Origin of the sequence: Pacificoceanicola niger (genome assembly GCF_048553275.1) — a bacterium.
Classification (GTDB): Bacteria; Pseudomonadota; Alphaproteobacteria; order Rhodobacterales; family Rhodobacteraceae; genus Pacificoceanicola.
This window is the reverse complement of the sequence record NZ_JBLZMW010000013.1, coordinates 108,035-155,745: the sequence shown is the minus strand read 5'-3', so window position 1 is coordinate 155,745 and position 47,711 is coordinate 108,035. Positions and strand designations below refer to the sequence as shown.

Here is a 47,711-nt window from a genome sequence, read left to right as displayed (position 1 = left end):
CAAATCAACGAACCGGTCGATGGAGCGCAGCAGGTGGCTCCGGGGCACGTGATCCGCGCGCGAGAACTATTAAAACATCCGCGCGCGAGAACTCTTAAAACAACGCCGATTGCGCCTCCCGCCGCGGTCCCATCATCGCCGATCCTCCAACCCTATGCTGAAAGTGAATCAGCCGAGAGCACTTCGATCAAGGGGGAGTTGTTCAATGAAATAAGCCCTTTGGGAGGAAACGCCCGATTATAGATCGATTTCCTGGCTTCAATGCTCTTTGTTGGCGACGCCTTGTTCGAGGCTCAAACGTAGTCCTCGAGACCACGAAACCATGCTGTCGTCAGGCGACCAGTGATTTGCGGAACGGGAAGGATCGTTCGGCGGTGTGTGAAAGGCCAAGCACTTATTGAAGCCGGTCGAGCCCGCCGTCATCGCATGTGTGCCGCCCTGCGGTGCCATGGTGTCTCTCAGGCGGAGCTGCGGATTGGAGGACCAATGTCAGTACAGGCGGTAAGTATTGGCTTGGAAGTGAATTAATTTGTCCTAAACGCCAGGTGCCAAATGAAGTAAGGGCGCCTCGCGGCGCCCTCTAAATACAGACAGACCTGGGGACAAACTTGCCTCGGTTTGGGACAAACTCGACCGTCTTCTTCAGCTGTTTGGACTTAGGTCAGGCGCCCATGGCAATGCTTGAACTTGTCGCCCGATCCGCATGGGCAGAGGTCGTTGCGACCGGGATTGCCCCATGTCGCGGGATCGTTTTCGTCAAATCCGGCCGCGGCCTGACGGGCGCCTTCATCTTCACCGGTGGGCAGAACCGGCTCATGCTGGGCCTGCGCGTCGCGGGCGGCCTGTTGCATCGCGGATTGCTGCGCGGCGAGCTGCTGCATCATGGCCCGCTGCTCTTCCTGGGTCATCGGGCGAACCTGGCTCAGCTGCGCGGTGACTTGCTCACGAAGCCCTTCAAGCAGGCCTTCAAAAAGCTGGAAGGCTTCTGTCTTGTACTCGTTCAACGGGTCCCGCTGCGCATAGCCTCGGAAACCGACAACCGAGCGCAGATGCTCCAGTGTCAACAAATGCTCGCGCCATTTTCCGTCGATGGTCTGTAGAAGAACCTGCTTTTCGATCTGACGCATGGTCTCGGGGCCAAAGGCCTCTGCTTTCTCCGCCATGAACTTATCGGACGCCGCTTCCAGGCGCTCGCGAAGCGTGTCCTGATCGACTCCATCTTCATCGGCCCAAGCAATTACCGGCAGGTCGAGGCCCAGTTTCTCCATGCAGGCGGCATAGAGGCCCTGAACGTCCCATTGATCGGCATAGGCCTTCGGCGGCGCATAGACGTCGACCAGCTCATCGATGACCTCGTGCCGCATGTCTTGCACGATCTCTGACAGATCCTGCGCTTCCATGATTTCACGGCGCTGGCTGAAGATCACCTTGCGCTGATCGTTCATCACGTCATCGAACTTCAGCAGCTGCTTGCGGATGTCAAAGTTGCGGCCCTCAACCTTTGCCTGCGCGCGCTCCAGCGATTTGTTCACCCAAGGGTGTACGATCGCCTCGCCCTCTTTCATACCGAGAGACGAGAGCACCTTTTCAAGGCGCTCAGAGCCGAAAATACGCATCAGGTCGTCTTCGAGCGAGAGGTAGAAGGACGACCGGCCCGGGTCGCCCTGACGGCCCGAGCGGCCGCGCAACTGGTTATCGATGCGGCGGCTTTCGTGACGCTCGGTGGCCAGAACATAAAGCCCGCCCGCGTCCTTAACCGCCTGTTCGTCGGTCTCGTGCTGGGCTTCGATTTCCTTGCGGATTTCTTCGGGGTCACGCTCGGGGTTGTCGGCGATGGCTTCCATGATCTGGAAGTCAACGTTGCCCCCGAGTTTGATGTCGGTGCCGCGACCGGCCATGTTGGTTGCGATGGTCACCGCGCCAAGCTTGCCCGCGTCGGCGACAATCTGGGCTTCCTGCTCGTGCTGGCGTGCGTTGAGCACGTTGTGCGGTAGGTTTGCGGCCTTGAGCAGCTGGCTCAGCATCTCGGATTTTTCGATGGAGGTGGTGCCGACGAGGACCGGCTGACCCTTCTCATGCGATTCGCCAATCTGTTTCACGATGGCGTCGTATTTTTCGCGGGCGGTGCGATAGACAGCGTCATCGTCGTCGATCCGGGCGATGGGCCGGTTGGTGGGAACCTCGACCACGCCAAGGCCGTAGATCTCCATGAATTCCTCGGCTTCGGTCACAGCCGTGCCGGTCATGCCGCCCAGCTTGTCGTAAAGACGGAAATAATTCTGGAAGGTCACGGAGGCGAGGGTGACGTTTTCCGGCTGGATCTGGCAGCCTTCCTTGGCCTCGATGGCCTGATGAAGACCCTCGGACAGGCGGCGTCCCGCCATCATGCGGCCGGTGAATTCGTCGATCAGAACGACTTCGCCATCGCGGACGATGTAATCCTTGTCGCGCGTGAACAGCTTGTGGGCACGCAGGCCCTGATTCACGTGGTGCACAACCGTTGTGCTCTCCGGATCGTAGAGCGTCTGGCCTTCGGGCAGAATGCCGCGCGCGCGCAACTGCTCTTCGAGGAATTCGTTGCCTTCGTCGGTGAAGGTGACGTTCCGCGTCTTTTCGTCGATAGTGTAATGCTCTTCGGTCAGTTCCGGGATCAGCTTGTCGATTCCCTGATATAGGTCTGATCGGTCATCGGCGGGGCCGGAGATGATCAGGGGAGTCCGCGCTTCGTCGACAAGGATCGAGTCCACCTCGTCGACGACGGCGTAATAGTGGTCCTTTTGATTGATCTGGCTCAGTTCAGACTTCATATTGTCGCGCAGATAGTCAAAGCCGAGCTCGTTGTTCGTGGCGTAGGTCACGTCACAGGCATAGGCGGCCTTCTTCTCGTCGTCCGGCTGGCGCGGATAGACCACGCCGGTGGTCATGCCGAGCGCGGTATAGACTTTGCTCATCCATTCCGCGTCGCGCTTGGCGAGGTAGTCGTTCACCGTCACGATATGAACGCCGCGCCCGGTCAGCGCGTTGAGGTAGGAGGGAAAGGTTGCGACGAGCGTTTTACCTTCGCCGGTCTTCATCTCGGAAATATTGCCCTGATGCAGGAAAATCCCGCCCATGAGCTGCACATCAAACGCGCGCAGGCCAAGCGCCCGCTTGGCGGCTTCGCGGCAGTTGGCAAAGGCTTCGGGCAGAATGTGGTCAAGGCTTTCGCCCTCCGCCACACGCTTCTTGAATTCTTCGGTCTTGGCGATCAGGCCGGCATCATCGAGTTTTTCGAACTCGGGCTCAAGCGCATTGATCTTTTCCACCAGGGGGCGGGTGGCCTTGACCTTGCGGTCATTCGGAGTGCCGAACACCTTTCGCGCGATTTTTCCCAGCATGCCTGTTGTACCTGTTCCCATCCTCGTGTGCGGCATCTGCTTGCTCGCCTCGCACACAGCCCATATGAAACAGGGGAACGACCGGCCACGCAGAGCCTTTTGCGCATGTAAGGGGCGGGCCGGAAAGTGTCAACGCCGCCCTTGTCGCGGCCCTGTCTTGAAGGACAATACAGATGTCGAAAACCCTCACGATTCTTGGTGCTGCTGCCGTTGCGATCTCTGGCGCGCTGCCCGCATGGGCCCAAGACACCGCAGCCGAAACCGTCATTGCAACGGTGGGCGGCACGGACATCACGCTTGGCCATATGATCACCGTGCGCGCCGGATTGCCGGAGCAATACCAGCAGCTTCCCGCGGATGTTCTGTGGAAAGGAATTTTGGATCAATTGGTTCAGCAGGAAGCCCTGGCGCAGGATATTCTGGCCGAGGAAACACCGCGTGTCCGGTTGAGCATGGAAAACGAGCGGCGCTCGTTGCTGGCTTCCGAAGTGATTTCAAAAGTGGCCGAGCAGGCCGTGAGCGAAGAAGCCATCCAGCGGGCCTATCAGGCGCAGTACGTCGAAGGTGAGCTGGGGCAGGAGTTCAACGCGTCTCACATCCTCGTGGAAACCGAGGAGGAAGCGACTGCAATCCTTGCAGAAGTGAAGGGGGGAGCAGACTTCGCCGAGACGGCCAAGGCCAAATCCACGGGGCCGTCCGGTCCGAATGGCGGCGAACTTGGCTGGTTCAGCGCTGGCATGATGGTCGAGCCCTTCCAGGTCGCGGTCGAAAGCCTGAGCCCCGGTGAAATCACGGGTCCGATCCAGACGCAATTCGGGTGGCACGTGATCAGGCTGAACGACAGCCGGACGCAGGACGCGCCGGACCTGGAGGACGTCCGCGAGCAGATCATGGGGACGCTGCAGCAAGAAGCGGTTTCCAGCTATATTGACACTCAGGTCGCGGCGGCAGACGTTTCGATCAAGGACAACTCTTCGATTGATCCGTCGATCCTGAACCAAACTGACTTGCTGGAGAAGTAATTGGCTAAAATAACGTCCGTCTCGCCGCTGGCGCCAGAGGCTTTCCCGACACTTCCCGTCATTCCCGGCGTGCGGTTCGCCGCCGTGGAGGCGGGCGTTCGGTACCAGGGGCGCAAGGATGTCATGCTGGCGCTGCTCGATCCGGGCAGCGTCATGGTCGGCGTCTTTACCCGCTCGGCCACACGCTCTGCCAATGTGCTGGATTGCCAGGCCAAGATCGGCAAGGACAGCCAGGCCGGCGCTGCCATTGTGGTCAATTCGGGCAATTCCAACGCCTTTACCGGCAAGGCGGGCGAGGGATCGGTCGCCGCGATTTGTGACGCGGTTTCCGGCATCACGGGTCTCCCGACGGAGCGGGTCTTTACCAGCTCCACCGGGGTGATCGGCGAGCGTTTGCCGCACGACCGCATCATCGCCAAGCTCGAAGAGCTGAATGGCGCGCTCGACGAGGGTGCGCTCGACATGGCCGCCAAGGCGATCATGACGACCGACACCTTTGCCAAGGGGGCGACAACCTCCGTGGATATCGAAGGCCAGAGGGTACACATCGCCGGAATCGCAAAGGGGTCCGGTATGATCGCGCCCGATATGGCCACTATGTTGGTTTATATCTTTACCGATGCCAGGATCGGACGCGCGGACCTTCAGGCCATGGTCAGCCGGATCAACGAGCGGACCTTCAACTGCATCACGGTCGACAGCGACACATCCACCTCTGATACCTTGCTGATGGGTGCGACGGGAACCTCTGGCGTGGACGTAACCGGAGAGGCGGCCTTCGAGGCCGCGCTGCACGAGGTCATGCGGAATCTGGCGCATCAGGTGGTGCGCGACGGTGAGGGCGCGACAAAGTTTGTCACGGTCAATGTCACGGGTGCGGCGTCCGATGCCGATGCGCGCACTCATGCGCTCGCCATCGCCAACTCGCCGTTGGTCAAGACCGCAATTGCCGGGGAAGACCCGAACTGGGGTCGCATCGTGATGGCCATCGGTAAATCTGGCGCTGCGGCGGACCGGGATCGTCTGTCGATCCGATTTGGCGATGTGATGGTTGCCCAGAAAGGTTGGGTGGCGGAAAGCTACAAGGAGGCCGACGGCGCCGCCCTGATGAAGAGGCCGGACATCGACATCACCGTTGACATCGGCCTCGGCAGCGGCGCGGCCACGGTCTGGACCTGTGATCTGACCCATGGCTACATCTCGATCAACGCGGATTACCGTTCCTGATCCTACAGGGCCATCCTTCGGGATGGTCCGAATGCCAAATTCCCGAGGCCCCCTATGAAAACTGTACTTGTCTCCGCGGTCGCGTTGATCGACACCGACGGCCGTGTGCTGCTTGCACAGCGCCCCGAGGGTAAGTCCATGGCCGGGCTGTGGGAATTTCCCGGTGGAAAGATCGAGCCGGGGGAGACACCGGAGCACGCGCTGATCCGCGAGCTTCAGGAGGAACTTGGCATTGATACCTGGGCCAGCTGCCTCGCTCCGCTGACCTTTGCCTCGCACAGCTACGAGACCTTCCACCTGCTCATGCCGTTGTTCGCGTGTCGAAAGTGGGAGGGTATCCCGCAGGCGCGTGAGGGGCAGGTCTTGAAATGGGTCGCGCCGACCCGGCTGCGCGATTACCCGATGCCACCGGCCGATATTCCCTTGATACCGATTCTCCGGGATTGGCTGTGACATATCTTCCATCTTGGGGTGTGGAGGTAATATTGTTACCGAAATGAGCATAAGCACAAAATTTCCGCCAATTTTGTGGGCTTTTGTGACTGTTTTTTAAAGGTCATTTATAGATTCATTCACGGAATTGGATTATCTTGGTCTCACTCGTTGACATGGGGGAGAAAATGTCATGCTGCGCACTGTAATTTTGGGAAGTTGCGTGTCAGTTCAGGGTCTTCTTGAGAAGACGCTGCCGGATGGCCGCATCACTGTTCGTGTTGGTAACAATATTTTCACGGGCTTGCCTGTCGGTAAGCCTGCCTGATTGGAGCGGACCGGCTCCGCTTCATCAGAACTGTACGCACCAAAAGAAAAGGCGCCCGGATCCGGGCGCCTTTTCTTTTTCATAAGGGGCTCGACCAGGACGGTCAGTCGAGCGACCGTTCGATCTCTTCACGCTCGAAGATTTCGATGACATCGCCGGGGCGAATGTCGTCGTAGTTTTCGAACGCCATGCCGCATTCCTGGCCAGAGATGACTTCGGCCACCTCGTCCTTGAAGCGCTTGAGCGTCTTGAGTGTGCCTTCGTGGATCACCACGTTGTCACGCAAAAGGCGCACACCGGCGGAACGGCGGGCAACACCTTCGGTCACGAGACAGCCGGCAACCTTGCCAACGCCAGTGACCTTGAACACCTCTTTGATGTTCGCGTAACCGATGAAATTCTCGCGGATTTCGTTCGACAGCAGGCCAGAGGCTGCCGCTTTCACGTCATCGACGAGGTCGTAGATCACGCTGTAATAGCGGATCTCGACGCCCTTCTGGTTGGCCGTGTTGCGGGCCGACGCATTGGCACGCACGTTGAAGCCGATCACCGGGCAACCGGACGCTTCGGCAAGGCCAACATCGGTTTCCGTGATCGCACCGACACCGGAGTGCAGCACGCGCACGCGAACCTCGTCGTTGCCGACCTTTTCCAAAGCCTGCACGATGGCCTCGGCAGAACCCTGCACGTCAGCCTTGACCAGAACCGGCAGCTCGCTGACGTTCTCGTCTTCCTTGGCCTTCTGCATAAGCTGCTCAAGGGTCGTCGCGGCACCGGCGGCGGCGCGTTTCTCCTTGGCGACATTGGCGCGGTATTCGGCGATCTCGCGGGCCTGTGCCTCGGTGGAGGTTACGTTCAGCACGTCCCCTGCTTCCGGTGTACCATTCAGGCCAAGAACCTCGACAGGAACCGACGGACCTGCTTCGGAAACGCGCTCGCCCTTGTCGTTGATCAGCGCACGAACCTTGCCGTACTGCTCACCCACCACGAAGATGTCGCCCTGACGCAGCGTGCCGTTCTGCACGAGAACAGTCGCGACGGGACCGCGGCCCACATCCAGCTGGGCCTCGATCACGGCGCCCTGGGCGGCGCGATCAGGATTGGCTTTCAGTTCCAGGATCTCTGCTTGCAGCGCGATGGCTTCAAGCAGTTCGTCCAGACCCTGACCGGAGATCGCGGAGACTTCCACGTCCTGAACGTCACCCGACATCTCTTCGACGACCACTTCGTGCTGAAGCAGATCGGTCCGAACTTTCGTCGGGTTGGCGGAGGGTTTGTCGATCTTGTTGATCGCAACGATCATCGGAACCTTCGCCGCCTTGGCGTGGTTAATGGCTTCGACGGTTTGCGGCATGACCGCATCGTCCGCCGCAACAACCAGAACTACGATATCCGTCACCTGAGCGCCGCGCGAGCGCATGGAGGTAAAGGCAGCGTGGCCCGGGGTGTCGAGGAAGGACAGAACGGTGCCGCTATCGGTGGTGACCTGATAGGCGCCGATGTGCTGCGTGATACCGCCAGCCTCGCCTGCCGTCACCTTCGCATCGCGAATGGCGTCAAGCAGGGATGTCTTGCCGTGGTCGACGTGGCCCATGATGGTGATCACGGGCGGGCGCGGCTTCAGGTCTTCCTCGTTGTCTTCGACTTCCTTGATGACGTCCTCGACATCAGCGTCGGAAACACGGGTCGCCCTGTGGCCGAATTCCTCGATGATCAGTTCGGCGGTGTCCGCATCAATGCTCTGGTTCTGCGTCGCCATGATACCGCTGTTCATCAGCGATTTCACAACATCAGCGACGCGCTCCGCCATCCGATTCGCCAGTTCGGCAACCGTGATCGCTTCGGGCAGCTGAACGTCGCGGACGACTTTCTCACGCTGCTGGGCGCCACCCATGGCTTTCTGACGGGCGCGCTCCTGCTTGCGCTTCATCGCGGCCATGGACTTCTGACGTCCACCTTCGCCACCAAGCGCCTGATTCAGGGTCAGCTTGCCAGAGCGACGGCCACTGTCGCCAGCGCCTTTCTTGCCACGGCTGCGATCTTCGCGGTCCTGTGGCGGGGCGGTGCGACGCGGGGCTTCCTTTTCCTTCGGTGCACGAGGTGCACGCTGCGCTTCGTCGGGCGCCGGAGCGGCGGCGGCCGCTTTTGCGGCTTCGGCGGCTTTGCGGGCCTTGCGCTCTTCTTCGTCGGCCTTGGCCTTCGCGCGCTCTTCGGCTTCGCGCTGCTCGCGCTCTTTTTGTTCCTTCTCGGCGCGCAGGCGGTCACGCTCTTCTGCACGGGCCTTTTCTTCTGCCGCACGCTGTGCGGTTTCTTCGACTTCGCGGGCCTTTGCGGCCTGCAAGGCCCTCAGGCGGCGTTCCATCTCCGCATCGGAAATGCCCGCCGGTCGCTTTGCGCCGGTGCCACCGACGGAGCTACCGCCCGCACCTTTCGCGCCGCCCGCACCCGGCTTGGGCACGACGACTCGCTTGCGCTTGGTTTCCACCACGACGTTCTTGGTCCGTCCGTGGCTGAAGCTTTGCTTCACGTTCCCCGAGCGGGCGCCTCCGCGCAAACCCAATGTTTTCTTACCGTCGTTATCGCTCATGAAGCTTCTTTATCCTTTCCGCTGGCCCCTGCCAGCGCGATCCGCGTCGGACGTTCCGACACGTACACCCTTCAATCGTTGGGCATCCTCTACAACACGACGCGCCAGACCGCCAGCGCCAAGCGCCGCGTGTATCACAGTTTGTCGCCCGAAGGCCATCCCAAGCTCGTCTGCTGTCAACCAGCCGATATAGGTTCCGCCATATGGCGTACTCAGTTTCGACTTGCCGCGGCTCGAGCCATCTTCGGCCTGGATCAGGACAGTAGCCTCATCCTTATAGAGCCAGTCCTTCACCTTTTCGTATCCCGACACCGCGTCGCCCGACTTTCTTGCAAGGCTGATCAGGTCGATCACGCGCCTGGCCAGCATCTGTTCGATGGTCTGAACCAAGGCGTCCGGCACGGTCACCGGTTGTTTTGCCGCGCGGGAAAACAGGCTCTTTTTCACAGCCTTTTCCAGCGCAGCAATATCCGACGCAACATATAGGCCGCGTCCGGGCAGTTTTCCAGCCAGATCCGGCACGATTTGGCCTTCGGGGCCGACGACAAATCGGATCAGTCCGGATTTGGGCTGTGCCTCGCCGGTTGCGATGCATTTGCGTTCCGGACCGTCCTCGCGGTCTTTATCGTGGCCCCCTCGGCTCATGGTCGTGCTCAGGCCTCGCTCTCTTCGGTTTCACCGTCTTCCGGCTCTTCCTCTTCTTCCAGCTCGGTCGGATCGACCCAGCCCAGCAGAACGCGCGCGGTCATGACCATGGTCTGCGCCTCTTCGAGTGTCACGCCATAGGGCTCAAGCAGGCCGTCATCCTTCACGCGCTGCCCGTTGCTGGAGGTCCAGCCACCGGCCAGTTCCCAGTCCGCGCAGGTCGCAAAGTCTTCCAGCGTCTTGACGTCGTCCTTGGCCAGAGCCTCGACCATTTGCGGGGTCAGCCCCTCAAAGCTGATCAGGCTGTCTTCGGCACCGAGTTCACGGGCGGATTCGAGCGCTTTGCGGGCCTGTTCTTCGAGGAATTCGCGCGCACGGGTCTGCAGCTCGTTGGCGGTGTCTTCATCGACGCCGTCGATCACGAGCAGCTCATCCTGTTCCACATAGGCAACCTCTTCGAGGTTGGTAAAGCCCTCGGAGACAAGCAGCTGCGCAAAGAATTCGTCGAGGTCGAGCGTGTCCATGAACAGCTGCGTGCGCTCTTCGAATTCTTTCTGACGGCGCTTGGATTCCTCTTCCTCTGTCATGATGTCGATGTCGAGACCCGTCAGTTGCGACGCAAGGCGCACGTTCTGACCGCGACGACCAATCGCCAAAGACAGTTGTTCGTCCGGCACCACGACCTCGATGCGCTCGGCGTCTTCGTCCAGAACCACCTTCGACACTTCAGCAGGCTGCAGCGCGTTGACGAGGAACGTCGGCATGTCCTCGTTCCACGGGATGATGTCGATCTTCTCGCCCTGGAGCTCGTTTACAACGGCCTGAACGCGGCTGCCGCGCATGCCGACACAGGCGCCGACCGGATCGATGCCGCCATCGTAGGAGATAACGCCGATCTTGGCGCGCGAACCGGGGTCGCGGGCCACGGCCTTGATCTCGATGATGCCGTCATAGATTTCCGGCACTTCCATCTTGAACAGTTCGGCCATGAACTGCGGATCGGTGCGCGACAGGAAGATCTGCGGGCCACGGGTCTCGCGGCGAACATCCTTGATGTAGCAACGGATGCGGTCGCCGGGACGATAGCTCTCGCGGCCGATCTTCTCGTTGCGGCGCAGGATGCCTTCACCACGGCCCACATCGACGATCACGTTGCCATATTCTTCGCGCTTGACGACACCGTTGATGATGGTGCCCGCGCGGTCCTTGAACTCTTCGAACTGGCGGTCACGTTCGGCTTCGCGGACCTTCTGCAAGATGACCTGCTTGGCCGATTGCGCGGCGATCCGGCCAAGCTCGACCGGGGGCACCTCTTCGACAAACGTGTCACCAACGACAGGATCAGCCATGTATTGCTTGGCTTGCTCCACGGTGAACTCGGCTTGGTAGTTCTCCAGCTCGTCATCCTCGACAACGGTGCGGACGCGGGTGAAGGTCGCCTTGCCGGTGCGGCGGTCGATGGAGACGCGAATGTCCATCTCGGCGCCATAGCGCGACTTCGCGGCGCGGGCGAGGGACTCTTCCATCGCCTCGACGACCAGACCGGGGTCGATCATCTTTTCGCGGGCCACGGCCTCGGCGGTCTGCAGAAGCTCAAGCTGGTTGGCAGAGGTGATTGCCATCGGTGTTACTCCTCCTGAGGCCGGTCGGCCTCGATCTCGTCAAATTGGGATTCGTCAACGGGAGCGGCCTTTCGGGCGCGCAGCATTTCCTTGATCAGTTCGTCGGTCATGACGAGCTTGGCCTCGGCCAGCCAGTCGAATTGCAGGCCAACGGTGCCCTCGTCCATGTTGATCAGCACCTCGCCGTCCTCGACACCGGCAAGGATACCGCGAAAGCGTTTTCGCCCGTCGATCAGATCGGCGGTTTCCACTTTCGCTTCGTAACCCTCGTAGGTTTCGAAGTCCTTCAGGCGTGTCAGCGGTCGGTCGACACCCGGGCTGGACACTTCGAGATTATAGGCGTCGGTGATCGGGTCCTCGACGTCGAGCGTGGCGCTGACGGCGGTGCTGATGGCGGCGCATTCGTCCACCTCGATGCCGCCCTCGGGGCGCTCGGCCATGATCTGCAACGTCGGTGTGTTGCCGCCCATCAGGCGAATCCGGACAAGGTCAAAGCCCATGTCCTTGATCACCGGGGTCAAAATCTCTGCCAGACGCTTGTCGATTGAGGTCTTGGCAATCAAATCGTTCATTGTACGCGTCCCTTTCGGGCGTTTTGGATCGTGCGGTTGGTCAGAAACAAAAAAACGGGCCAGCGGCCCGTTACATGCTTCCGGTGGACGGCAGGTTTGAAACCCGGCGCCTCGCTGTTGAAAGCGGATATAGGCCCCCTTTTTCCCAAGTGCAAGAAGATTCATCCAGCCGCTTCACACATCGCTTTGGCCGACGGTGGTGCCAAAGGTTCGCTGCGATGGATTGGATGCGTACCCGTCGATCGGTGGTCCGGTTCTGACGTCATGGAGAAAGAGGCGCCTACGGGGCCGTTCAGCGCGCCGCATCGTGGTTTTCGGCGGCCTTGTTTTAACCATGATTCGGCGTGGGTGTCACAGAGTTTGGCGCGCATCTTGGGACAGTGTTAACCAAGGCGTGGCACTGTTCGGAATGTCGGATCAATTCCGCCGTGAAATCGCCAAATTTCGGTCAAAATCAAGTTTTCTCGCCACATTCCCGCCCTGAATGATATTGCTCGGAGCCGGGAATGGGGGCAAAAAGAAAGGGAGTGAAGCGATGCTGTTTCTTCTTGCCATGGTGGCTCTTGCAGTCGTGGACCGCGTGGTTCTTGCGAGGGTTTTTGACGAAGCCGATCTGCCCGGCTGACGGCGTTCATCTGGCTTGATCAGATTGACACATGTGACTTTGCTTTCGACTTACCAGGAGCTGCCCCGATGCGTACCGAATGTCACACGGTCCCGAACCAATCCCTCGCCATTCTGCCGCTGGCCGATGAGACCGTCATGAAGGTCGTGCCCCAAACCGGTCGCTTCGCCGGGAAGGCGCAAGTGAGCCGGGTCGGCAACGCGATCGTTTTCAGCTATCCCGATGGCACCACGGTGCGCCTCGCCGTTTAATCCAGCGGTGCGCGGCCCTCGGCTTCGATCCAGCGCGGATCGACATCTTCGCGGGTCGCGCCGATCCGGAACTCGTCATAGTAGGCCACCAGCGTGGGCTTGGGCCGTGTGCCATATGTTTCGGTCCAGCGGGTCGTGTAGCTGGAGAAGATGCCGCGACGATGTCCCGGCTGATTGCCCTCGAAAAGGCTGCGCGGTGACAGGATCGGACCGGCGTAGTCGCACTTCAGCGATCCGTTGACCCAGATCCTCAAATATCCATCGGTTGTCTGGGAGAAATTCGTCTGCATGACCAGATCGACCCAGCGGCCGCGATTGGCGGCCATGTCGAACAGGCGGCAGACATAGCCTTCGTTTTCCTGCTCGCCCCAATCGAAGGTGCGCCGCAGGTCTTCGAGCTGGACCACAACATCGCCTGCCTCGCGCTCCGGGCCGCTGCAGATCGCCGGGCGGCATGTCTTCCAATTGCCCTCGTCCGTGCCAAGCTGGATCAGGCGGATCGCCGGGCTGGCATCGCCGCCCATGGTCCACTGTCCAAACACGAGCCGAAGCGAGTCCCTTCGGGTGAAGCTGGGAATGCTCGAATTGTAAAAGCTCCAGCCAAACCACGTTTCCGTACCGACTTTGCCGATCTCACGCTCACTGGTCAGGCGGATTTCGGCGCGATATCGCGGGTTGCCGCAGTCGCTTCCGCCGCAGTCGCCGGTGCGAAGCTCGTAGCGCTCGGACCGTTCGCCGCGCCGGACAGGTGCTCCGAGCGCTTTGGATGCGTAGCGAAAATTGTGAGGGTAGGGGCTGAAAAATCTCTCGTAGCCCCTCGGCGCCTGCTCGGGATCTCGTCCAAAGGCGTCAAAATCCGAAAAGGACGGAACGCATGCGGGCAGGAAAAGCGCGAGAAGCAGGGCGCCAAGCCGGGTCGCTCCCATGATTTTCACTCCGAGTGGTGGGCCGTCAATATAATGTCGAAAAACTATACGACCCTACGAAATATGGTGCAATCCACCAAGTCTAGTTGTTCAAGAGTATGGCCGGAACCGATAGCTTTCTATTGTTAATGGTTTGTTAACAAATGGCTTTTCCAATTGCTCTACCTCATAAGGATAGCCGGGGAAATTTCGGGCGAAAACTGAGTAACTGTAACCACTTGACCACAATAAACGAAAAGTTAACGCCTTTTCGGCGGCATGCTTGCCCGGCAACAATTCTGCCTCATACTGAACACAATCAAAAAGCACTGCGTCAGACAGTGTTAACAAGATTGAGGCAAATATAATGGCAAGGATCAGTGTCTTCGGCATTGGTTACGTCGGAGTTGTGTCGGCTGCGTGTCTTGCGCAGGACGGCCACGATGTGATCGCAGTGGATGTCGACCAAGGAAAAATCGACGCCATCAACGCGGGAATGTCCCCGATCGTCGAAGAAGGTATCGACGATCTCGTTCGTGAAATGGTCGCCTGCGGCAAGCTGCGCGCAACCAGCGATTTCGCCAAGGCGATTTCCGAAACCGATCTTTCCTTTGTGTGCGTCGGCACCCCTTCCGCACCGGATGGCTCGGTTGGCCTGTCCTATGTAACGTCGGTTTGCGAAACCATCGGAAAGGCGCTTAAAGAAAAAGACGCGTACCACTCCGTCGTCATCCGCTCGACCATCGTGCCCGGGTCGACAGAGAGCGCCTGCATTCCAGTACTGGAGCAGACCTCCGGCAAGACTGCGGGCCAGGACTTCGGCGTTGGCTACTACCCCGAGTTCCTGCGTGAAAGCACGGCGATTGCCGACAGCTATGATCCCGGTCTGGTGGTCTTTGGCTTTATGGACGAACCCACGGGGCAAATCCTCGCGGAGCTGAACAAGGACATGCCCTGCGCGATCAACAAGGTGGATATCCGCACCGCAGAGATGGTGAAATACACCTCCAACACATGGCGCGCGGTCAAGGTGACCTTTGCCAACGAGATCGGCAACATCGCCAAGTCCTGTGGCATCGACGGCCAGTCCGTCATGGAGATCCTCTGCAGCGACAAGAAGGCGGCCATGTCGCCATACTTTATGCGTCCGGGCTTTGCCTTCGGCGGTTCGTGCTTGCCCAAGGACGTGCGCGCTCTACGCCACCTCGCAGCACAGAACGACACGCCGTCGCATCTGCTCAACGCGGTTCTGGAAGCTAACGAGGCCCAGATCGCCCGCGCCGAGAAGATGGTCGAAAAGAGCGGCGCAAAGCGCGTTGGCTTTGTCGGCATCAGCTTCAAGCCGGGCACCGACGATCTGCGCGAAAGCCCGCTGGTCAGCCTCGCGGCGCGCCTGATCGACAAGGGCATCGAGGTCGACATCTACGACCCCTTCGTCAAGGAAGCCTATGACAGCGGGACCCCCGGTGCGGGCCGTGGCAACGAAAGCGTGCCGAACCTGCAGGGGCGTCTGGTCGGTGATCTCGACAAGCTGATCAATGACAGTGGCGCGGTTCTCGTGGGCAACTACTACAACGAGACCGTCGAGAAGCTGAAGGCTGCCGCCAAGGGGCGCCCGATTGTCGATCTGACCCGCCTGCATCGCGACATGGTGACCTCTGAAAATTACGAAGGCATCTGCTGGTAACGCGGCTGATGATGGCGCTCACACATATCGCTTACTTCTCGGTCATCTATATTCTGGTGTCCGTGGTCCCCCAGGGTTTCCTGGGGGAGCTTCATAATGCGTCCAACGCGGTCTTCGTTGTGGGGTTTCTGGGCATGTGGCGCTATAGCTGGGCTCTTACCAACTTTGCGCGCGCCATCTACTTCCGCAGGATCAAATATCCCGTCTGGAAGCGCCGCCACAATGCGCGCTTCTGGAAAAGCGGTGTGAAATCGCACTGTTACTTCATGGTCACCACCTACATGGTGGATATCGACGTCACCATCATGGTCTACCGCCGCCTGTTCGAAGCCGCGTCCAGGGTGCGCGATGGCGCGACCATCGTGGTCTCGGCTGTGGACGGCAAGGACGTGCGGCTGATCCGCCAGCTCTATGCCTCATCCAGATTCGACATGAGCAACGTCGAGCTGATCATTGACCGCATCAAATCCTCGGGCAAGCGCGACGCCATGGAAAAGGCGCTGCGCATCCTCGCGGACAAGGCGCCGACCAAAGACGACATCATGGTTTTTGTCGACGGGGACACCGTGGTTCCGCGCGATATCTGGGCGCAATCAGCGCCGTTCTTCTCTGATCCGCGCATGGGCGCGCTCACCACCGATGAAGCGGCGATCATCGACAAGCAGAACCTGTTCAAGGACTGGTTCACCCTCCGCTTCAACCAGCGGCAGGTGATGATGTGTTCCATGGGTCTCGGCAATCGGGTGCTGACTTTGACGGGCCGGATGTCCGTTTTCCGCGCCAACCTCGCGACCCAGCCAGGGTTCATCAAAGGCGTGGGACAAGATTACCTTGATCATTGGCGTCTGGGCCGGGTGAATTTTCTCACCGGTGACGACAAGTCCACATGGTATTGGCTGCTGCGCAATGGCTATCAGATGGCGTATCTGCCGGATGTGCAGAGCCAGTCCGCCGAAGGCCAGCCCCGCGATACCTTCTACGACAGCGCCAAAACGCTCATGGTCCGCTGGTTCGGCAACATGATGCGCACAAACGGGCGCGCACTGCGGGAATCGCCGCGCAAGATCGGGTTTTTCACATGGTGGTCGATCCTCGATCAACGGGTGTCCATGTGGACGACGCTTGTCGGTCCGATTTCGGTACTCATTGCAGCAATCACTGTCTCTCCGACCGTGATCCCGCTCTACATCGCCTGGGTCATGGCGACACGATATCTTTTTTGCGTGATCATCGCATTGTTCAACGGGGAGTGGTTTCCCGTCACGCATCCGGCGATCCTGTTCTTTGGGCAGATCGCGGGGGCAATCATCAAGACATTTGTTCTTTTCCGCCTCGATAAACAGAAATGGACGCGGCAGGGCAGCGGAGGTGGCGGCGCAAAGCTGTCGCTTCATGACCGGGTGAAAGCCTGGGAATCCTTCGCGCACCATGCGCTTGCCCTGTCATGGCTGACAGTTGCGATCATGTTTCTGAACACGGTGGAATAGGATCGCGGGGTAAAACAGATGGCAAATGACATTTTTCGCACTGAGTCGCTCGATCCGGACAAGATTGGAAACCCGGTCGACGCGCCGCAATCGGCGATTCCGCAGGACGTCGTTCAAGCCGGTATGAGCGTGCACTATGCTTACGGCAACAGCGACACGCCGGTGTCCGAACGCCCTGAGCAGCCCAAGCCGCTACCGCCGGAATTCGGTTACGATGATGAGCATCCGTTGCTGGACCTGCCGTTTTCGATTTCGATAAACGGCCAGCGCTATACCGGAGAGAGCATCTCACTGATGCAGATCCGGGCGACTGCTGATCAGGGAAGCCCGCTTGGCATCGGATCGCGCCACATCGCGGTTCTGCATTTCACCTTCGAGACCTTCTCGATCACTCTGCACCCCGAAGTGACCGTGCTCTCCGAGGCTTCCGATGGTGCATCGGTTTTCCAGTTTGCCAATCCGACAGGCGAGCACCTGCCACAGCTGCGATACATTCTGAACAGCTTCATTGCGGGTGATTTCGTCACCATCGACGGGATGGTCAGCTACACCGGACCAACCGAGCCCAAGCAGCCAAAGGGCGAGACCGCAAAACAGTCAATTTTCGATCGTGTCCGGTCGATTTCTGTCGCGGCTCTTTCCTGTGTGTTGATCGTTGCGGCGGCTTTCATTCTGTTCAAACGCTACACCACGGCGCACGAAATGCACCCGGTTTTCGTTGAGCGGGCAGGCCAGATGATGCGCGCAACGGCGCCCGGACAGATCAGCTATCTCAATCCCTCCGCCGCGAAGGGGGACGTGTTATTTTCTATTAACGCAAACACCGGAGACGTGCTGAATTTCACTATGCCGTGCGAGTGTGAAGCCGTTGTTTCAAAAGGAATAATTGAAGGCGCAACTGTCCTTCAAACAGACTTAATTCTGACAATTTTCGTTAATACTTCTGAAGTCAGAGCACAGACTCTGATGAGCATAGAAGGGCTGAACAGGGCGATGAACGGAGACATGGTTACCATGGATCTGAATGACGGGAGGAGCATTCCCGTCCGTGTCATCGCCAGCGAAGCGACCACCGCAGCAAGTCTGCGCGGTGATCTCTACGTGCCAGTCGATCTTGTTCCGGAAGATGGAGCTCTGACAACTGAGGATATCGGCAAGACCGCGCGTCTGCGGCTGTCGAAAAACCTTCCAGGGCTTTGAGCATGAGAAGCGAGGCATCTCCATGACGACCATCTATCCCCTGATCATCTGCGGTGGCAAAGGGACGCGGCTTTGGCCGCTGTCGCGCACGCAGAGTCCGAAGCAATTCCAGAAGATCAGCGGACCTGAATCGTCGACCTTCTTTCAGGTTGCGGTGCAGCGTCACTCGGGCCCGGTCTACAACGATCCGGTCATCGTTACCGGGGTCACGCATCGCGGGACCGTGGTCAAACAGCTGCGCGAGATCCAGTCGAATGCACAGATCATCTGTGAGCCGATGGGCCGTAATACCGGTCCTGCCGTGCTTGCCGCTGCTCATGCGATCTCCCGAAAGGATCCGAACGCGCTGTTCGTCGTGGTCCCTGCCGATCACATCATTTCCGGGCCGCTGACAGAGACCATCGAAGCCTGCATTCCCGCCGCGCAGGCCGGACACATCATCACCTTCGGCATTCCGCCGCGCTATGCGGAAACCGGGTTTGGCTACATCACGGACGCCGGTCCGATGGAAGGATATGAGGCGATTCGCCAGGTTGGCGGGTTTGTCGAAAAGCCGCCCGCCGAAGAGGCACAGGCGCTGATCGACAGCAAAGCGGCCTATTGGGCCTCTGGATTGTCGATGTTTTCCGCCCGCACCATCATCGACGAATACGCCAGGTTTGATCCGCGCACCGCGGCTTATGTGGCGGATTCTGTCGAGTTTGGATCTGACACGCCCGATGCGCTCTACCTCAACGAGGCCGATTTTGCCGAAGCGGCCTCAGAGCCGACCGAAGGTGTGGTTTTTGAAAAGACCGACCGCATTGCATTGGCTCCGCTGGATGTCAGCTGGGACGACGTCGGCAGTTGGTTGGCGATGTACAACATCTCGCCGCAGGATCAGAACGGCAACGTGCTGCAGGGCGATGTGATCGCGCTGGACGCGGTCAACACCATGGTGCGTGCAGACAGCCGTCTTGTGAGCGTGGTGGGGCTGACGGATGTGATCGTGATCGACACGCCGGATGCGCTCCTGGTCGCGCGCATGGACGAGACACAAAGCGTCAAGAAAGTGGTCGAACAACTCAAGGCGAGCCACCGTACCGAGACGGAAGTCCACGCCGAGGCGAAGCCCGCCATGGTGCCCTTCGAAAAGCAGAAAGAAGTCGCGCGACTGGTGGAGTCTGACAAGTTTCATCTTGGGACGGCGGAAATCGACGTTGGCCGGACGGTCATCCTCGACAAGGGTCCACGCAATCGGCAGGTCATCGTCGTGCAGGGCACGGTGCATGCCTCCGGTCCGGGATGGAGCAAGACGGCCACGGAAGGCGGGCGCATTTATGCCGATGAGAATGGCGAGGTTCGCATCGTGAACAGCGGCGATGACAAGGCCGAACTACTCTTTGTGACCTTGGAAAAACTCGATGTGGGCGCAGTGTCCCTTCCCATGGCAAGCAATGCCTAGGGTGGCCGCGCGGGATATGGTCGCGGCGCTTTTTGCCGTGACACTGTTCTGCGCCAGCCTTCTGGCGCCGGCGCCGCTGCGCGCCGCCCCGGATTTCGCCCTGATCGAGCTGGATCAGCGACTGCGCAGCCTCTCTGATTTGCTGCATGAAGATGCGACGGCCCGGCGCCTGCCTCTGGCGCAGCTTCTCTTTCGCTCAGGGCTGGACGGATTGACCAGCGAATTGCCGAAGCCCGGTTTTGGCGCGCACGATGCGAGACGGTCGTTGGCCGCCGAACCGGCATCCGAGCCGCCCGCACACGCCTCCGTCGAAACCTTCCGAACGGCGCTTGCGCTGCTGGCGCAGGTGCAGGGGTCGCAGGACAACCTCGACTTGCTGCTGGCGCATCCGGGGGGCAAGACGGATGCGCTGACCATTCGCGGCGGTGTCGTCACCCTGGACCGGATTCGCCAGATGCTGCGCGCGACGGGGCTGCAACAGGACATGCGCGCCGGGCAGGATGTCCTGCGGGTGCCTGTTGTGCTTTGGGAAGACACGGTGCTGCGTTTGGGGCCGCATGATCGCCTGAAGCTCAGCCGACCGGATGGCGCGTTCATCATCAGTTTCGGTCGGGTCGAGATTGATCGCGCCCGGATCTCGTCACAGGGCGGACCACACGCAACCAGCAAGGACTTCGTTCCCTTCCTGACCATCGCTGGCGGGGGCTCCCTGCAGGCCTACGGGGCCAGTTTCGAAGGGCTGGGGTTTGGCAATACGCCAAAGTTTTCCGGGGTGTCCGTGGTTGCGCACGCCTTGATGCCGTCCACAGGGCCGACCCGTATCGTCGGCAGCCACTTCGAAGACGTGCAGACCCTGTCGATTGCGGGGACAAACGGGACATTGGTGAGCAAGAACCGTTTCTATGACATGCGCCACAACGCGCTTCTGCTGTCGTCAGCCCTGAATGCGCGGCTGGAGGGCAACCTTTTTTTCGGCGATGGCCCGACCAACGCCATTCGCGTCCTCGCCGGATCTGACAGGGCGGTTGTGCGGGGAAATGTGCTGCTCGAAGGGGACCGCTCCGGGATACTGGTGCAAGGGTCCAGCGACCGGGTCGAGGTTGGTGGCAACGTGATCTGGCGCCGTAGCGGTGGCGCAATCAAATTTTCCCGGACGCGTTGCGGAATCCTACGCGACAATGTTGTGCTGAACAGCCGCCAGAAGGGCGTTGATATCCGGTCCAGCGACGGCGTCCAGATCGACGGGAACACGATCAGTGGCAGTGGCAGCGCGGGCATCTGGGTTTCGGCGCAACCGCTCAAGGCGCAAACCCTGATTTCCTCCAATACGTTGCGCGGCAACGAGGCCGGCCTCGCCACGGCGACTGGCGGGGAAATCCTGCTTGTCGGCAATGATTTCTCGAACCAGATGCCGCGGCTTGTGGATGGGGATATCACGCCGCGAAACCGGGACTTTGCCCGCGACCTCCACGGTCGCGCACCAATGATTCTGACCGCGGCGGAAACCCGGTTTCCGGACGCTTTGACGGCGCCAGAATGTGATGCGGGAGCATGGCAATGAAGGTTCGGGCGTTCTTGTTGTGCTGTCTGATGGCCGGCGCACTGCAGGCGCAGACCATTCCGATGCCGTTCTCGGACGATGCCGAAACGCGGCAGATCAGTGTGACCGTCACTCCGGACAGACGCAGCATGAGAGGACTGCCTGCGGATTTGATCCGCGCGCGGCGCGCGATGCACGCGAAACAGGATGTCCCGGACGACAGCCTGCGACGGCTGGCGGACCATGGCGATGGCCTTGCCGCGCAGCGCTATGTCCGCCGGTTGATCGCGCAGGGCAAGGCTCAGTCGAGCGCCTCTGACGTGGCTTACTACAGTGCGGTCGCGGTTGGGGCTGGTCGAGTCTGGACCTTGCCTGACATGATCGAAGCGATGCGGCTGCTGGACCCGAACAGCGAGCCGCGCGACAGGATTCGCGAGTACATCAAAGTCCTTTATGCCCATGCCTGGGCGGGAAATACGCTGGCTCTGGATGCGGTTGTGGTGTTCAACGGCCGGGACAAGCTCTTTGGTGCGCTCAGCGACAGCACGCGCAAGAAGATCCTCGCCCAAGGCGAGCAGAACGCCGACGGCAAAGTGGAGCTGCGCATGGCCACGGCCCTGCTGGCGCAGGACGCGCCGAGCGAGGCAGCGCTTGAACGGGCGCGCGGGCTTCTGGAGAAGGCGTATGGCTCGCGCCACCTTGGCATCAGGACCACGGCAGAGAACCTGCTTGTCTTGATGAACACACGATATGCCGGTGACGGGTAAGGGCGAGATATGACCAAGGGGAGCGGGGGCTGTCCCATGACACACGAGGTCCATCGAACGAAAACAGGGCAAGCCTCGGCTTTGGCGCTGGCCTTTTGTGCGTCGCTGGCCATGCCGGTTTCGGCCCAATCCTCAGGCTTTGGCTGTGAAGGGCTTTACGAGTCCGACGCCTTGCCGAGCGTCGAAGGTGACGGCGGGATGTTCTACCGTATCGACCCGGACCTGATGATGGCCCAAGGGTTGACGGAGGGCAACGTGGCCCAGATCGCCGCTTTGTCGCGAGCTTTGGCGGCGCGTGGCACGACATTGGTTTACCTGCCGATGCCGACGAAAGCACTGGGTCAGCCGTGGCAATTGCCGCCGATGGCCCGCTATCTTGGCTATGATGTCGACGTTGCCACCACTGTCTATGACCAGAGCCTGAAAGCGCTGTCAGAAGGCGGCATCGTCACCCTCGACGCACGCGCAACGCTGGCGCGGGCGGGATTGGCGCAGCCATCCTACTTCGGCGCCGATCCGCGTCTGTCCTCACATGGGGCAGCGGCGCTTTCCGAAGCCTTGGCAGAGGTCATTGCGGGGGTGGCGGATTATCCGGCGGCGGACTTCACGATCCGCGAGGCGGGGCCGGAGCCGCTGTTTTCCACCATGCGCCTTGATCTTCAGGAAAGCTGCTCTGCTTCTTTGCCGATCCCGACCGCGCCGCGCATCGTGACGGACGCCGGGCAAATGCCCGGTGCGTTGCAGGATGGCGATCTCGCACGGATTGCGCTGATTGGAACCGAAATGAGCGGCGCGCCCGCGACCGGATTGGCACAGCGCTTGCAGGCGGCAACAGGGTTGACCGTCGCGCAGTACACGGTTCCGGAGGGCGGGCCGTTTGCCGCGATGTCGAGTTATCTGACCTCGGATGCGTTTCGGGCGGCGCGGCCGGATCTGCTGATTTGGGAGCATCCGATCCGGGACAATCTCGCCGATGGTGGCGATCAGCCCATGCGCGAGCTGATTGCGGCGGCTGGCCCGGAGTGTACCGACGCGCTGCCAGTCTTTGCCTCGCCCGATGGCCGCGCGCTGCGGGCCGATCTTTCGGCTCTGGCTGGGCGAGACATCAGTCTGCGGTTTGACAGCGACAGCACGGACACCCAATCCGTCCGCTTCGTTTTTCTCAATGAGCGGGGTCACCGCCGCATCCGCCAGATCCATCGTCATGAAGACGCCTGGCTGACCGGACGCTTCTTCGTGCCAATGTCGGGACTTTGGCCGGTTGGGCTGTCCTCGGTTGAAATCCTTCCCGAAGGTGATGTCGGGCGTGAGGCCCGGCTCTTTGCCTGCCCGGAACCGGAGGTAAAATAATGCGCCGGATCGTTCTTGCGGCTTTCGCCTTTGTGACCCTGTGCCAGGTGGTACGGGCCGAACCCTTGCCGATCGAATTCCTGCCGCCGAACATTGCGCCGCGCAATGTCTGTAACGCGCCGCCGCCTGGTGAAGCGGACATCAACACCGAACAGGGGCTTGGCGAGATCGAGTTGACGGACGCGTTGCGGATCGACTTTATCGACCGGGACATTCGCCGCCTGCAGCGAGAGGACGCCGCACGATGGTTTGACTTCATTGACGCTCTGATCTCGTGGAAAGCCCGTCTGGACCCTGAGTTTGCCGGGATTGACGAGCGGTTTGCCCGCGTCACGCTGCACCTGCGCGCCCGCCGGATGGTCGACCTCGAAGCCCGCGCCCTGATCCCTCAGCTGCGCGCGCGCCTAGATCAGCTCACGAACAATCAGCGGCTGACACTGGCCCGCTATTATACCGAAGGGATCGGTGTCCCGGTCGATCGCCCGTTTGCCCGCGAAATGGTGCGCGAAGCGGCCTTTGGCGGCAACGCCCGCGCGTTGGCGCAGATCGCGCAGATGCTGGCGCGTGGTGAGGCGCTCGACGGCTGGGATGCACCGCTGGACCTGACGATCACCATGGCCTTCGGTGGGCTTCTCGGCGAGCTGAATCCGGGTGTCTGCGCCCGTGCCGAACGGATCGCGCAGGAGTACATCAAGGGGGAGATGGTCATCGCCAATCCCGAGATTGCCAAGGCTTGGCGCCGCTTTGCTGCCGATATGGGCGGGGCCGAAGCGGCGTGGCGCGTTGTGGAGTATCATCTGAACGCCGATGCCGATCAGAAGGACATCGATGAAATGCGTCACTACCTTTCCCGCGCGCGGGAACTGGGCGTGGCGCCGGACGACCGACAGACGAGCCTACTGCTGGCCAGCGGGGCGGTCACCGAAGACGACCTCGAAGAGATCCTCGGGTTTAATCATGATCAGGATCGTCGCCGTGTCCATCGCAGCCTGATCCCGTATCTGGAACTGGGCCTGAAGATCAACGGGCTGGTCATCAACGAGGATAGCCTGCGCCTGCAATACCTGCGCGAGCAGGCCCTGCTGCCTGCGGCCCCCGGGTTTGTCTTTACCGATATTGCAAAGGAACTGATCGAGCGGCGCGGGCGCTGGAGAGCCGAGCCGGAGGTTCTGGAATTGCTCGAAGAGGCCGTGCGGCGAGGGGACGAGCAGGGCATGCAGATGCTGGCCGGGTTGCTGGTTCGCTACCGCGATGATCCGGTGCGGATCAATCGCGCGGAGAACCTGTTGCTTGAGACAGTGGAACGGTTCGGCATGGTGTCGTCGATGGATCGTCTGAATTCGCTGTACCGCTGTCAAATGAACGATGCACCGCGTCTGCGTGAAGCGACGCATTGGAGCGATTCCTACCGCGCGACCTTCGATCCGTCCGTGGTCCTGAGCGCCGGGGATGCGCTGACCCTCAGCCCCTTTCGGTCGCCAGAGCGGCTTGCGCGGTTGCAGACACACGCGCTCGAAGGACGCACCCAAGCCCGCGCGGAGATCGGCCAGCGGATGCAGTCCGATCCACTGACGGCAGATCGCGCCCTGCGCTATTGGGCCAAGCAGATCAGCCGGTCGGACAAAGCGCTGGAAACCTTCGGCCGTATGGAGCTGGATCTTGCGCAATCGCCCGCCGAGTGGGATTTGGCGATCGAGTTTTTCCGCCGTGTCTATCTCAACAACGGGGTAACCACGGCTTTGGATCTTTCCGTGGCATTGGCGGAGGATATGGCCCGTGATCCCGAAGTGGCCAGGGAGATGCTGCATATGCTCACCATGGCCGGTGTGCGCGGTGAGGGGGCCTCCATCCGGCTCAAGTCCCGCCTTCTGGCCAAGAGCACAAGCGCAGCGGACTACACCGCGAGTGCGAAGCAGGTCTATGACGAATTCAAGGATGTGATCGAGGAGCGCGGCGATTTTCTTGCTTTGATGTTCGCCATCCCGTTCCTGCCGCATGACAGGGTTGATGACTACGTCGACCGCGCTGTGTCGCTGATGAACTGCGGCAACAAGGACGCGGACGAGCTCAGCGATGCCTACGCCCTGCGCGGTGATGCCGACATGGCCAATCACTGGCGGCAGGTTATCCTGCAGTTTGATGGCGGTCATATCCTGTCCAAACTGCGTCTGACCGACGAACAGATTGCATTGTTCGATAAAGGCAACGCGCCGGGTCCGGACGATGTGATGGCCCGCAGCCAATCGGATGGCGATCCTGTGGCGCCGCTGCGCCTGTATCATTTGACCGCTGACCCGGACCTGCCGACCTTTGATCCGGCCCGCGCGGCTTTGCTTCTTGGCGCGATGCTGGATGAGGCGCAGGGGCAGGCGTTGATTGAGGGTCTACACATGTACAGGATCGCGGATACCGCCGTGCAGGATATCGTCCGCGACAGCCGGGATGTGGCGGAGCTGTTCCGCCGTGCCGCCGAGGCGGGGGACGCGAAAGCCCGCTATAAATATGCCATGCTGCTCAAGGACGAGGCGGAAACCGCAAGGGACCTCGCCGTGGTGGCTGATTGGTTGCGCCGCGCGGCGGAGGGTGGTCAGGATGATGCCATGGTCGAGCTGGGTCTTGCGCTGGGCTTTGGCCTTGGCGTGCCCCGTGACACGGCGGCGGCGCTCGACTGGCTGAACCGCGCCAAAGCCGCCCGTAACCCGCGCGCCGCTGAACTATCCCGCCTGATCGCAGCTGCCGCCAATCCGTAAGGACATCATGGGACACAAACTGCCGTTATTCACCTTCTGCTTTGTCATGGCCGCCCAGATCGGGTTGGCACAGGATGGCGGCTGCGCTCTGGCGCCAGAGCCAATCGAGAGCCTTTCGTTCGAGAGCCGCTACAAAGGCAGCGGCGAAGCCCGCGCAACGGTGAACGAAGAGGTAGAGGCAGAAACGGAGGACGCCTTGCGACCGCTCGATGACTTTATCCGCGATCTGGCAAGTGGTCTCGATTCGATGATGGAGGCGGCGTCCGAGGGCAAGCGCACCGAGGCAAATTGCCTGATTGGCCAGATGGCCGAATGGGCGCGGGCCGACGCGTTGTCGGATCAGGGTTCGGAGACGACGCGCCTGACCATCGGGGCACGCTTTGCTGCATTTGCCATCATCGCAGGCAAGGCGATGCCGCATACCACGGATTATGCCGGCCTCGAAGAGATCCGGGCGTGGCTGACGCGGCGCATGACCGCGCAGATGCAGTTCTGGGAAGATGCCCCGGCAGGCGCGGCCTCTGGCAACCTGAGGGCCTGGGCCGGCCTCGCGGCGGGGGCAACGGCGGAGCTGACAGACGATGTCGTCATGCGAAGCTGGGCGACGTGGTCCACCGCCTACGTCCTTTGTTCCGCCAACGACGATGGCAGTCTGCCGCAGGAGATGAGCCGGGGCAAATATGCACTGCATTATCAACTGCATGCCATGGCGCCGCTTGCGACTTCGGTGCTTGTGTTGGAGCGGCAGGGGGTCTCTCTTACGGACCGGTGCGACAACGCGCTGGATCGTGCGGCGGCGTTCACCCTCAGTGACTTGAGCACCGGAGAGAAGACGGAGGCGATCACCGGAAAGGTGCAGAGTTTCTTTGACGGCACCCATACGCTGGACGATTTCCAGCTGGCCTGGCTTGAACCTTACATCCTGCTTAGCGGAAATCGCGAGGCCGAGGCGCTGGCGCGAACCCGTCGTCCGCTGTCGTTTTCCAAACTCGGTGGCAACCAGACCCTTCTGTGGAAACCGTAACGGCGCAAGTTTATGCGGCGGTGCAGAAAATACGGCTGGATTTTCGGTATCCCATTGCATACAACGGCGGCGAAGAGCACTGAAACGCAGGCCGTGACAGCGCTGGAAAACCTGTCTGTGTTGATCTAATGCAGGGGGGAACCGATGAAAGGATTGGTAAAGATGTCTGATCAGAACACGCCCGATATTATCTACACCAAGGTGGACGAAGCGCCTGAGCTGGCGTCGGCCTCCTTCCTGCCGATCATCCAGTCGTTCGCAAGCGCCGCAGGCGTGAGCGTCGGCACGCGGGACATCAGCCTCGCGGGCCGTATCATCGCGACCTTCGCGGAGCACCTGACCGAAGATCAGCGCATCTCCGACGATCTCGCGGCGCTTGGTGAACTGGTCAAGCAGCCGGATGCCAATGTCATCAAGTTGCCGAACATTTCTGCCTCCGAGCCGCAGCTTGTCGCCGCCGTCAAGGAACTGCAGGAGCAGGGCTATGCGCTGCCTGACTACCCGTATGAGCCGTCCACGGACGAGGAAAAGGCAGTCCGCGCCAAGTATGACACGATCAAAGGCTCTGCCGTGAACCCGGTCCTGCGCGAGGGCAACTCCGACCGCCGCGCCGCCGCAGCCGTCAAGAGCTTTGCCCAGAATAACCCGCACCGCATGGGTGAGTGGTCCGCAGACAGCAAAACCCGCGTCGCGGCCATGGACGGCAATGACTTCTTCTCCAACGAAGTGTCCGCGACCCTGCCGAAGGCTGCGACCGCGAAGATCGTTCTAGAAACCGCGTCCGGTGAAAAGGTCCTGAAAGAGGGTGTCTCCTACCCCGAAGGCACCGTCGTTGATGCAACGTACATGAGCGCCAAGGCGCTTGACTCATTCCTCGCCGAAGAGATCGAAAAGACCAAAGCCGAAGGCACGCTTTTCTCGCTGCACATGAAGGCCACCATGATGAAGGTCTCCGACCCGATCATCTTTGGTCACGCGGTCAAGGCATGGCTCGCACCGGTCTTCGAGCAGTACGGCGACAAGTTGAAAGAGCTGGGTGTGAACCCGAGCGGCGGCATGGGCTCCCTGTTGGAGCGCGTGAAGGACGAGCCCGAAATCATGGCCGCGATCGAAGCGGTCCGCGCCGAGCGTCCGCCGATGTACATGGTGAACTCCGACAAGGGCATCACCAACCTGCACGTACCCTCTGACGTCATCATCGACGCCTCAATGCCGGCACTGATCCGCGCGGGCGGCAAGGGCTGGGGCCCGGATGGCAAGGAGGCGGACACCAACTGCGTGATCCCGGACAACTCCTATGCGCCGGTCTATGACGCGGCCATCGAATTCTTCAAGGCCAACGGCAAGCTGAACCCGGCCACCGCCGGTACAGTGCAGAACATTGGTCTGATGGCGCAGAAGGCCGAAGAGTACGGCTCGCACCCGACCACCTTCGAGATCCCCGAAGACGGTACGGTCAAGATGATCCTGGATGATGGCTCCGTTCTGCATTCGCACAGTGTCGAAGCTGGGGACATCTGGCGCTCCGCGTCGGCCCGCAAGGCGCCGATCGAGGATTGGGTGCAACTGGCGATCGACCGTCAGAAGGCAACCGGCTATCGTTCGATCTTTTGGCTCGACTCGAACCGCGCGCACGATGCGGAGCTGATCGCTTACGTCAAGCCGATCCTCGAAGCCAAGGGCGTTGCCGACAAGTTCGAGATCATGGCCCCGCGCGAGGCGACCGTTGCCTCGCTTGAAACCATCACCAAGGGTGAGAACACCATTGCCATCACCGGCAACGTTCTGCGCGACTACCTGACGGATCTCTTCCCGATCCTCGAACTGGCGACCTCTGCCAAGATGCTCTCGATCGTGAAGCTGATGAACGGCGGTGGTCTGTTCGAGACCGGCGCGGGCGGCTCTGCTCCCAAGCACGTGCAGCAGCTGATGGAAGAAAACCATCTGCGCTGGGACTCGCTTGGCGAATTCTGTGCGCTGGGCGAAAGCTTCAAGTTCCTCGCCGATCAGAAGGGCAACGAGAAGGCCCGTGTTCTGGGCAATGCCGTCGATATGGCGACGCAGGGCATCCTCGACCACGACCGCAGCCCGTCCCGCAAGGTCGGCGAGCCCGACAACCGAGACAGCCACTACTGGTTCGCCCGGTATTGGGCCGAGGCTTTGGCGACTCAAACCGAGGACACTGAGTTGTCGGCACACTTCGCTCCCATCGCCAAGGCGCTGAACGAAGGCGAAGCGGCGATTGTCGGTGAACTGGCGGCAGAGCAGGGGAAGGCCGTTGATCTGGGCGGTTATTTCCACGGTGACCCGGAGAAGACCGCCGCAGTGATGCGCCCGAGTGCAACGCTGAACGCCATCATCGGCTGAACGGTTTTACGCCAATAGCAAAGCCCCGCTGGTCGCAGGACTGGCGGGGCTTTTTCATTGTCTCTCGCGATCATGAGGCCCGGCCCGCGCGACAGCGGGTCAGGCAATCCGCACGAGGTGATTGTCCCAGGCCCGCCTCGCGCGTCTGCGTGGTGTCATGCCACCGGCATCCAGCGCCCAGACACCGCCCAATCCATCGGTGGCCATAAGGCCCAACGGACCGGCTGCGACGCCACAGACATCGGCGCGCCGGGCGCTTGCTCTGAAATGGCCATCAAGACCAAAGAGATGTACGCGGCCGCCACGCGGGGAGGTGATGGCAACCGTATCGCCCATCACCGCAACGCTTCCGGCGTAGCCGTCCATCGCCATCTGCTCGGCGAGGTCGGCAGAGGTCAGAATGGGCGCGGATCCCCGTTTATGCAATCCAAGCAGGGGGGCCGGATCAGGGAGCGCTCCTTGCCACTGCATCGCGAAGGCGACGGTTTCGCCGTCAGAGGCCAAATGACGGATCGAATCGTGATGAAGGTCGGGGGCGAGAGAGACGGTCTCCTGCACGCCGTCCCTTGTCACATAGGCCAGATTGGGCCGCATCGTATCGAGGTTGAGTTTTTCCCGGCCCTTGTCCGGATGGGTCAGAATGCCACCATTTGCCACCGCGAGAACATCGCCGGGCAAACGGATCACCTCATGCGGGCCGATCCCGCCAGAGGCGATTTCGCCCACGCGGCGATACCCGTCCAGCCGTGACCAAAACCCAATGCGGCCCTCGCCGGTGGCGATGTCATTCTCTGTCGTGCAAAGCAGCGCGCCGTCTTCGATGAAGGCACCGTGACCGTAGAAATGCCGCCCCTCCGGCGCTTCAAGGTGATGCGCGACGGTGCCACCGACGCAGTCGATCACCACGGCAAAGGTGCCGGGACGGCGGGCAAAGGCCACGGCCTCGGGCGCGGTTGGATGGGCCGCGGCGGCATGGCCACGCGCGGGAAGTGGTATGCGGAAAAGGTCTTCTCCCGCCTCGGTCAGTCCGAACAGAGCATAGGTGCCGTCTTGCTCCTTGGCTGCGGCGAGAAATGCCGGGCTTCCGACGTCTGCCCAGCCCAGCGATGGCAAGGTTGAAGAGGCCAGAAGCGCCCCGATAAAGTTGCGCCTCCGCATGGCTCAGTCCCCGTCCAGCGAGTTGAACCCTTCGGTCAGGCCCAGCCTCTCTCCGATTTCGCCCTCGACAGCGTCGCGGACGAACCCGACGGATTGCGCCAGCACTTCGACCTTGAGCCTGCCCATCGGATTTTCGACGCTGGACAGATCCGGATCGTTCAGGTCACGGGCCTGGGACAGCGCGGTCTCAAACGCCTCTTCGGTCACGGGAATAGACTGATTGGCGAGCGTCCGGGCGAGTTCGCGCAGAGCGTCAAGGGAGAGGATCACGTTTTGCAAGGAGCGTCCGGAGCGCCGGGCCTCTGCGCGGTTGGGACGCGGCCGGTCGAATGTGCCAAGCGGTCGGCCAAGCCGGGTTTCCTCGGTAAACTCAAGACCGGCGAGCAGCGCTGTGTAGAGACGCTGACTTGCTTCCTGCGCAGTCAGGTAATCGGTGTTTCCCGGCTCTCCAGCCGTCTTGAGAACCGTGGCATAGGCCTCCCAGGCGGCATTCAATGCGGCGCCGGACCGGGCCAGATCCGAGGCAAGCGCCTGGACATAGGCGCACCGGTAGCCACTTGTCGCGTAATCGGACAGATCCGGTTCGAACAGCAGGCGTTCAAGCGCAAAGAAGCCACGTCCTGCCACGGAAACGTCAGAAAATGCCTCGGGATCGCGGGCTGCGGGATCTTGCTCGGTCACCATGTTTCCCACGGTTTTCGCCACCAATCCCCGTGTATCGGGCCAGAAGGCGATGGCCAGCGTGCGACCGTTGTCTTCGAGAGGGCCGAAGTGCAGATGCGAGACCCCCATCCACGCATCGAACGCCGCCTGATAGGCCGGACGCACCGCCGTCGCGGTGCAGTCGGCATCGGCGGCCGTTGCGAGGGCCGCGCCCGCATCCGCAAAAGTCTGAAACCGGGGCAGGATATGCGTATCGACGACCTCATCGACTCCGGCCAGGACGGGCGAAGCAATAAGGACAGAGATCAAGGCAAGGTAGCGCATGTCAGAGGCTTTCCAGATATGTGATCAACGCCGCGCGCTCTTCGGGCGGCATTTCCACGACACGGGTTCTGGCCGCTTCGGCCTCGCCGCCGTGCCATAGGATTGCTTCGAGAAGCGAACGCGCGCGTCCGTCATGCAACAGATAACTGTGTCCACTGACCTGCCGGGTCAAGCCGATTCCCCAAAGTGGTGCCGTGCGCCATTCGCGCCCGGTTGCACGGCCCTCGGGTCTGTGATCGGCAAGTCCCTCGCCCATGTCGTGCAGCAGCAGATCGGTGTAAGGCCAAATCAGCTGAAAGCTCTGCGGGCTATCATCGTTCAGACGGTGGGTGACAAACTTCGGCGTATGGCAGGCGGTGCAGCCGCTTTCGTAAAATACCTCTTTGCCCTTCAGAACCTCCGGCGACCCGGGATCGCGGCGTGCAGGCACGGCAAGATTTTGACTGTAGAAGGTGACAAGATCCAGCCCGGCCTCGTCGATCTCGGTCCCGCGACCATCGCCGTCTCCGTGCGGAGCATCGACGCAGCTTTTCTGGGTCGGCGTGCAATCCCCGGCCGGATTGGGCATCAGGGGGTTGGATATGCCGATGTCGCCGGCAAACGCATGGGCGGATTGTTCGCGGATTGTCGGCATACCGGCCTTCATTCCGAAGCGACCCAGCATCGGCGCGCCGAACTCGTCCGACCAGACGATCTGCGCCCGGCCTGAAATCCCGTCACCATCCGCGTCGTCCGGATCGGCATTTGCCAGGATGTCCTGCGCCGGGATCGCTTCGAGTAAGCCAAGCCCAATCATTTGTGGTGCGACACGGGGGCTGGTCAGCAGGTCCTCGCGCAATGGCCCGTATCCCATTCCGGAAATCGAGTAGGTCGGACGGCGCAGGGTGGCGGTCTCGCCGCCGGACAGGCTCACGGCTATAGTCTCATAGGTCACGTCCATCTGCCCTTCGACCGGGTGACCCGCGAGCGCGAGGTCCTGCAGCTGACCGCCCAGAACGGGATCAGGGCGCGTGCGCTGCACCGCCCCGTCGAGTTTCGCGAGATAGCGTTCGATGTCCGTCATTTCCGCATCGGGACCGGCGGGAACCGAGAGCCGCAGGAACATGGAGACACGGCCATCCTCGGCGTTTTCGGGTGTGTGGCCGCGGCCATCCTTCAGGTGGCATCGCTGGCAGGAGCGTGCATTGAAGAGCGGTCCCAATCCGTCGGACGCCAGTGTCGAGGAGGGGGAGGAGACCCAGAGCTTGCGAAACAGGCCGTTGCCCAGCTTGAAATCAAGTTCGTCTTCGAAGGACATGTTTGCCGAAGGCTGGGAAAATGCGTCGGCGTCGGTTCTGGCTCGCACGGTCGCGGCCCCGGCGGGATGTCCTTCGAACTGCTCTGGAGCGGAGAAATCCGATGTGGGACGGGTGACCCCGGAAATCCGGTCTGCCTCCTGGGACGTGCGCGGTTGATGGTCAAGGTGAATATCACGCAGATCGAGCGGCGCGGCACCGGCCGCGTTCGCAGCGGCAAAGGCGAGAATGCTGAGTGTGCGGTACATACGGTGGCCTTGAATTGAGACGGGGCCGCCCGCAAGAGCCGCCCCGTTACTATTGTTACTGGAAGACTGCGTTGGGGTTGTCGAGGCTGTCTGACCCTTCGAACCCGATTTGGTCGAGACCGAGGGCCGTGACCGCCCGCTCTATGGAGCGAGTCTGGGTTAGCAGCGAATCCACGGCGGACAGGATCAATTCTTCTCCTGCGTCATTGCCCTGTTCGAGCATTTGGTCGTAGGAGAAGCCGGCTTCTGCGGCGGTCTTGATCTGGGCGAGTTCGATCATTGTCTGGTTCAGATTCGCGCGCAGCTCGGTGTCAACCTCCGGCGCGACTTCGGCGACAAGCGAAGACAGGCTTTCGCCGGACACGGTCGTGCCATCCGCACGGACATAGTCCCCGAAATAGACGTTCCGGATGCCCAGGCCATCGTAATAGTGGCTGTTGTGGGTGTTGTCCGAGAAGCAATCCTGCTCTTCTTCCGGATCGTTCAGCAGCACGCCAAGCTTCATGCGCTCGCCCGCGAGCTCGCCGTAGGACAGCGATCCCATTCCGGTGAGAATGGCGACGATCCCGGCGTCCGTATCAGACAAAAGCGCGGCGCGGGAGGCTCCGGTGTCGCTCCACTGCTCCGTGATGTGTTCGAGATCGGAGATCAGAAGCTCCGTCGCCGCGGAAAGATAGCTGCTGCGGCGGTCGCAGTTGCCGTTGGTGCAGCCGTCGCCCTGTACGTAGTCCGTATAGGGTCGGTTGCCGGCGCCGTGGGCTGTTCCGTTGAGATCCTGACCCCAAAGCAGGAATTCGATTGCGTGGTAGCCGGACGCCACGTTTGCTTCGACCTCGTCGGCCTCATGCAGTGTGTTTGCGATCAGATCCGGGGTGATCGCGCTGGCGTCGATCTCGGTGCCCGAGAGGGTGAACGTCGGATTGGCAATCACGTTCAGAGCGGCGTATTCGTTTTCATCGCTCGGTCCGCCATAGCTGGTGTCGACGTAATCGATCAGGCCTTCGTCGAGGGGCCATGCGTTCACCTTGCCTTCCCAATCGTCGACGGCCGGGTTGCCGAAGCGGAACACCTCGGATTGGAGATAGGGAACGCGGGCCGCTTTCCATGCGGCGCGGGCGGCGGCGAGAGAGGCATCCGTCGGATCAGAGATCAGGGTCTCGATCGCGGCCTGCAACTCTTTTGCCTTGATCAGACTATCGCCAAAGGTCGCCTCGGCAATATCGGAATAGGTTGTGAGGACGGCGGCTTTGTCGGCAAGGGCCGGCGCGGCAAGCCCGATCAGCAGTGTGCTTGTCAAAAGTGTGCGTTTCATGGAGTCCTGTCCTTTCGTTCAACCACGACCAGCTCTGTCATGGCCAGTCTGTTGCGGCGTTGAATCGCGCTGGCTGTTTTCTGACAAAATCACTCGGACATGTCAATTCCGATAAAAAATATCAACTATTCACCCTCCTGACGGCGCGGGTTTTGGGCGGCCAGTTGGGGGCGAAATCTTCGGGCGATCCCGGCAGATCAGTGCTCGCTGGCGCTTCGTCCCCTGAGCAGATACTCGTAAAGCAAGAGAAACAAGGACATCACACCAATGACTGACGACAGACGAAGCCCGTTTCGCGATGCGCATCTGGACATGGATACCGCAGGTCACGTGCCTGTCACGCCGCAGACGCAATCGCCCAGTTACCGTCTGGCTTTTGCAGATGACGATTTTCTGTGCCGCGATGAGTTGCGTCCGGTCCGGTTGCAACTGGAATTGCTCAAGTTCGACATGTTGCTCGATCAGCATCAGATCGACCAGACCATCGTCCTGTTCGGTGGTGCGCGCATCCCGTCACCGGATCAGAAAGACAAAGCCCGCACCAAGACGCTGGCAGAGCTGTCGCACTTCTACGACGAAGCCCGCAGTTTCGCACGGATCATGACGCGCAAGTCGAAGGCGACGGGAAACCGTGACTACGTCATCTGCACCGGTGGCGGACCGGGCGTCATGGAGGCTGGCAATCGCGGGGCGGAAGACGAAGGCGGCGTGTCCATCGGTCTGAACATCGTCCTGCCGCACGAGCAGGCGCCGAACCCCTATGTCACCCCGGATCTTGCGTTCAACTTTCACTACTTTGCCATCCGCAAGATGCACTTCCTGATGCGCGCGCGGGCGATTTGCGTGTTCCCGGGGGGCTTTGGGACGTTGGACGAGATGTTCGAAGCGCTCACCCTGATCCAGACCGGGCGCATGAAACCGGTGCCGTTCCTGCTGTTTGGCCGCGCATTTTGGGAGAGCATTATCAATTGGGATGCCCTGTCAGAGGCGGGCACGATCAGCGACCAGGACCTGGGATTGTTCAAGTTCGTCGAAACCGCTGAAGAGGCCGCCGACGTCATCGAAAACTGGAGCCCCACCCCGGCGCGCAAGGATATCCCGGGCCGTTGAACGCAAATCGCGCAGCGATGATCGGTCGCTGCGCGGGTTTCACATTAGCCGATTTGCCGTCCTCAGGTGTTTTGCGCGGCTTCCTGCATTTCACCTTGTTCCACCCAACGGGAAATCACGCCGTGCGCCATGGCCGCGTCTCGTGTCTCCACGGCCAGGCGAAGATCCTTGACCGCGGTGGCGATCTCGAATTCCGACAGGCAGCCTTCTTGCGCACGCAGGATCTTGGCGTGCGGTGTCGTCAGCATGTCCGGAGAAATCAGCAGCTCTTCATGCAGCTTTTCGCCGGGGCGCAGTCCAGTTACCTTGATCTCGATATCCCCCTGAGGATTCTCGGCGTCCTTCACTGTGAACCCGGCGCCTTCGATCATCTGGCGCGCCAGTTTCTTGATCGGAACCGGATCACCCATATCAAGCACGAAGACATCGCCACCCCGTGCAAAGGACCCGGCCAAGAGCACCAGGCGAGCAGCTTCGGAGATTGTCATGAAGTAGCGGGTTACGTCGCCGTGGGTAAGGGTCACTGGACCCCCGCGCGCGATCTGCTCTTCAAAAAGCGGAATGACGGAGCCGGACGAGCCGAGTACATTGCCGAAACGCACCATGGAGAACCGCGTTGCCGTGCTGCGCGTGGCGAGGTCCTGCACCAGCATCTCGGCCAGCCGCTTGGACGCGCCCATGACGTTGGTGGGACGCACTGCCTTGTCGGACGAGACAAGGATAAAGCGGTCCACGCCGCAATCCCGCGCCGCATCGGCCAGCACCTTCGTCCCCAACACGTTGTTGTTCAGCCCTGCCAGGGGATTGATCTCGACCAGCGGCAAATGCTTGTACGCGGCAGCGTGAAGAACCACGTCGATCTTGTGCTCCAGCATCACGTCGCGCATCAGGCCGTCGTTCAAGATCGAGGCCAGCACGGGAACAATCGTCAGATTCGCGCTGATATCGCGCAACTCTTTTTCGATGGTGTAAAGCGCCAGTTCGGAATGATCGACAAGGACAATGCACTCCGGCTTGCAGGCGATGAGCTGTCGGCAAAGCTCAGACCCGATCGAGCCACCGGCACCAGAGACGAGAATACGGCGATCCGTATACGCGTGGCTGACACCCGGCAATTCGTTTTCAAGCCGATTGCGACCCAACAGGTCATCAAGACAAACCGGCGTGACGCGCGCTTCCAGTTCGCCTTTTCCAACGAGTTCGGCAAAGGAGGGCAGGGCATGGACTTCGCAGCCGATGCTGCGCACACGATGGGCAATCCGGGCCAGCTGAGGCGTGCGCATGGATGGCATTGCCAGCACGACACGGTCGATATCTTTTTCGACAATGAGGTCCTTGATCCGGGCCGGGGCGTAGACCCGTAGGCCGGAGATCGTCGCGCTTTGCAGTGTCGGGTTGTCGTCGATGAAGCCGACGGCCTGAATGGCGTTGTCCTGACGCAGGGCGGCGACCAGCTGTTGCCCGGTCTGACCTGCACCGTAGATCAACACGCGCATCCGCGTCTTCCCGCGGCGGTAGATTTCCAACGTCACCTGCAACAGACCAACGCGCCATGTCGCGGCGAGCACAAGTAGGACAAGCGAGAAGATAAGGAACACGCCGACTGGCAGGGCACCGCCGAGGGCGGCGTCCATCACGATCCCGACCACGCCGAGCATCCCGGCGTAAGCGCCGGTTCTGATCATGCCCCGGGCTTCGTAGGCCGCCAGCTTCACGGCCGGCAGGCCGAGCCACCACGAAATACCCGCCCCCGAAACGATGAGCCCGACCACCAGCAGGAGCTGTTGTGAAAGCGTTGCGTAGTTGGCTTGAACCGATGCCTCGAGCGCGATGGCCATGAAAAACGCGACTGGAATGAAAACAGCGTCGATGACAGTAAATACGATCTGTTTCTGTCGACGCGAAAGGGCCGTCACTATTTCGTAGAACATCCGCCGTAAGTCCCCTGTGGCGACCGCTCTGCAGGCGTTTGGCCACTGTTTTTATCGTTGAGCAGTCACGCACACTGCTGGTTGCGATCACCCGCCAGAGGGGTATCTGCGTCGTCGACACCTATCTAGAGGAATGCCCATTTATGAAGCAAGTCTTCTATTTCTGCAGGTGCAAATTCAGGCGGATTTCCACCGGGTTCTGAGCATTTTTGCATCAATTTGCCTTACGTCCCGGGCGTACAGGGCAATTTCGCAACGAAAAGGGTTCACAGGTTGCCAAAGCGTTAAGCAAATCGGTGCTCTGCAAACTGGCTCTTTATCCTGCGGCGTCTAGACTGTATCAGCGCGCCAGCCGAGCGGACATTCTTGTCTGCTTGAGGACAGGAACCTGATGGAGGGCCAAATGGGCTACAAGGTCGTCGTTGTGGGCGCCACGGGCAACGTGGGTCGTGAAATGCTGAATATCCTCGCTGAGCGCGAGTTCCCTGTGGACGAGATCGCCGTACTGGCGTCCCGTCGTTCATTGGGAACTGAAGTGAGCTTTGGCGACAAGACACTCAAGACACAAGACCTGGCCGCCTTCGATTTTACCGGCTGGGATATGGCACTCTTCGCTGTGGGCTCCGGCCCCACAAAGGAGTATGCCCCCAAGGCTGCAAGCCAAGGTTGCGTCGTGATCGACAATTCGTCGCTCTACCGCTACGATCCGGATGTGCCGCTGATCGTGCCGGAAGTGAACGCGGATGCGATCATGGGCTACACCAAGAAGAACATCATCGCGAACCCGAACTGCTCCACCGCGCAGATGGTTGTCGCGCTCAAGCCGCTGCACGACCGCGCAACGATCAAGCGCGTCGTTGTGTCGACCTACCAGTCGGTCTCCGGCTCCGGCAAGGAAGGCATGGATGAGCTGTGGGAGCAGACCAAGGCGGTCTACAACCCGGTCAAGGACGTGCCGCCGTCGAAGTTCCCCAAGGAGATCGCCTTCAACGTCATTCCACACATCGACGTGTTTCTCGATGACGGATCGACCAAGGAAGAGTGGAAGATGGTCGCCGAGACCAAGAAGATCGTTGATCCCAAGATCAAGGTGACTGCGACCTGTGTGCGCGTGCCGGTCTTTGTCGGGCACTCCGAAGCGATCAATATCGAGACCGAGGACTTCCTCGACGAAGATGAGGCGCGCGATATCCTGCGCGAAGCACCGGGAATTGTGGTGATCGACAAGCGCGAGGACGGCGGCTACGTGACGCCGAAGGAATGCGTCGGAGATTTCGCCACGTTCATCAGCCGGATTCGTCAGGACTCCACGATCGATAACGGCCTTAACCTATGGTGCGTATCTGACAACCTGCGGAAAGGCGCGGCCTTGAACGCGGTCCAGATCGCCGAACTGCTTGGGCAGAAAGCTCTGAAGAAAGGCTGAGACGCCAGCTTCATTTGACTGTTGCGAAGGGACGGTGCAGGGGGCTGCATCGTCCTTTCTGCATTCTTAAGCGTCGTACGCTTGGTATAGGTCGCGCACTCCGCCTGAACCGTCGCCTATCCGCCCTGTCACTGGCGCATGGCCGGTGTTCTGTTGTATACCGTTCTTACCGGCAGGCAACTGCCGCTCTCATCGTCAGAACGGCGATTTGGAAAGGCAGTCGGATCGACCCCCGACATGCCTGAGGAAATCTCAAAACCCTATTATCTCGGGCGCGGCGTGCTCACGCACTCTCTCACTCTCTCCGCCGCCGCGCCAAACGGACTTGCCCGCACAGGCATCCGGCACATTGCGAAGCCTCGCGAAGGTCAGCCAGTGCCAGTGCGGGTAACGCGCCAAAGGTTAAGAGATTGTTGCGTGATCGAGCGCAATAGAGGTGAATTGGCCGCATTTTTGCCTTTTTCTGCTGCAAAGCTGAAGAGTACAGGCAAGGAGATGAGCGATGCGCCATCAAACCGACGACAATGCGGGCTGGAACAGGGCAGCGGCACAAACAGGGTTGCCCGCGCCGAAAGACTGCGAAACGTTGCTCCTGCTACGCGGATTTCTGACACCGATCTTTGAGGCAGCCATCAGTTGGAAGGATCTCGCCTCCCGGCTTGCCAAAAAGGGATATGGCATCGCGTTCCGTGAAGGGCATCTGGTCATCTTGAATGAAGCTGGACAGAGCTTGTGTACCGGAAGCGCCTTTGGCGTACCGCTCCGAACGCTTTCCGCCCGCCTTGGCAGGCCCCGTGTGCGCGCCTCGGCGGACGGCCACAGGGGCGAACTGCATTAGCTCAGACCGGCTTGAAGATACCGGAGTCGGGGTCGAGATATTCGAGCCCGCCTTCTCCGATGTCCGTCCAGAGACCGTGCATCGACAGGGATCCATCCGCCACGGCCGATTCGACGAAGGGGAAGGTCATGAGGTTCTGAATGGAGACGATCACGGCCTCTTTCTCCAACGCGCGGGCCGCGACCTCCGGAGATGCGTCTTTGAGGCGCTGATACCCGGGACGCAGAATATCCATCCACCGACCAACGAATGACGTGCTTTCTTCAAGCTCCGGCGCATGGCCCTCGCACATGTCCAGGCACCCCTGCACGCCGCCGCATTGGGAATGGCCCAGCACGATCACATGCGCGACCTTCAGAGCGGTGACGGCGAACTCGACCGCTGCGCTGGTGCCGTGCTGATTGCCATCGGGCTCATAGGGCGGCACGAGGTTCGCGATGTTGCGGTGAATGAAGAACTCTCCCTGATCCGCGCCGAAAATCGACGTGACGTGCACGCGCGAGTCGCAGCAGGAGATGACCATGGCGCGCGGGCGCTGTCCCTCATTGGCGAGGCGGCGATACCATGCGCTGTTCTCGGAATAGTTCGTTGCCTTCCAACCGTGGTAGCGCTGAACGAGGTATCCGGGCAGTGGGCGAACGGGGTGCATGGGTGTTCTCCGAGTGTTTCTCGACAAATCCACGCAGCGATACTCGGAATTCAAAGCGAATTCGAGAGAAAAGACCGGCCCGGGCTAAGGATTTGAGAAGGCTTGCGGTGCATCTTGCAACAGCCGTGGGGGCCAACCGAATGGGGTGAGATGTGAAAGACGTAACCTATCTGGCACCGGCCGAGCAACCGCGTGTCGAGCAGCGCCAGATCGAAACACTGCGCAATGACCTTGGTTTGAACGCGGCCGAGGATGTTGTTTGTCGCGCAATGGAGGAACTTGCGCATCGGCTTTGCCAGCTTCAGGAGCAATCAATCAATGGACCGCGCGAGGAATTGCACAAAGGCTTGCGGGCGCTTGGCGCAATCGCGGATCAGATCGGCCTGCAAAGCCTGTCGAAGGTGGCGCGGGACGTCATGATCTGCATCGAATTCGGTGATGGTGTTGCAGAGGCGGCAACCATCGCACGACTGGTGCGCATGGGAGAGAGCTCGCTTGCCATGCTTTGGGATCTTCAGGAGTTTTCGGTCTGAACCCTTGCAGTCGCCACATGCCGGGATAGGCTGTGGCGCAACTGAAAGAGGATGACCAATGCCCTTGAATTTTGCCGCACCGGAGGCTGCCAGCCTTCCGCTTTACGTGCTGGAACCGCAATCCCTTGAAGCCTGGCTCTCGGACCAGACTGAAAGGACTCGCGCTTGGGTTGCGGCGAGCGGATTTTCCGGAGCGATTGGATCGGTTCTCATGCTGCCGGGCGAGGATGGCGCGCCGGTCGCGGCCCTGGCTGGATATGGCACAGCGGCGCAGCGGGCCCGGCAACGATTTGTTCTCGCCGCTGCGGCAACGGCGCTGGCGCCGGGGACTTACCGTCTCGCCAATGAACTGCCGGACGATCGCCTTGAAACCGAGGCGCTTGGATGGCTTCTGGCCGGGTATGGCTTCTCGCGTTACCGCGACAACACCCCCTCCTGCGCAAGTCTGCTTGCGCCGGAAGGCGTGGACGCCAATCGGGTGCAGGTCTTGGCAAATTCCGAGTCCCTGACCCGCGATCTGGTCAACACTCCGGCCGCTGACATGGGGCCAGAGGCGCTTGAGCATGTAGCCCGCGATCTGGCCGAGGCGCATGGCGCCGAGATTTCCGTGACCACGGGAGAGGCGCTGCTTGAGGCCAACTTCCCGATGATCCATGCCGTCGGTCGGGCCGCGACCCAGGCGCCGCGTCTGATCGACATGCGTTGGGGGAGCACGGGTCCGACGCTCACCCTTGTGGGCAAAGGCGTCTGTTTCGACACCGGCGGCCTGAACCTCAAGCCCGGGGCGTCCATGGGCTTGATGAAAAAGGACATGGGCGGCGCGGCAAACACGCTCGGCCTCGCGCGGATGATCATGGCTTTGGAGCTGAACGTCCAACTGCGCGTCTTGATCCCGGCGGTCGAAAACTCCGTTTCAGGCAACAGCTTCCGCCCGCAGGATATACTGACGGCGCGCAATGGCATGACCGTTGAAATCAACAACACGGACGCCGAAGGGCGTCTGGTTCTGGCGGATGCGCTCGCCTTCGGAGCAGAGGAAGCGCCGGACGTGATGGTGTCGATGGCGACGTTGACGGGCGCTGCGCGGGTGGCTGTTGGGCCGGATCTTGCGCCGTTCTTTACCGATGACGAGGGCTTTGCCACGGCCCTGAGCGCGGCCGGGCCGGGCGCCGCCGATCCGGTCTGGCGGCTGCCGTTCCATGAGCCTTACGAGGCGATGATCGAACCGGGCATCGCCGATCTCGACAATGCGCCGAAGGGCGGCTTTGGTGGTGCCATCACCGCGGCGCTGTTCTTGCGGCGCTTTACAACGGGCGCGAAATCCTACGCGCATTTTGACATCTATTCATGGCAGCCAACGCCCGCGCCGGGCCGCAGCAAAGGCGGGTTGATGCAGGGGCCGCGCGCGATCCTCGGTGCTTTGCCCGGCGTTCTGGACCTCTGATGGATCGCCGGACGACGCCGTTCAACGGCCGCGTCGCGCACGTGTCCTTGGAGGGAAAGGTTGCGGCAGAGCGGTTCGTCGAGGGCGCGCCTGCCGTCGCGAACCGGGCGACGGTTGATCTCTTCGCGGCAGAGCAGCGAACAGGCGCGATGGACCGGCAGCTGCTTCTCGGCGAAGCGGTGCGCGTGATCGAGGACCGAAACGGAAGCGCTTTTGTTTTCAGCGACAAGGATGGCTATTGTGGCTGGGTTTCGGCCTGTCAGCTTGCTCCGATTGGCGCGTTTGCCGCAAGCCACGCGGTTTCTGCACGGCAAACGCATGCTTATCTCAAGCCCGACTTCAAACAGACGCAGCGCAGCCTGGGATTGCCCATGGGGGCGCGGGTGCATGTTATTGAGCAGAACGGTCGGTGGGTGCGGGTGGGCATGCCCGGGTCAGGCGTTGGCGAGCAGGGCGACCTGGAGAGATATGTTCCCGCCGCTCACCTGCGCCCGTTGACGCAGCCGGAGAGCGATCCGGTCGCTGTCGCAGAGCGGCTTCTCGACACGCCCTATCTTTGGGGTGGTAACTCCAGTTTCGGGATTGATTGTTCGGGCCTCGTTCAGATCGGATGCACACTCTGCGGTATTCCTTGCCCCGGTGACAGCGACATGCAGGAACGGGCGTTGGGAGAGACTCTGCCGCCAGACACGCCGCCGAAGCGCGGTGATCTGATGTTCTGGAAGGGGCATGTGGCCTGGATTGTCGACGCGGAGACGCTTTTGCATGCAAACGTGCATCATATGGCGGTGGCTTATGAGCCGATTGCACAGGCGGTTGACCGCATTCGCGCGCAGGGCGACGGTGAGGTGACACGCCACGCACGCCTGACCTGACAAGGAGCCCATCATGTCCTCCGACCCATTCTTTCACCCGGTTTCCGGTTTTGATCTGCCGCGCTTTGCCGGTGTGCCGACCTTCATGCGGTTGCCGTATCTGCCTCCGGATCACGTGCGCCTCGGGGAGGTGGATATCGGTCTCGTCGGTGTTCCATGGGATTCGGGCACAACCAATCGCCCCGGTCCGCGCCACGGCCCGCGCCAGCTGCGCGATGCCTCGACAATGATCCGCGCGCAGCACGGTGAAACCGGTGTGCGCCCGTTCGAGATGGCCGCCTGTGCCGACCTTGGCGATGTCGGGCCGAACCCCGCGGATATACAGGACTCGATGGCGCGGATTACGGCATTCTATGATAGCCTTGTGCAACAGGGTATCCGACCGCTGACTGCCGGGGGCGATCATCTGACCTCGTTGCCGGTACTCCGGGCGCTCGCCAAGGATGGTCCGCTGGGCATGATCCATTTCGACAGCCATACGGATCTGTTCCACTCTTACTTTGGTGGCACGATGTACACGCATGGAACCCCGTTCCGCCGCGCCGTGGAGGAGGAGCTGCTTGACCCGAAGCGCATGATCCAGATTGGCATTCGCGGTACGATGTACGACAGCGAGGATCGTGACTTTGCCGAAAGCGTTGGAATCCGCATTGTCCCTATCGAAGAGTTTTTCGACCGGGGCGTCGCTGATGTGATGGCGGAAGCCCGGGGCGTCGTTGGGGATCTGCCGACCTATGTCAGCTATGACATCGACTTTGTCGATCCGACGTTTGCGCCGGGCACGGGCACACCGGAAGTGGGTGGCCCAAACAGCTTTCAGGCGCTTCAGGTCTGCCGGGAGTTGTACGGCGTCACCATCGCGGGGGCGGACCTTGTCGAAGTCTCGCCGCCGTTCGATGCATCCGGGGGAACCGCGTTCCTCGGTGCATCGATCATGTTCGAGTTGCTGTGTGCGATGGTCGCGGATTGAGTGTCGTGACGCGCGGAGAAGGTCTGTCCTCTATCAGTCAAACAGGCCCTCGGGCGGATCCGCCACAATGCGCCCTGACGTCAGGTCCACAGTCGGCACGATCGCCTGCGTGAAGGGCAGCAGCACCGTGGTGCTCTTGCCGGGAACAATCAATTCGAGCAAGTCGGCGGCGCCGTGGTTCTGGACGGATTTGACCTCGCCAAGCGCCGCGCCTCCGGTGTCAAAGACGGACAGGCCGATCAGGTCGGCGTGATAGAATTCGTCATCCGGCAGCTGGGGCAGGCGGTCGCGCGGAGCAAAGAGCCGCGTGCCTTTCTGGGCGTCGGCCTCTTCCTTCGTCCCGACGCCAGTCATCCGCGCGGCAAAGCCGCCCTTGATTTCGCGTGTGATTTGAAGGTCATAGCTGCCGCTACCGTCCTCAAGACTGAGTGGCGTATAATCGGCAATGGCCAGGGGATCGGCGGTGAAGCTTTTGAGGCGGACTTCTCCATGGACCCCGAAAGCTCCGGAAATCACGCCGACACAGATCAGATCACTCATGTGTCACCCTTCAATGGCCCCATTGGCCGGATCAAGCGCAGAGCAAATGCTGCCCGGCAGCCACTGGCCCCCAAGGGCGATGCAGCGGTCGGCCTGCGCGTTGCGTTCGAAAAGCATGCCCGCAACAAAGGCAATCAGCAACAGGACAAACAGGCGGATCAAGCGCATTCTCGCCTCATGTTACAAGATGCCCCGGCAGCCAGGTGGGCTGACCGCCGGGGCGGGCACTGGAAGCAGGATTACTCTTCCGATGCCGCTTCTTCAGCCGGTGCCTCGGCAGCGGCGGCTGCCTTGGCGGCCTTTTCTTCAGCGCGGTCCTGCGCCTTCTTGCCGGGAACCGCTTTCTTGGGGTTGTTACGCTCGGTCTTCTCTTTCACGCCAGCGGCTTCGAGGAAGCGCGCGACGCGGTCGGTGGTCTGAGCGCCTTGGCCGATCCAGTACTGAATGCGCTCGACATCCATCTGCACGCGGTCTTCGCTGTCTTTCGGCAGAAGCGGGTTGTAGGTGCCCAGCTTCTCGATGAAGCGGCCATCGCGCGGCATACGGCTGTCAGCCGCAACAATGCGATAGAAGGGGCGTTTCTTGGAGCCGCCACGGGCGAGACGAATTTTGATAGCCATTTGAGTTTCTCCTTTGGAATGGCGTGTCAGACGGGGTTTGGGAGCCGCCTAGGATTGGTGGAGTTCGTGGTGCTTGATGACTTCCTGAATGACGAAATTCAGGAATTTCTTGGCAAATTCCGGGTCGAGATCGGCCTGGGTTGCCAGATCCTGGAGCCGCGCGATTTGGTTTTCCTCGCGGGCGGGGTCGGATGGCGGGAGGTCGTGCTGTGCCTTGAGGACACCCACGGCCTGCGTGTGCTTGAACCGTTCGGCCAGCGTAAAGACAAGGATCGCGTCCAGCCGGTCAATGCTGTCGCGGTGCCCTTTCAGAAGCGCGGCGGCGCGTGTGACGACGTCTTCAGTCAATTGCAAAGCCTTTCGGTTTGAACAGTGGGTCCTGATAATGGGCGATTTCCATGGCTATGCCATGGCCCGTCTGCCCCTGCAGTTGGTTCGGTGTCGGATGGCGATAGACCGCGTCGTTGCCGTCAACGGTCGGCGCCGCGTGATCCTTGGTGCAGCCAAGACGCTCGGCCAGCCGGATCGAATCTAGGTTCTTCGGGTCGATGTAGCTGACGGCGGTTTCCCAGCCGAGATCATGGTAGACATAGCGCCGCACCCGGTCGGTGGCTTCGAGGGCATAGCCCTTGCCCGCTTTGTCCGGCCAAATGATCCAGGCGATCTCGCGCTCCGGCCATTTTGCCGGAAACCAGCCGCCCGCCATGCCGACCGTCTCGCCGGTGTCCTTCAGGTGGACCATCCACATGCCAAAGCCGCGGATTTCCCAGTGGCCTATCTCGGAGGCATAGAGCATCCATGTCTCATAGGCATTGAGCGGCCCGCCCATGAAGCGCGAGCGATAGGAGGCGAACGTCGCCTTGAAGGCGGCATAGTCCTGCGGCTCGGGGCCACGCAGGACAAGCCGTTTGGTTTCCAGAACGGGGATGCTGGTGTTTGCCATCAGTGCCCCCCTTCTGCAGCATGGTGCCGGAAAACCATCGTATCACCATCGAGCAAGGCTTCGGCGGTGGTGTCACGGCGCGCCCCGACCCGCTCCATCAATCGAATGCACCGCACATTGTCAGGCGCAACATTGGAGACGACGCTGGTCCATTTCAGCGCCGAAAAGGCATGATCGCGGGCTGCCTCAAGCGCTTCTTGGGCATAGCCCTGGCCTTCGGCCTCCTCGCTGAGGAAGATGCCAAGCTCGGCTTCCGGATCGTCCCATTCATAGCCCAGAAGCACGAACCCCGCCGAGGGTGTCGTCAGCGCATCAATCGTCCAAAGGCCATGACCGTGCAACAGCCAGAGCGCCGTATAATTCGTGAACTCCTGCCATGCCTCTTCGCGGGTGTACGGACCACCCATGAGAATGGAGCGATCGCTTTCGTAGATCTTGGCGTAGGTCTTGAAGTCATAGACCCGGGGGCCGCGCAGTTGCAGGCGCCGGGTGTCGATCACCGGCACCTTGCCGCACAGGCGCGCAGCGGCGCGGGCGCCGGGGCCGGGCTGGTGCTGTTCGCAGGGCGCGGGGGCGATCTTGTTCATGCCAAGGCCTCCGGACCGGGGTGCCGCCAGAGCTCGTCCTCGCCCATGTTCTCGTTCTCGTAGGTGCGTTCGTAGACCGCGCCCATGCGCGCCGCGAGCGCCTTGGAGCGCGCGTTGGACGGAACGATGTTGGACGTCAGCGTGGTAAACCCGAGGTCCTCATAGGCGTAACGGCGGACCCGGCATGCTGCTTCATAAGCAATGCCTTTGCCTTCAAAGCCGTCAAACACCACATAGCCAACTTCCGGCTCTGGCCAGGATTCGGGGTTCCAGATGCCGCTGATCCCGGCGGGCTGACCGGTCGCCTTGTCCTCGATCACGAAATAGCCATAGCCGTGCCAATGCCAGTGACCGACATTCAAGGCGAACCACCGCCACGCTTCGCCGCGCTGCGGGATGTGTCCGAACCCTTCGCTGCGCAGCGGATCACCCAGGAAGGCGATGACGGCTTCGGCGTCGGCCCTCTCCGGGCCGCGCAGGATCAGCCGATCGGTTTCGAGTCGGGGAGCAAAGGGGACGAGGCTCATGCGTAGGCCTCCGGAGCGCCATCGGTATCCGGTGCATGGCGGTAGACAACGGTCTCTTTGGAGGTTTCTCCATTAGGCAACGCCGCCGCGGAGTCCATCACCGCGCCAAGACGCTCAGCGAGGGCGATCGACCGCGCATTCTTCGGGTGAATGTAGGAGACGAGGGTTTCAAAGCCTTGAGCCCACGCCCAATGCAGCGCGGCGGTCGCGGCTTCAGAGGCATAGCCTTTGCCCTCGGCACTCTCGAAGAAGAGCCAGCCGATTTCAGTCTCGGGGAAATGCGGCGGTCGGGTGATTGCGACTTGTCCGACAAAGTCTCCGCCCTTGGTGTCCACGGCCCAGCCGCCATGGCCCATCAGATCCCAGCTGCCGACCTCGCTGGCAAACCCATACCAAAAATGGCTTTCGTTCTGCGGCGCGTCGACATACTCCGCCCGGTCGCTCCGGAAAAACTCCCAGAACGGAGCCATGTCGCTCAGGACATGGGGGCGCAGCGTCAGGCGCGGAGT

43 protein-coding genes (1 of these 43 cut by a window edge) are annotated in these 47,711 nt (G+C 61.0%); 23 read left to right on the top strand and 20 right to left on the bottom strand.

What is annotated here, in order from left to right; all coding sequences use genetic code 11:
• Positions 1–243 (top strand): hypothetical protein (locus ACN2XU_RS16590; protein WP_419411574.1); only part of this gene is annotated, 243 nt, incomplete at its 5' end.
• A 413-nt stretch (positions 244–656) separates the two neighbouring features.
• On the opposite strand, the gene secA is transcribed toward ACN2XU_RS16590, so the two are convergent.
• Positions 657–3,377 carry a preprotein translocase subunit SecA gene (gene secA, locus ACN2XU_RS16585; RefSeq protein ID WP_419411569.1) on the bottom strand — a complete coding sequence of 907 codons (2,721 nt, stop codon included), beginning with the start codon at positions 3,375–3,377 and terminating at the stop codon, positions 657–659.
• A 173-nt stretch (positions 3,378–3,550) separates the two neighbouring features.
• Between secA and ACN2XU_RS16580 the strand changes: the two genes are divergently transcribed.
• The 4 genes from ACN2XU_RS16580 (at position 3,551) to ACN2XU_RS16565 (ending at position 6,386) form a co-directional block, all read left to right on the top strand.
• A complete protein-coding gene (locus tag ACN2XU_RS16580; RefSeq protein WP_419411568.1) occupies positions 3,551–4,399 on the top strand; it encodes a peptidylprolyl isomerase in 849 nt (282 codons plus the stop codon).
• On the top strand, positions 4,400–5,626 hold the full coding sequence (gene argJ, locus ACN2XU_RS16575) for a bifunctional glutamate N-acetyltransferase/amino-acid acetyltransferase ArgJ (protein WP_419411567.1): 1,227 nt from the start codon (positions 4,400–4,402) through the stop codon (positions 5,624–5,626).
• A gap of 54 nt (positions 5,627–5,680) precedes the next feature.
• On the top strand, positions 5,681–6,079 hold the full coding sequence (mutT, locus tag ACN2XU_RS16570) for an 8-oxo-dGTP diphosphatase MutT (RefSeq protein ID WP_419411566.1): 399 nt from the start codon (positions 5,681–5,683) through the stop codon (positions 6,077–6,079).
• Between the two features lie 172 nt (positions 6,080–6,251).
• Entirely contained in the window at positions 6,252–6,386 is a 135-nt protein-coding gene (locus ACN2XU_RS16565; RefSeq protein ID WP_419411565.1) for a hypothetical protein, read from the top strand.
• Between the two features lie 103 nt (positions 6,387–6,489).
• Here the strand turns inward: ACN2XU_RS16565 and infB are convergent, their stop codons facing one another.
• From infB to rimP, 4 genes are read right to left on the bottom strand one after another with little or no spacing between them, the layout of a single operon-like run.
• Positions 6,490–8,973 (bottom strand): translation initiation factor IF-2, encoded by a 2,484-nt coding sequence (gene infB, locus ACN2XU_RS16560; RefSeq protein WP_419411564.1) that lies wholly within the window; start codon positions 8,971–8,973, stop codon positions 6,490–6,492.
• 9 nt (positions 8,974–8,982) lie between these two features.
• Complete coding sequence (locus ACN2XU_RS16555) at positions 8,983–9,618, bottom strand: RNA-binding protein (protein WP_419411563.1); 636 nt, start codon at positions 9,616–9,618, stop codon at positions 8,983–8,985.
• An 8-nt stretch (positions 9,619–9,626) separates the two neighbouring features.
• Positions 9,627–11,240 carry a transcription termination factor NusA gene (nusA, locus tag ACN2XU_RS16550; protein ID WP_419411562.1) on the bottom strand — a complete coding sequence of 538 codons (1,614 nt, stop codon included), beginning with the start codon at positions 11,238–11,240 and terminating at the stop codon, positions 9,627–9,629.
• A gap of 5 nt (positions 11,241–11,245) precedes the next feature.
• A complete protein-coding gene (rimP, locus tag ACN2XU_RS16545; RefSeq protein WP_419411561.1) occupies positions 11,246–11,812 on the bottom strand; it encodes a ribosome maturation factor RimP in 567 nt (188 codons plus the stop codon).
• 693 nt (positions 11,813–12,505) lie between these two features.
• On the opposite strand from rimP, the gene ACN2XU_RS16540 reads away from it, so the two are divergent.
• Positions 12,506–12,688: a hypothetical protein gene (locus ACN2XU_RS16540; RefSeq protein WP_419411560.1), complete on the top strand. Its 183-nt coding sequence runs from the start codon at positions 12,506–12,508 to the stop codon at positions 12,686–12,688.
• Here the strand turns inward: ACN2XU_RS16540 and ACN2XU_RS16535 are convergent.
• Positions 12,685–13,614: a heparin lyase I family protein gene (locus ACN2XU_RS16535; RefSeq protein ID WP_419411559.1), complete on the bottom strand. Its 930-nt coding sequence runs from the start codon at positions 13,612–13,614 to the stop codon at positions 12,685–12,687. The genes ACN2XU_RS16540 and ACN2XU_RS16535 overlap by 4 nt on opposite strands.
• Before the next feature lie 346 nt (positions 13,615–13,960).
• Here ACN2XU_RS16535 and ACN2XU_RS16530 point away from each other — a divergent pair, with 346 nt between their 5' ends.
• The 10 genes from ACN2XU_RS16530 (at position 13,961) to ACN2XU_RS16485 (ending at position 29,209) form a co-directional block, all read left to right on the top strand.
• Positions 13,961–15,280 carry a nucleotide sugar dehydrogenase gene (locus tag ACN2XU_RS16530; RefSeq protein ID WP_419411558.1) on the top strand — a complete coding sequence of 440 codons (1,320 nt, stop codon included), beginning with the start codon at positions 13,961–13,963 and terminating at the stop codon, positions 15,278–15,280.
• Between the two features lie 11 nt (positions 15,281–15,291).
• Complete coding sequence (locus ACN2XU_RS16525) at positions 15,292–16,767, top strand: glycosyltransferase (RefSeq protein ID WP_419411557.1); 1,476 nt, start codon at positions 15,292–15,294, stop codon at positions 16,765–16,767.
• A gap of 18 nt (positions 16,768–16,785) precedes the next feature.
• The gene (locus tag ACN2XU_RS16520) at positions 16,786–17,967 is read left to right on the top strand and encodes a hypothetical protein (RefSeq protein ID WP_419411556.1); all 1,182 of its coding nucleotides are present in this window, start codon (positions 16,786–16,788) and stop codon (positions 17,965–17,967) included.
• A gap of 22 nt (positions 17,968–17,989) precedes the next feature.
• On the top strand, positions 17,990–19,411 hold the full coding sequence (locus ACN2XU_RS16515) for a mannose-1-phosphate guanylyltransferase (RefSeq protein ID WP_419411555.1): 1,422 nt from the start codon (positions 17,990–17,992) through the stop codon (positions 19,409–19,411).
• Entirely contained in the window at positions 19,404–20,972 is a 1,569-nt protein-coding gene (locus ACN2XU_RS16510) for a right-handed parallel beta-helix repeat-containing protein (RefSeq protein WP_419411554.1), read from the top strand. Before ACN2XU_RS16515 ends, ACN2XU_RS16510 begins: the two co-directional genes overlap by 8 nt.
• Entirely contained in the window at positions 20,963–21,718 is a 756-nt protein-coding gene (locus ACN2XU_RS16505) for a hypothetical protein (protein WP_419411553.1), read from the top strand. The genes ACN2XU_RS16510 and ACN2XU_RS16505 overlap by 10 nt, the downstream gene beginning before the upstream one ends.
• A gap of 36 nt (positions 21,719–21,754) precedes the next feature.
• Positions 21,755–23,068: an alginate O-acetyltransferase AlgX-related protein gene (locus ACN2XU_RS16500; protein WP_419411552.1), complete on the top strand. Its 1,314-nt coding sequence runs from the start codon at positions 21,755–21,757 to the stop codon at positions 23,066–23,068.
• Positions 23,068–25,818 (top strand): hypothetical protein, encoded by a 2,751-nt coding sequence (locus ACN2XU_RS16495; protein WP_419411551.1) that lies wholly within the window; start codon positions 23,068–23,070, stop codon positions 25,816–25,818. Before ACN2XU_RS16500 ends, ACN2XU_RS16495 begins: the two co-directional genes overlap by 1 nt.
• A gap of 7 nt (positions 25,819–25,825) precedes the next feature.
• Entirely contained in the window at positions 25,826–26,842 is a 1,017-nt protein-coding gene (locus ACN2XU_RS16490; protein WP_419411550.1) for an alginate lyase family protein, read from the top strand.
• Between the two features lie 162 nt (positions 26,843–27,004).
• On the top strand, positions 27,005–29,209 hold the full coding sequence (locus ACN2XU_RS16485; RefSeq protein WP_419411549.1) for an NADP-dependent isocitrate dehydrogenase: 2,205 nt from the start codon (positions 27,005–27,007) through the stop codon (positions 29,207–29,209).
• Between the two features lie 99 nt (positions 29,210–29,308).
• Here the strand turns inward: ACN2XU_RS16485 and ACN2XU_RS16480 are convergent, their stop codons facing one another.
• Genes ACN2XU_RS16480 through ACN2XU_RS16465 form a run of 4 tightly spaced genes read right to left on the bottom strand, consistent with a single transcriptional unit; the run spans position 29,309 to position 34,209 of the window.
• Positions 29,309–30,367: a DUF1513 domain-containing protein gene (locus ACN2XU_RS16480; RefSeq protein WP_419411548.1), complete on the bottom strand. Its 1,059-nt coding sequence runs from the start codon at positions 30,365–30,367 to the stop codon at positions 29,309–29,311.
• A 3-nt stretch (positions 30,368–30,370) separates the two neighbouring features.
• Positions 30,371–31,354 carry an imelysin family protein gene (locus ACN2XU_RS16475; protein ID WP_419411547.1) on the bottom strand — a complete coding sequence of 328 codons (984 nt, stop codon included), beginning with the start codon at positions 31,352–31,354 and terminating at the stop codon, positions 30,371–30,373.
• A 1-nt stretch (position 31,355) separates the two neighbouring features.
• Positions 31,356–32,897 carry a di-heme oxidoreductase family protein gene (locus ACN2XU_RS16470; protein WP_419411546.1) on the bottom strand — a complete coding sequence of 514 codons (1,542 nt, stop codon included), beginning with the start codon at positions 32,895–32,897 and terminating at the stop codon, positions 31,356–31,358.
• A gap of 55 nt (positions 32,898–32,952) precedes the next feature.
• Positions 32,953–34,209 carry an imelysin family protein gene (locus ACN2XU_RS16465; protein WP_419411545.1) on the bottom strand — a complete coding sequence of 419 codons (1,257 nt, stop codon included), beginning with the start codon at positions 34,207–34,209 and terminating at the stop codon, positions 32,953–32,955.
• 267 nt (positions 34,210–34,476) lie between these two features.
• Between ACN2XU_RS16465 and ACN2XU_RS16460 the strand changes: the two genes are divergently transcribed.
• Positions 34,477–35,319 (top strand): LOG family protein, encoded by an 843-nt coding sequence (locus tag ACN2XU_RS16460; RefSeq protein ID WP_419411544.1) that lies wholly within the window; start codon positions 34,477–34,479, stop codon positions 35,317–35,319.
• A gap of 62 nt (positions 35,320–35,381) precedes the next feature.
• Here ACN2XU_RS16460 and ACN2XU_RS16455 read toward each other — a convergent pair whose 3' ends face one another.
• Positions 35,382–37,250: a polysaccharide biosynthesis protein gene (locus ACN2XU_RS16455; protein WP_419411543.1), complete on the bottom strand. Its 1,869-nt coding sequence runs from the start codon at positions 37,248–37,250 to the stop codon at positions 35,382–35,384.
• A 403-nt stretch (positions 37,251–37,653) separates the two neighbouring features.
• Between ACN2XU_RS16455 and ACN2XU_RS16450 the strand changes: the two genes are divergently transcribed.
• Entirely contained in the window at positions 37,654–38,676 is a 1,023-nt protein-coding gene (locus ACN2XU_RS16450) for an aspartate-semialdehyde dehydrogenase (RefSeq protein ID WP_419411573.1), read from the top strand.
• A 417-nt stretch (positions 38,677–39,093) separates the two neighbouring features.
• Positions 39,094–39,300, top strand: coding sequence for a hypothetical protein (locus ACN2XU_RS16445; RefSeq protein ID WP_419411542.1), 207 nt, complete (start codon positions 39,094–39,096; stop codon positions 39,298–39,300).
• 215 nt (positions 39,301–39,515) lie between these two features.
• Here the strand turns inward: ACN2XU_RS16445 and ACN2XU_RS16440 are convergent, their stop codons facing one another.
• A complete protein-coding gene (locus tag ACN2XU_RS16440) occupies positions 39,516–40,163 on the bottom strand; it encodes a carbonic anhydrase (protein WP_419411541.1) in 648 nt (215 codons plus the stop codon).
• Positions 40,164–40,315: 152 nt separating this feature from the next.
• Here ACN2XU_RS16440 and ACN2XU_RS16435 point away from each other — a divergent pair, with 152 nt between their 5' ends.
• Genes ACN2XU_RS16435 through speB form a run of 4 tightly spaced genes read left to right on the top strand, consistent with a single transcriptional unit; the run spans position 40,316 to position 43,985 of the window.
• The gene (locus ACN2XU_RS16435; protein ID WP_419411540.1) at positions 40,316–40,696 is read left to right on the top strand and encodes a hypothetical protein; all 381 of its coding nucleotides are present in this window, start codon (positions 40,316–40,318) and stop codon (positions 40,694–40,696) included.
• Positions 40,697–40,754: 58 nt separating this feature from the next.
• Complete coding sequence (locus tag ACN2XU_RS16430) at positions 40,755–42,140, top strand: leucyl aminopeptidase family protein (RefSeq protein ID WP_419411539.1); 1,386 nt, start codon at positions 40,755–40,757, stop codon at positions 42,138–42,140.
• The gene (locus tag ACN2XU_RS16425) at positions 42,140–43,015 is read left to right on the top strand and encodes a C40 family peptidase (RefSeq protein WP_419411538.1); all 876 of its coding nucleotides are present in this window, start codon (positions 42,140–42,142) and stop codon (positions 43,013–43,015) included. Before ACN2XU_RS16430 ends, ACN2XU_RS16425 begins: the two co-directional genes overlap by 1 nt.
• Positions 43,016–43,028: 13 nt before the next feature.
• Complete coding sequence (gene speB / locus ACN2XU_RS16420; RefSeq protein WP_419411537.1) at positions 43,029–43,985, top strand: agmatinase; 957 nt, start codon at positions 43,029–43,031, stop codon at positions 43,983–43,985.
• Between the two features lie 33 nt (positions 43,986–44,018).
• Here the strand turns inward: speB and rimM are convergent, their stop codons facing one another.
• The 8 genes from rimM to ACN2XU_RS16380 form a co-directional block, all read right to left on the bottom strand.
• The gene (gene rimM / locus ACN2XU_RS16415; protein WP_419411536.1) at positions 44,019–44,525 is read right to left on the bottom strand and encodes a ribosome maturation factor RimM; all 507 of its coding nucleotides are present in this window, start codon (positions 44,523–44,525) and stop codon (positions 44,019–44,021) included.
• A gap of 3 nt (positions 44,526–44,528) precedes the next feature.
• Complete coding sequence (locus ACN2XU_RS16410; RefSeq protein WP_419411535.1) at positions 44,529–44,693, bottom strand: hypothetical protein; 165 nt, start codon at positions 44,691–44,693, stop codon at positions 44,529–44,531.
• Positions 44,694–44,764: 71 nt separating this feature from the next.
• A complete protein-coding gene (rpsP, locus tag ACN2XU_RS16405; RefSeq protein WP_419411534.1) occupies positions 44,765–45,145 on the bottom strand; it encodes a 30S ribosomal protein S16 in 381 nt (126 codons plus the stop codon).
• 48 nt (positions 45,146–45,193) lie between these two features.
• Positions 45,194–45,493: a chorismate mutase gene (locus ACN2XU_RS16400; RefSeq protein ID WP_419411533.1), complete on the bottom strand. Its 300-nt coding sequence runs from the start codon at positions 45,491–45,493 to the stop codon at positions 45,194–45,196.
• Positions 45,486–46,088 carry a GNAT family N-acetyltransferase gene (locus tag ACN2XU_RS16395; protein WP_419411532.1) on the bottom strand — a complete coding sequence of 201 codons (603 nt, stop codon included), beginning with the start codon at positions 46,086–46,088 and terminating at the stop codon, positions 45,486–45,488. Before ACN2XU_RS16395 ends, ACN2XU_RS16400 begins: the two co-directional genes overlap by 8 nt.
• Positions 46,088–46,675: a GNAT family N-acetyltransferase gene (locus ACN2XU_RS16390; RefSeq protein ID WP_419411531.1), complete on the bottom strand. Its 588-nt coding sequence runs from the start codon at positions 46,673–46,675 to the stop codon at positions 46,088–46,090. The genes ACN2XU_RS16395 and ACN2XU_RS16390 overlap by 1 nt, the downstream gene beginning before the upstream one ends.
• Positions 46,672–47,202, bottom strand: coding sequence for a GNAT family N-acetyltransferase (locus ACN2XU_RS16385; RefSeq protein WP_419411530.1), 531 nt, complete (start codon positions 47,200–47,202; stop codon positions 46,672–46,674). The genes ACN2XU_RS16390 and ACN2XU_RS16385 overlap by 4 nt, the downstream gene beginning before the upstream one ends.
• Positions 47,199–47,711: the 3' portion of a GNAT family N-acetyltransferase gene (locus tag ACN2XU_RS16380; protein WP_419411529.1), read on the bottom strand. It continues 21 nt past the right edge of the window; the window shows 513 of its 534 coding nt (coding positions 22–534); its start codon lies beyond the right edge, outside the window; it ends in the stop codon at positions 47,199–47,201. The genes ACN2XU_RS16385 and ACN2XU_RS16380 overlap by 4 nt, the downstream gene beginning before the upstream one ends.

Bases quoted from the DNA above. Each gene is read 5' to 3' on its own strand.
- ACN2XU_RS16580 (WP_419411568.1), top strand. From the start codon at position 3,551: ATGTCGAAAACCCTCACGATTCTTGGTGCTGCTGCCGTTGCGATCTCT.
- ACN2XU_RS16425 (WP_419411538.1), top strand. From the start codon at position 42,140: ATGGATCGCCGGACGACGCCGTTCAACGGCCGCGTCGCGCACGTGTCC.
- ACN2XU_RS16390 (WP_419411531.1), bottom strand. From the start codon at position 46,675: ATGAACAAGATCGCCCCCGCGCCCTGCGAACAGCACCAGCCCGGCCCC.
- ACN2XU_RS16515 (WP_419411555.1), top strand. From the start codon at position 17,990: ATGACGACCATCTATCCCCTGATCATCTGCGGTGGCAAAGGGACGCGG.
- ACN2XU_RS16490 (WP_419411550.1), top strand. From the start codon at position 25,826: ATGGGACACAAACTGCCGTTATTCACCTTCTGCTTTGTCATGGCCGCC.
- ACN2XU_RS16475 (WP_419411547.1), bottom strand. From the start codon at position 31,354: ATGCGCTACCTTGCCTTGATCTCTGTCCTTATTGCTTCGCCCGTCCTG.
- ACN2XU_RS16470 (WP_419411546.1), bottom strand. From the start codon at position 32,897: ATGTACCGCACACTCAGCATTCTCGCCTTTGCCGCTGCGAACGCGGCC.
- ACN2XU_RS16555 (WP_419411563.1), bottom strand. From the start codon at position 9,618: ATGAGCCGAGGGGGCCACGATAAAGACCGCGAGGACGGTCCGGAACGC.
- ACN2XU_RS16565 (WP_419411565.1), top strand. From the start codon at position 6,252: ATGCTGCGCACTGTAATTTTGGGAAGTTGCGTGTCAGTTCAGGGTCTT.
- infB (WP_419411564.1), bottom strand. From the start codon at position 8,973: ATGAGCGATAACGACGGTAAGAAAACATTGGGTTTGCGCGGAGGCGCC.
- ACN2XU_RS16410 (WP_419411535.1), bottom strand. From the start codon at position 44,693: ATGCGCTTGATCCGCCTGTTTGTCCTGTTGCTGATTGCCTTTGTTGCG.
- ACN2XU_RS16440 (WP_419411541.1), bottom strand. From the start codon at position 40,163: ATGCACCCCGTTCGCCCACTGCCCGGATACCTCGTTCAGCGCTACCAC.
- mutT (WP_419411566.1), top strand. From the start codon at position 5,681: ATGAAAACTGTACTTGTCTCCGCGGTCGCGTTGATCGACACCGACGGC.
- ACN2XU_RS16395 (WP_419411532.1), bottom strand. From the start codon at position 46,088: ATGGCAAACACCAGCATCCCCGTTCTGGAAACCAAACGGCTTGTCCTG.
- ACN2XU_RS16460 (WP_419411544.1), top strand. From the start codon at position 34,477: ATGACTGACGACAGACGAAGCCCGTTTCGCGATGCGCATCTGGACATG.
- ACN2XU_RS16540 (WP_419411560.1), top strand. From the start codon at position 12,506: ATGCGTACCGAATGTCACACGGTCCCGAACCAATCCCTCGCCATTCTG.
- ACN2XU_RS16535 (WP_419411559.1), bottom strand. From the start codon at position 13,614: ATGGGAGCGACCCGGCTTGGCGCCCTGCTTCTCGCGCTTTTCCTGCCC.
- ACN2XU_RS16430 (WP_419411539.1), top strand. From the start codon at position 40,755: ATGCCCTTGAATTTTGCCGCACCGGAGGCTGCCAGCCTTCCGCTTTAC.
- ACN2XU_RS16485 (WP_419411549.1), top strand. From the start codon at position 27,005: ATGTCTGATCAGAACACGCCCGATATTATCTACACCAAGGTGGACGAA.
- ACN2XU_RS16450 (WP_419411573.1), top strand. From the start codon at position 37,654: ATGGGCTACAAGGTCGTCGTTGTGGGCGCCACGGGCAACGTGGGTCGT.
- ACN2XU_RS16385 (WP_419411530.1), bottom strand. From the start codon at position 47,202: ATGAGCCTCGTCCCCTTTGCTCCCCGACTCGAAACCGATCGGCTGATC.
- rimP (WP_419411561.1), bottom strand. From the start codon at position 11,812: ATGAACGATTTGATTGCCAAGACCTCAATCGACAAGCGTCTGGCAGAG.
- secA (WP_419411569.1), bottom strand. From the start codon at position 3,377: ATGCTGGGAAAAATCGCGCGAAAGGTGTTCGGCACTCCGAATGACCGC.
- ACN2XU_RS16505 (WP_419411553.1), top strand. From the start codon at position 20,963: ATGGCAATGAAGGTTCGGGCGTTCTTGTTGTGCTGTCTGATGGCCGGC.
- ACN2XU_RS16530 (WP_419411558.1), top strand. From the start codon at position 13,961: ATGGCAAGGATCAGTGTCTTCGGCATTGGTTACGTCGGAGTTGTGTCG.
- ACN2XU_RS16520 (WP_419411556.1), top strand. From the start codon at position 16,786: ATGGCAAATGACATTTTTCGCACTGAGTCGCTCGATCCGGACAAGATT.
- rimM (WP_419411536.1), bottom strand. From the start codon at position 44,525: ATGAGTGATCTGATCTGTGTCGGCGTGATTTCCGGAGCTTTCGGGGTC.
- rpsP (WP_419411534.1), bottom strand. From the start codon at position 45,145: ATGGCTATCAAAATTCGTCTCGCCCGTGGCGGCTCCAAGAAACGCCCC.
- nusA (WP_419411562.1), bottom strand. From the start codon at position 11,240: ATGGCAATCACCTCTGCCAACCAGCTTGAGCTTCTGCAGACCGCCGAG.
- ACN2XU_RS16500 (WP_419411552.1), top strand. From the start codon at position 21,755: ATGACACACGAGGTCCATCGAACGAAAACAGGGCAAGCCTCGGCTTTG.
- ACN2XU_RS16455 (WP_419411543.1), bottom strand. From the start codon at position 37,250: ATGTTCTACGAAATAGTGACGGCCCTTTCGCGTCGACAGAAACAGATC.
- speB (WP_419411537.1), top strand. From the start codon at position 43,029: ATGTCCTCCGACCCATTCTTTCACCCGGTTTCCGGTTTTGATCTGCCG.
- ACN2XU_RS16465 (WP_419411545.1), bottom strand. From the start codon at position 34,209: ATGAAACGCACACTTTTGACAAGCACACTGCTGATCGGGCTTGCCGCG.
- ACN2XU_RS16510 (WP_419411554.1), top strand. From the start codon at position 19,404: ATGCCTAGGGTGGCCGCGCGGGATATGGTCGCGGCGCTTTTTGCCGTG.
- ACN2XU_RS16495 (WP_419411551.1), top strand. From the start codon at position 23,068: ATGCGCCGGATCGTTCTTGCGGCTTTCGCCTTTGTGACCCTGTGCCAG.
- ACN2XU_RS16480 (WP_419411548.1), bottom strand. From the start codon at position 30,367: ATGCGGAGGCGCAACTTTATCGGGGCGCTTCTGGCCTCTTCAACCTTG.
- ACN2XU_RS16525 (WP_419411557.1), top strand. From the start codon at position 15,292: ATGGCGCTCACACATATCGCTTACTTCTCGGTCATCTATATTCTGGTG.